Genomic DNA, 57,671 nt, shown 5'->3' with positions numbered 1-57,671 from the left:
CGGCAAGCTGTTCAATAATGATCTCACGGCCTGCAATTTTCTTGGCAAGTTTCTCTGCTTCTTTGCGTTGTGCTGCAACTCGGGCCTCGATTTCTGCTTTGTTCTGCTCGAGAACAGCTAGATTCTCTTTAGTCGCTATTACGGCTTTTCCCTGGGGAAGAAGGTAGTTACGTCCATAACCGGATTTTACGGTAACGACGTCACCTTCCTGGCCGAGAGTCGAAATGGTTTCTTTAAGGATGAGTTCCATGATTAACTCCTGTTTTTATTCCTGAAAAATCCATCATTTATGAAATTAAATGGATTTTAATATACATTACGGTTGAGCGGCTTCAACGTCGGTGTTTGAGAGTTTCCTGAAATCGACCCATGTATCAAATACCCCGATAATCAGGAGTATAATCGATCCAACCTGCTGAAAAATCAGCATGACGTAGATGAATGATCTGAACAGAATCGGTACATTCCACTTATTCATAAAAAATACACTTATGGCAAAACCCTGAAAACTATAAATTGTACTCAGTACAATAATAAGATTGACAGCTATCGGCCTGATTAGATCAGATGGTACGAAAGCCAACCCGGTACTCACAATAACAACCCAGATGAGTTTATCCGGAAGTTGCCACAACCTGAAAAGTGGCCAGAGCTGACGTTCACAATGTTTTGCTACCAGTCGGTTTCCCAGCACCATTGTCAATATGATGACAAAGAATGCACTACTTAACAGTAAACCGGGGAGTACCAGTTCAATAACTGCCTTTATCTGGGGCAACCCATTCTCAAGGAATATCTGTCCTGTCTCATTTGACAGTGGATTTTCCTGATATTGGGCTGCCATTTCATCAATCCACAGGTTTATTGTCTGGATCGATTCTGTGTAAGGCGACGTTCCGGTTATGAGTCCTGTTACACCTATGAGCAGCAACCAGCCTATAACAAAAGCTGCCGCTCCCTTCAAGCCTGCGATCGAAGGTGTATCTTTTTGAAGAGCTGAACGTGCCAGGAAGTACCCGACCGGTATGAGCGAATATGATACCAGCAATGCACTGAAAGTTTGACTCAGCAGCCCGACGATAAGTGCCAGCACACATCCCGTGAGGACGTATTTAACTCCAACCTGAAGCCCGTATTTGTTAAGGAAAAAAAACACGAGTAAAGGCAGGAAAATGTGTATCCACCCAAAAAGTGCCCAGTCAATACCTGGCAGCACTGAAGCTGCAGCTATTAGCAGAATATTGCCGACTATATTGCCGACTGCCGGTTTTTCTACCTCCCGCTCCACCTTGTTGTCGCCTCTGTAGTTAACCCTGGGAATTTCCGGAATACGGAAGCAGGGCGATATGCCGTGCCTGCTTGATTGCCTCGCAGAGTTGTCTCTGGTGCGTAGCGCAGGTTCCCAGAATCCGACGAGGAATTATCTTCCCTCTTTCGGTAACGAAGTTACGTAATGTTTTTACATCCTTGTAGTTTATCTGAAGTTCTTTATCCGCACAGAAACGACATACTTTTCTGCGGGAAAAAAGTCTTTTTTGTGGTCTTGGGGCCATGATAATAATCTCCGAATAGTTCGTTGATAAAAAAAGTATTATTCAGCGGATTCTTCTGCAGCAGGTTCTTCTGTTGCCGGTTTCTCAGCAACTGATTCCTCTACCGTGTCTTCTTTGGGTTCATCAGCCTTGGGGGCTGTTTCATCAGAAGTTTCCTCAGCTGCTACAGCAGCATCATTACGGGCCTGGGTCTCGGTAATTGCCTGCTGAATTTCTTCTTCGCTGATGCTATCGGCGATTTTGATGGTGAGATATTTCAGGACAGAATCGTCAATGCGAAAACGCCTTTCAATCTCAGAGACTGCAGCGGGGGTCCCTGCATAATCACAGAAAACGTAGTACCCCTGAATTTCTTTCTTGATTGGGTAAGCGAGTTTTTTCATACCCCATTTGTTCAGATCAATAACACTGCCACCTTCATCGCTAATGATAGTTTGCGAATAGTCGACAACCTTATTAATCTCTTCTTCGCCAATGCTCGGACGAAGGATGAAGATCAATTCATACCTGCGCATGATTCCTCCTCGTGGACGTTAATTAATAACGGGAATATCCCGTAATGGCCCTCGCTTACTGTATAATTGCAGAGAGCGAAGAGGTGTTAACCCGACTGTCGGGCCAACTGATTTATTGTATTTTTCCGGTACGCATTGCGACCGAGAACCGCAAATAATACAGATATTGGGCAATACTGTCAATTCATTTCTTAGATTTCTCAAGCGCTTTGATTTTTTCCCACTGTTCTCTCAGTTCCTGTTCGGATGATATTTCTACCCCGGCAAAAACGTGGGGATGACGACGAATGAGTTTCTTATTAATATTATGCAGCACAGTATGTAAGGTGAAATTTCCATTTTCCTCTTCAATTTCAGCTATCATAACAAGTGTAAAGAGCAGGTCTCCAATTTCCTCACAGATGTTATCAGTGTCCCTGTTTGATATAGCCTCAAGTAGTTCATTATATTCCGAATCAAGGTATTTAACCATGGATTCTGTTGACTGCCTGCGGTCCCATGGGCATCCGTCGGGACCACGCAGCGTCTTAACTGTTGTTACTAAATCTTCAAGATTTGCCTTTTTGTATGACATAGTGGTATTGTTAGGAAAGAGAGTTATCTTGTTTCAAAGGTAAGAAGGAAGCGGAAGGAAATCGGAAGGTAGAAGATATTTACCATTTATTTATAACCAAAAGTGATGAAATCAGTTGACATTCCTTCCCTGACCAACTAAGTAGCTTTTCTGAGAGTGTAGCATTGAAGACCGGGTGAGACGGTCGAGTAAGGGTGGAAAAGCGGTAGAATACAGCAAATTGTCATTCGCGTCACTGCATTTCACCTAAATTGAGAGAGTGTAGTATTAGTTTAGTAAATTTACGTAAATGAGGGTGCAAATGGAAGACGAAAGAAAACAGAAAATATTACTTGAAAAACACAAGGATATAGCACGTATCGACCAGGAGTCCAAGAGGACACATGGTTGGTATGTCCGGGTCAGGTTCCTAGGTAAGACCCATTCAAAATTCTTTTCAGATAAAAAGTGCGGGGGGCGGTACTCCAGTCTTCTTTCAGCCATTTCCTGGAGAGACAAGACAGAAAGAAGGTTGGGTAAAATTCGTACCAACAAGCACATGGTTACAGTATCCAATTCCAGCACTGGCGTTGTAGGTGTACGCTTGAACGAAAAGTTGAACCGTTACGAGGTGAGTTGGGTTACCCATCAAGGCAAACAGGGGAAGACCTCTGTCTCTATACGCAAACACGGAAAAAAAGTTGCCTTTTCGAAAGCCTGTACCATTCGTCAGGAAAAGGAAAAAGCTCGTTTAGAGTTTAGCGTTTAGTATCTCTTGAAATCTGTTGTTTATTAAAATCCCGGTTTGAGTCGTTTTAGACCGGGATTTTATTTTGCCCAATAATGACTTGGGAGTGCGCACCTGATGTGCTGGTTCCTTGGTGGCAGGTATTGTTCTGATATAACAGATATCCGGAAGTGAATATGCCACTCTATGAATGAGCAGGAAATGTCGGTTGGAAAAAGAATATCGCCAGTCTTATAAAGATATTGACAAGAATTTTGCAGTTGGGTAATATTAACAGCTTCGAATTTAATTAGCAGAAGCGTGGATCGAAAAGAAAATTCCAGAATATGAGGTTGAAATAATGTACGCAATTATCCGCACCGGCGGGAAACAATATCAGGTTGAAAGCGGCGACAGGCTGCGTGTTGAAAAACTCGTTGGAAACGTCGGTGACACTGTCGATCTCGACGATGTTCTCATGGTCGTCGATGGTGAAGAGGTAAAGGTTGGTCAGCCAGTTGTGGAAGGCGCAAAAGTTGTCGCGAAGATCTCCGAGCAAGGCAAATCAAAGAAAGTTATCATTTTCAAAAAGAAGCGACGTAAAGGGTATCGCCTCAGAAAAGGACATAGGCAGGACTATACCTCCCTGTTGATAGAAGAAATTCAAGCGTAATTTGTGCCAAATCCATATAGGGCATGTAACACGCAGTAGAAAATTGCAAATAAGGAGTTAACAAATGGCACATAAAAAAGCTGGTGGTAGTTCAAGGAACGGACGTGACAGTGCTGGTCAGAGGCGTGGCGTAAAACGTTTTGGTGGGCAGGTCGTAAAGGCTGGAAATATTCTTGTTCGGCAACTCGGGACCAAAATTCACCCAGGAACCAATGTTGGTTGCGGTCGTGACTACACTCTGTTTGCAAAAGTTGACGGCGTTGTAACATTTGAAGATTTCGGAAAAAACAAGAAACGAGTTTCCGTTTATCCCGCAGCCTGATACATCCCAGACAGACCGGTCCAATTATTTGTGCCGGGAAAGTAGAGAAAGCTCGGCCCTTTATTTCATAAAGGGCCGAGCTTTTTTGTTTTCAATAACTCCCCTTTTGCACAGGCTAAGGTACATAATTCACTAGAGGGTATTTCAGGTATGGCATTTGTCGACGAAGCAAAGTTTCATGTAAAAGCTGGAGACGGTGGAAACGGATGCGTCAGTTTCAGGCGAGAAAAATTTGTTCCCAAAGGTGGCCCCGACGGAGGTGACGGAGGGCGCGGCGGGAGTGTGGTCATAGTCGCGACATCGAAAATCCATTCCTTGATCGATTTTCGCTTCCGGTCTCACTTCAAAGCTGACCGCGGTGTTCATGGAAAAGGGAAAGATATGCATGGTGCGGGTGGTAAAGACTGTATTATTAATGTACCTGTAGGATCTATTATAACAGACAGTGAGAGTGGTAACATCCTTGCTGATTTGGCGCAGGAAAATGACAGCTTTATTGCTGCTAAAGGTGGTGATGGCGGCATGGGTAATCCTCACTTTGCCAGCGGTGCCAACAGGACTCCCAGGTTTGCAACCAAGGGCAAGGAAGGCCAGCAACGATGGTTACGGATTGAACTTAAGCTGATAGCCGATGTTGGCCTGCTTGGGTTGCCGAATGCCGGAAAATCTACCCTGTTGTCAAAATTATCTGCCGCCAACCCCAAAATTGCAGATTATCCGTTCACTACACTTGAGCCTCAGCTTGGCGTTATGCATTACAGCTACCATAAACCATGCATAATAGCTGACATACCTGGCCTTATTGAAGGGGCACATGAAGGTGTAGGGCTTGGGCATAAGTTCTTAAGGCATATAGAGAGAACCTCAATTTTGTTGCATGTAGTCGACTGCTCGGATGATAAATATATGGAAAATTTTGAAACCATTGAAAACGAGCTTTTATCATATAAAGAGGAACTTGCCGGTCGGTTGCGATTTGTAGTATTAAATAAAATAGATTTGGTGGACCCGGAAATGGTTGAGGAGGTCAAAACTGAGTTTAGAGAGCTTGGGCATACAGTTTTTGCAATTTCATGTGAAAATGAACAGAATATCGAACCGTTGAAGAAGGCAGTGATGGAGCTACTTGAGGAGTTTCATCTTTCAGAAAGAACGGATGGTGATCAAGAAGTATAAAGATTTAAAGACACTACAATTAGACGAATCGCATGTCAATTCAATGCAATCATAAAGATGGCCTTTTTTACCGGCAAACAGCTTTTGATAAGGCTCGAAGGGTCGTCATCAAGGTAGGTAGCGCTGTCCTCACTGACAAAGACGGTGTGAATAAAGAGGTGATTGGTAATCTGGCGAAACAGATCGCCTTTTTGCATAACAGTGGGCGTGAGGTGATCCTGGTCACCTCAGGTGCCGTTGCTGCCGGCCGGCAAAAGCTTGGGGTTCCATTCGATAAAAAACTTGCTATTCCAGAAAAACAGGCATTGGCTTCAGTTGGCCAGATGCTGCTTATGCATGCATATGACGAGGCGTTTGAGGCAGCAGGTGAAAAAGTTGCCCAGATATTGTTGACGCATTCGGATCTCGCCAACAGGAACCGGTATTTAAATGTCAGGAATACCGTTCATTCATTGTTCAGGTTTGGTGTTATTCCAGTTATCAATGAAAATGATACGGTTTCCATTGAAGAGCTTCGCTTTGGTGACAACGATTATCTGGGTGCTCTGGTATCCAACCTGATAGAGGCAGATCTGTTTATATGCCTCACGGATGTCATTGGGTTATACAATGGGAACCCAAAAACAAATCCAGAGGCAAAACCAATCTATACAGTTGCAGAAATCACCCCTGAGGTTGAAGCCATGGCAGGTAATGTCAAGAGTGCTCTTGGCACCGGGGGAATGCAGAGTAAGATCAGAGCTGCAAAGCTTGTAGCTTCGTGTGGAGGCAGTTCATTTATCGGTCCTGGTAAAGAAAAAGCAATATTACAACAGTTGTTCAGCGGGGAGATGATTGGTACCTTCTTTTTGCCTGCCAAAACAAAACTTGCAAGTCGAAAACACTGGATCGCCAATGTTGTAAAACCGCACGGACGTTTGAGACTTGATGATGGCGCCTGCCGAGCCCTGACTCAACAAGGGAAAAGCTTGCTCCCGAGTGGGATCGTCACAGTTTCAGGTGATTTTGGTGCCGGTGATTCTGTTGAGTGCTGCAATAGTGAAGGCAGGGTGCTGGCGGTAGGGCTTATCAACTATTCGGCAGCCGACATCCAAAAAATAAAAGGGGTTCACTCAGACCGGATAGAAGATATCCTTGGATATAAAGACAGCGATGAGGTCATGCATCGTGACAACCTTGTTGTTCTGCAGTAACCCTCCGGAATTATATTAAACATCTTTTTGAGGACGATTATGACCGGCTCAGGCACATTGGAAAATCAAGTAAGGGAAATGGCCAGGCTTGCAAAGAAAAGTTCTGCCTCTCTAGCACCTGCATCCACGGAAAAGAAAAACAGCTGCCTGCTTACAATCGGTAAGCTTCTTGATGCCAAAAGGGAAGAGATCAAAGCCGAAAACCAGAAAGATCTGGTTGAAGGTAAAAAGAACGGGCTTTCAGCTGCCATGATCGATCGTCTCAGGCTCTCTGATGCCGTTATTGATTCGATGATAGATGGCCTCGGGGAGGTCTGTAACCTGCCTGATCCTGTCGGTGCCTTTGAAGATATGTCATTGAGACCGAATGGTTTGCGTGTTGGCAGGATGAGAGTGCCTATAGGGGTCGTTTCCATGATTTATGAATCAAGACCCAATGTCACGATAGATGCAGCTGCTCTTTGTCTGAAAACAGGCAATAGTGTCTTGCTTCGTGGTGGATCTGAGGCAATTCATTCAAACCTCATCCTTGCAGAAATTATAAGAGAAGGGTTGCTGCAGTCGGAGTTAAGTGGTGACTGTGTACAGGTTATTCCGGTGACTGACAGGGAGGCGGTTAATCATTTACTTCAGCAGGAAGATTATATTGACCTGGTGATCCCCAGGGGAGGGGAAGGGCTTATACGTTACGTAAGTGAAACATCGAGAATCCCTGTCCTGAAGCATTATAAAGGAGTTTGCCATATTTATGTTGATTCTGAGGCAGATCTAGAGAAGGCCGTACCCATTATCATTAATTCAAAAGTACAGCGACCTGGTGTTTGTAATGCCCTTGAGGGGTTGCTGGTACATAAGGACATTGCCGAAACGTTTATCCCCACTATCGTGAAGGCGTTACATAAAGACGGTGTTACCGTTAAGGGTTGCAAGCAGACAGTCGCTCTGGCAGAAGGTGTAGAGCAGGCTGCCGATGATGATTGGGGAACGGAGTTCCTGGACCTCGTTTTGGTAGTGAAGGTTGTCGATTCAGTAATCGAGGCTAAGGATTACATCCAGCACTACGGTTCCAACCATACTGAATCGATCCTTACAGAAAACTATACCACTGCCATGCAGTTTTTAAGTGAAGTAGATGCTTCAGCTGTCATGGTAAATGCCTCGACCAGGTTTAATGATGGAGGTCAGCTCGGTCTTGGAACTGAGATTGGTATCAGTACCACAAAGCTGCACGCTTATGGCCCTATGGGCTTAACTGAACTCACGACACGTAAGTTTGTGGTTTTCGGCATGGGGCAGATTCGGGATTGATGACGAGGATAGGGCTTTACGGCGGGACGTTCGATCCGGTCCATATCGGGCATACCCAACTTGCTGAGGCCGCTATCTGCGAGGCAGGTCTTGATCGCGTGCTGATGGTGCCTGCTGTGGTTCCACCCCATAAAAGCGAACGTACGGTAACACCTTTTGACCATAGGGTTGAAATGGTGCGGCTTGCACTTGTCGATCACCCTGGAATTGAACTCTCTCTTATAGAATCGGAATTGCCAACCCCTTCGTATACCATAGATACGGTTCGCCTACTGCAGAGATTGTTGCCAACTACAACAGAGTTGCACTTTATTATCGGCATAGATGCCTTCGTTGAAATAACAAGTTGGAAGTCATATGGGGAGCTTCTTTCAAGGGTCTCTCTGCTTGTCGCAATGCGGCAAGGTTTATGTCCACAGTTACTTGAAAAGGTTCGTGATGAACTTTCGTATAGCAAGGTGGCGAAGCGTTGGGTGCATTCTGGTGGACGAAAAGATATTTTCTTTCTCAGTTCCCCTATAGCTGACATTTCATCTTCGACAATCAGGAAACAGTTGTTGAGTGGGGCGTTCCAGGTTGAGGGAATACCAAACCAGGTTATGCAGTATATTCAAGCAAATAACCTCTACTTATCCTGCAAGTGAGTAACAAGGTGCGCATCTGTCATTCCCTGCGATTAAAAATTTTACCTGATTGTGATATTTACATTATTTTAGTAAATATATACTCTGTTTAAGAAGGGGGGAAACCTTCATGCACCAAGGCCGGCAGGCAAATCTAAAATAATTTTCTAACGTAACTTTGCATCCGGTATTAATGTTCCATATTATCAGTGACATGGTCTAAGCGGTAGCCCGATAATACAGACGTGCTTGGCTTTGACATTTTAGTTAAAATTTCATACCTGAACTCTTTATTGAATGCATTCCGGTTCTACACTGAAAAGCGGCCAGGAAATTGCCGTGCTGATAGTTGACGACTCTATTGTTTTCCGTCGTTTTCTGCGTGATATGTTTGAAGGTTCAAATATCGCAGTTATCTGTGGGGAAGCCCAGAATGGTATCGAGGCTTTGGATGTCATGCTGAGGGTTGACCCGGACGTGATCATGATGGATATGGAGATGCCGCTTATGGACGGCATGACTGCCCTGCAGCATCTCATGATTCACCGGCCCTTGCCCACTATTATGTTTTCGAGTCTTACCTGTGAAGGTACCGTCAGGGCCTTTGATGCCTTGAAAAATGGGGCTGTTGACTTCATGTGCAAGGATTTTATTTTTCAGGAACATGACCCCAAGCGCCAGCGAGAAGATATCCTGAAAAAAGTGGTCCGCGCCTCACGGATGACCGTTGAGCACATAGAGCCGGTTGTTGAAGCAGGGGTCGCCCTGCAAAATCGGCCACCTTCCGTTAAACAGGTTTTGTTTTGCGAAGAGTGTGGTTCACGCAACCTGGTTGATCCAACAAGTGTCGACATAACATCGGCTGTCTGTTCTCAATGCGGTGATTCTCTTGTTGTTCATAATATCCGTGACGTGCAGGACTATCACGAGTACATCCAGTTTGTTACAATCCTTGGTGGAGGCGAAGGAGCATTTAGGAATCTGCTTAACATTATCCCCAGCCTGAACTCGAAACTTGTAGGCTCAGTCATCGCAGTTATCTACGGCGATGAACGACAGGTGGATACTTTTACCGAATACCTTGATGCTGTCTGTGCAGCACGGGTTTTACGTATTCAGGAGGGTATGCGTCTCGAAAGGGGGTGCTGTTATATTGCTGCAGCTTCTGACTATATATGTCTACGGCCTCAAGGTATTGGGTACACTTTAAAGAAAGTGAAAAACCTCGACAAAGAGGTAGGGTCAATCGACTTACTGATGGCCTCTATCTCTTCTAACTTTAAGGAACGAACGGCTGGTGTTTTATTATCCGGTGAGGAGATGGACGGTTTACGTGGCGTCTCGACTATACTGAAAAACATGGGCATCGCTTATGCCCTGGATCCAACCGACTGTCTCTGCCAGAAACTTGTTAAAAAGGCCCTGGAAACTACCGGAATTGAACCAGTAAGCGGAGAACTTGAGCTGTCAAGAAAGATCAACGAACTCCACAACACCCGGGAAGAGACTGAAAATGACGGGTAATTCAGTCGGATCTCTAACTTCAGCAAGTGATAACTCCCTTTGGGAGGAGCAGGTGCCATTGCTGAAAGAGGGGTATCATAAAGAGTTAATCAGGAAAGCCTATGGGGAGACTTCTCTGGGGCAACGGGTCTACCCGCCACGGGACCTGGTGTTTCAGTCAATGAGGATAACGAAATTCAGTGAGGTGAAAGTCGTTATCCTGGGTCAGGATCCTTATATTAACGAAGACCGAGAATTAGGACCGGAAGCACATGGTTTATGTTTTTCAGTTAAAAATGGCATTGCGATCCCTCCCTCTCTCAGAAACATCTTTCTTGAGATTAATAACAGTATTTATAAGGGGCAGCCAGGACGGACGGAAAGTGATTTGACAGATTGGGCAGAACAGGGAGTTCTTCTGTTAAACGCGAGTTTAACCGTTATTGCCAAACGATCAAACTCGCACGCTTCACTTGGCTGGCATCAACTGACAGATAACATTATTGAGACTCTTTCAAAAAAGAGAGAGCATATCGTTTTTATGCTCTGGGGAGCTTTTGCCCAGAAGAAAGAGCCGCTTATCGACAAGAGTAAACATCTTGTTCTAAAAACAAGCCATCCATCACCGCTCTCGGCTCATCGAGGATTTCTCGGTTCCAATGTGTTTGTAAACTGTAACAACTATCTGCACCAGCATGGCAGGGAGATTATTCGTTGGTAAACCACACTTCGATAACAAGTGGTGTCAACTTATAATGGTCCTGATGATGTCACGTTTACCAATAATGCCGACCAGTTTGTCATTTTCAACCACAGGCAGGGTGTGAATATTCTGTTCGCTCATAATGGTGGCCAGCTCATCAATGGCCGTTTCTGGAGACACTGTGCGCGCATTCGGGGTGTAGATATCGTTTACTGTTGAGCCGGCAATTTTTCGCATCTCCTGTTCCATCTTATCCGGACTCTCCAGATAGATAAACGAGTCGAGGATGGAGACTATTGTGGGAATGTGGACCTTTTTGTTTTGGTCGATGAGGTCACTTTCAGTTACAACACCTAAAAGCTTACCGTTTGTATCCACAACCGGAACACCGCTTATATTCTTATCGGTCAAGAGAGTTGCGAGTTCCTTGACACTTGTGTCAGGGGTGACAGTTATCACTTCCCTGGACATTAAATCATCAGCTGTTTTCATATCGTTTCACCTCTCTTCGAGTAGGCCATGAAGGGTCGAAGGTATGGCGTCTGCCACTTCACTGGCGGTGTATCCTGACCCTGTTTTTCTAAAAATGGAATCTGCCGCAATCCCGTGCAGGTAAACAGCTGCGGCGGTGGCTTTAAGTGGCTCGAGTCCCTGGCAGAGCAGAGCACCGATAACGCCGCTTAGGACGTCCCCCATGCCGCCGGTTGCCATTCCAGGATTGCCGGTTGTGTTGATAAGAGCCTGTCCATCCGGGGTCGCTATTATGGTTCCTGCGCCTTTTAATAAAACAATGTTGTGGGTCTCCCCGGTGTTCAGCTGATTACATGCCTCACGGGTGGCTTCCAGTCTGTTGTCCTGGATTTCCTGGATGGACCAGCCAATAAGACGGCTTAATTCTCCAGGATGTGGAGTGAAAATGCGCAGCCCATGTGTTGTGGTGATCGATTCCCTGTTTTTGGCCAGGATATTAATTGCATCAGCATCAACAACAAGTGGAACTTTGGCCAGCCTGTAGATGGCAAGGGTGAATTCTGTAGTCTCTTTGCCTGTTCCGATTCCCGGACCAATGACAGCGGCTGTTTTGCCAAGAAGGCTTTCGGCAGCATGGTCGATACTGTTTATGGAAAAAAAGTTCTCAGAACCTGGGAGTACTTCGGTCATTGCTTCGACCAAATTGTTTTCAAGTACACTGTTAATGTTCCTTGGACAACACAGAGAAACAAGGCCGCTACCACTTCTGATTGCACCACGGGCAGTAAGGATAGCTGCACCGGTTTTTCCGGGAGATCCTGCAAACACAGCAAGGTGACCATGGCTTCCCTTATGGGAGGATATCGAGCGGGTAAGCTTTCGTGCCATTTTCAGGAAGGTTGCCTCATTAATAAGTTCTGTGGCAATCCTGGCACGTTCTACGGCCTCGTGAGGTATGCCGATGTCGATGAGGTGAAGCTGGCCTGTTAAGATTGAACTGTCATGTATGTAGTGGCCCGGCTTGGCACATCCGTATGTGGCAGTGAAGTCGGCTTTTACACATGCCCCCAGGATTTTGCCGGTATTTGAGTCCATGCCGGAAGGGCAGTCAGCGGCGATAATCGGTACGCCGTGTGCGAAGTCACGATTATTTATGAGGTCGATAATTGTTTTGAACCTGCCTGATACAGTTCGGTCAAGTCCGGTGCCAAAGATGGAATCGACAATGGCATAGCATGGAAGACCTCTTGATTCTATTTGTTTGTATAGAACGGATACGGTCTCAACTCTGGTGTCAGTGTCGATAAGATGGAATGGAAGGCGGAGTTTCTGGACTATGGACAGGTTGAGGGCGGCATCCCCTTTCATTTTATCAGGACTTACCAGGAAAAAGAAGATGGGGTGGCTGCCTCTTTGCAGAAGGTGGCGCCCGATAACCAGCCCGTCTCCTCCGTTATTGCCTGGACCGATAAAAACACAAGTAAAGGTTTCTGCCGGCGGGCCGAGCTCCTGCTCCATCATTTTCACGGTGCCTACGCCGGCATTTTCCATCAGCACGATACCTGGGATATTGAAATCTTCGATCGCGCATTGATCAAGTGCCCTCATTTCCTTTGATGTTGGCAGTTTCATTATGGCTCCTCAAGCAATAAAGGTAGCATTTATCAGTAGCTGCCCACCTGATAGGTAACCACTGTCATATTACATCGATATGCAGATATACAAAAAGTATAACATCCTTGAGGAAAAACACCATAGCAGCTTGGAAAATTTGGTATTTATTGGGGATTTTCAGTAGAAGAAGCTTGTTCAAGCAAATTTTTGCAATAGTCACAAGGGGAATATCCCGCATCAATTGCCACATCTGCACTGCTGAATTCAATGGTGCATTGATCGCTGCGATATTCACTGCATTGTTCAAAATGGAATTGAAAAAGACCGACATTGGCCCTGACTGCGCAAACTCGCTTACTGTCGGTTTCACTATATGCTGCAACTTTCCTTCTTCCTGGCAGAAAAACAAGAATGAGTTGAAGCCCCATGTTGAGAATTGCCAAGAGTGGGGCTATAAATAATTTGTGGAATATGCCATACAGAAAACGCAACCATGATGGTGCAAGTGATTTTTCACTGAAAACCCGTTGGACGCTGTAGAGGGTAATAAGCAAAAAGAAAACATCGGGCATCCAGAGCAGAGCTGCAATACCAAGCTGGCCGAAATCACCTTCTTTGGCAATCATCTTGCCCATGGTGAAAAGCACATAAAAGAGGATGAATACGGCGAGGCCAAACGGCACCCCGATTGCTTTCCGGCCTGGACCTGCTTGCAGGCCCAGGGGCAGACCCAGTATGGACAGGATAAGGCACCCGAAAGGCAATACCAGCCTTTCGTGGTATTCGATAAGCATCACTCGACCACGCTTATTGTCGATGCCAAATCTGTCGGCAGCCTCAAGCAGTTGGCCCATGGTCAGCGTGCCACGATGTACGGAATTAACTCCGGTATCAGGGGGTTGCAGGGGGATGTTAATGGTGTATTTACCAAACTGGACAATTTGGGCGTCTTCTTCCTCAGGGCGATGAAGGCTGCCGTCATGCAGGACGATGGTGACCATCATGCGGTCCAGGTCGCTTTTCATGGTGCCGGTAGCCGCCATGGTAATCGTCGGATTCTCCTGACCTCGCATGTCGGAAACCCAAACCTTCTTCCAGACTCCTGTTTTTTCGTCTATTTTGCCAACATGGACTACGATGTCTCCCAGGGCCTCGGTGAACTGATACTCCTTAATACCTTTGTCCACCTTTTCTTTTAAGAGTTGGTACGTGAGTTGCTTCATGGCAATCTCGCTTACCGGGATCAGCTTGATTGAAAAGTAGCCTGTAAATATGGCAATACAGGCAGATATTGCGAAAACAGGTGGAATCACATGATAGAGACTGATCCCGCTGGCCTTGATAGCAAGTATTTCAGTATCGCTGGAAAGCCGTGAGAATCCGACAATGACCCCCATCATAGAGGCCATGGGGATAGTGTAGAGGAACATGTTCGGAAACATGTAACAAAATAATCGTATAAAGTCCCCTAACCCGATACTGAGTTCAAGGGCAAAGTTAAGAAAGGGGATTAGCTTGACAAGAAAAAACACTGCATTCATAACGACAAATGCAGCAAAGAAGGGTGCCAGCATTTCTGTTGCCAGATAACTATATAAAAGTACTGGTTTGCGTGAAAACAAGTTCATATAGAACAATAGTCGTCGATTGTATTGCTGTCGTCTTCGGTAAGACTAGAATTTTGAATCGACCAGCGGCTCTGTTATAGTCACTTCGATCCAATGTGGATCCCACCATTCTTTAGGGGTTGCGAAAACCCCATTAACAAGCATGGAGAAATGCAGGTGGTCTCCGCCTGCCATTCCGGAGGCGCCTGTAAGGCCAATGACATCTCCTTTCGCTGCCATATCATCGACGGCCACATTGATCTGGCTGAGATGAGAATAGAGGCTGAATACACCCTGACCATGATCAAGTAAAACCATATTGCCGTAAATGCCGAGATAGTCAGCAAACACCACCTTGCCGCTATTGGCTGCCTTGACATCTGCACGACGTGTTGAGGCGATATCCATACCAAGGTGTACCTGCTGATCAATTGGATTACCTTCGTAAAAGTAGGTGCGGTGATCGGCAAAACCAGCTCGGGAGCTACCTGACATCCTTATAAACCGCCCATCCCAAAGTTGGTCTTCTGAGGGGTTGGCACAAAGCTCCGAAATTTTCTTGTTATTGTCTTTTCTGATTCCGCGGTTGGCCATGAGGTACTTTTCAAGCATAGAACCCGTCATTTCAGGGTAATATTGCTCGAATTCAGGAATTTTCTTGTTCAGAAAACCATCACCGACATTGATCCTGTCTTTTTTCTGGGGAGAATTTTTTAAGGTTACGGAAAAAGGTACTGTTACCGCGTTGCCGGCCACATCTTGTGCAATGATTCTGGATTCTTCAATGGTTGTTGCATCATAGGGCAGGGCAAAATAGGTAATATAGGTGTTTTTCCTGCCGTCTGGTACAGGATAGCCTGGATTGAAGTGTCCGTTGATCACAACACCGTGCTGGCCGCCTGGGTCAGAATTCTGGTAAATTGCAATCCCGGCCCCACCGGGGACGATATATCGTTCACTGTGAAGAATACGGACCTTTGGCGGTTTGGTGTCGAGCTTTAGTGTCTTTAGAGCGGTCGTATTGTTCCCAGAGAAAAATCCCCTGAAGGAGAAGTCAGTGGCTGTCACCTGGATGGTTACTTCTCCATCCAGAAAGCCGAGCTTTGAGGCATCGAACTCCACCTCTCTGCTGGTCATTGCCGGGCCTACCTGGCCGATATACGTTTTTCTCGGGTTTTCTTCTGTCAGGAGTGGTTTCTTTTCTCCGCCCTGGATAGCATAGACCTCTATTTTTTTCAAACCATTGCCGACATCAGCAGCGTTGATTACCAGGAGATCGTTGCGCGCCAGGAACTCGGGCAAAGCAGACAAATCGACAGTTGGTTTCTTTCCTTCGAAAAATAGAAAAAAACAGGCAACGGTCGAGCCGGTAATGAGGAAAAGCAGGATAAAGAGGAAAGTTCGTCCGGGAGAAATTCTCCTTTTTCTTTTCAGTGACATAATCGGTAGATATAATTAAGTGAATAATTGGTTGATTATCTTTGCCAGATTATTTCATATTTTTCCATATGAAGGTCTCGGGCGGGGGCCACGACAATGCGTTTACCCGTTTCATGTTCAAGCTGGGCCATTGTCAGTTCTTCCTCGGTGGCTAATAAGTCCGCGATACGAGGGTGGACCCGAAGAGTGACAGTATTGCCACCTGCATTTCTGGCGTTTCTATGGATTTTCCTGAAGATATCATAGCATATAGTCCTTCTCGATTTGAGCATTCCTTCGCCGGCACAGTAGTGGCACGGTTCGCACATAAGTTGATAAAGGCTCTCGCTGTTTCGCTTTCTGGTCATCTGGACCAGTCCGAATTCAGATAACTTCAGAATATTGATTCGGCTCTTGTCTTTTTTGACCGCATCTTTAAAGGTTGCGAACAAGGTCTCACGATGCTCTTCATCTTCCATGTCGATGAAGTCGATGATGATAATTCCACCGATATTACGAAGCCTTAACTGGTAGGCAATCTCTACAGCTGCCTCCATGTTGGTTTTGAAAATGGTTTCACTGAGATTATTTTTACCGACAAAACGGCCTGTATTGACGTCGATTACAGACAGGGCTTCCGTGCTTTCAATAATGATATATCCGCCGGATCGAAGCCAAACCTTTTTTTCTATGGCCCTGTTGATTTCAGCTTCTATCCCATGTGCCTCGAAAATTGGAGTTTCGTGTTTATACAAATTGAGTTTAGACTGAAGTTCCGGGGCAAAGGTGTTAACGAACTTGCTGATTTTTTTAAAAGCTTCCTCGTTATCAATGTAGAGCTGGTCAACGTCGGCGGTGAACAGGTCCCTTACAGAACGAAGGGTAATATCGAGATCCTCGTATACTGAAGCGGGAACTGTAGGGTTCTTGGCAGCATCCTGGATTTCCTCCCACAAGTGAAGAAGGAACTCCATATCTGCTTCGAGTTCGGAAAGGCGCGCATTTTCTGCTACTGTCCGGACAATAAAACCAGCACCTTTAGGCCTGATCGTCTCAATTTTTTCCTTCAAAATTGAGCGGACGGTTTCGTCTTCTATCTTACGTGAAATACCGATGTGATCAGTGAGTGGTATATAGACGAGATTTCGGCAGGGCAGGGTTATGTGACAGGTCAATCTTGCCCCTTTTGTACCGATGGGGTCTTTGCTGACCTGGACGAGAATCTGCTGGCCCTCGGTCAGCAAGTTCTCTATGGCGAGATGTGGTGCACGTCTGTTCGGTCTTTCATTAAGTTCCTGTTCAGGTTGACAGGTTGGTACAGGAGGAGATTCTTCTGACGCTTCAACTTCACGCGAGGAATTCTCAATATAAATATCGTCGACATATAAAAATCCGGTTCGCTCCAGGCCAATGTCAACAAAAGCGGCTTGCATACCAGGAAGTACACGAACCACTTTTCCCTTGTAGATATTGCCCATGAGGCCTTTCTCAGTGGGACGTTGCAAATGGAATTCACTAAGAATCCCATTTTCTACAAGGGCCAGGCGCACTTCATAGCTCCTGTAGTTGATAAGAATTTCAGTTGTCATGATGTTGCAAATATAAAATATTCAAATTCCCTAAAGGGAAGGAGTTTATTGCTGAATATAACAGTATACAGTAATTATAGGAATGGTCGCCATATATAAAGAAGAAAATTCAATTATTTTACTACAGAATCATGACAACCTGTCCCGTCACTACTATTATTCCCACCTACAATCGTAGTTCGTTTTTAGGAAGGGCAATTGACTCTGTTCTGGTACAGACCTGTAAATGTGACGAACTTCTCATTATTGACGATGGTTCGACTGATGGGACGAAAAAACTGGTTGAAAAGTACAGAACAGATAATCCACAGATTCAATATTTATGGCAACCAAACAATGGTCCTGCCTCTGCACGTAATTTAGGGATAACTCGTGCCCGCAATCCATTTATTGCCTTTCTCGACTCTGATGACCACTGGCATCGTAAGAAAATCGAAAAACAGTATGGTGCAATGGTTAAAAGTCCTGAGTACCTGATAAGTCACACTTATGAAAAGTGGTTACGGAATGGGCAGCATCTCAACCAGAAAAAGATACATATTCCCCGTCATGGTGATATCTTTGACCATTGTTTGTCGCTTTGCGCAGTTGGAATGTCGACAGTTATGGCGCAGACTGAATTGTTTAGAAAAGAAGGGCTCTTTGCTGCTGAATTGCGGTGCTGCGAAGATTATGATTACTGGCTGAGGGTAAGTCGCAACTACCCCTTTCTGCTGGTGGGTGAACCGCTGACAATAAAGGAAGGCGGGCGTGAAGATCAGGTATCCTGGCAATATCGTGTAGGTATGGACAAATTACGTATCACCTCTCTCGTGAACCTCCTTGAAAACTTTTCACTTTCTAAGAAACAGAGGATTCAAGCCTGTCAGGAGGCCATAAAGAAGGCTACAATATATGGGAATGGCTGTATACGCTACGGCAAAAAAGACGAGGGGGCGCAGTACCTCTGTCTTGCCGCAGATATCCACAAACAACTTCAGGAAAAATAGATACTCGATGGACGTATTGAAATCATGGCGTGACCCATCCTCTTATATCACGACGTTGCATGTTGACGAAGACTGTAAGAATAATGAATATACCAAGGAAATAATCGAGAGGTTTTCAGGTGACGTTGTTATTGTACCGGTGGGACAGTCGCCTGTTGTCTCCGAGAGGGACTTTCCAGCCAATCTCTCGGATGGAAAACGTCACCTCTACCTCACCAGGAACAAAGGACATTTTTTAAAACCGTGTCCAGCCACCAGGGAATACAGATGTTGTGATTACCATGTGTTGAACACTGGCATGAACTGTCCTATAGATTGTGTATATTGCATACTGCAAGCGTATCTCAATAACCCATGGATTTCTTTTTACGTGAATTATGAAGGAATGCTGGATGAGATAGAGACGGAATTATCTGCTCATCCGGAAGAGTTGTACCGGATAGGCACCGGGGAGTTTACCGATTCTCTGGCAATAGATTCCATTACCCGCCTTAGTGAAAAACTCGTACCGTTTATGGCAGCAAAGAAAAACGGGATGCTGGAGTTGAAAACAAAAAGCGGTGTCGTTGATTACCTTCAGGATCTCGAGCATAACAGTAATACCATTGTCAGCTGGTCACTCAATTCAACTCGAATTCTGCAAAAGGAAGAAATGCGGGCGGCAAGTCTTGCCGAAAGGGTCGAGGCTGCAAAAAAATGTATTTCATGGGGGTACCGGGTAGGTTTTCATTTTGACCCAATTGTCGATCATGAGAACTGGGAGAAAGAGTATTTCGAGACCATTGATTATCTTTACAGGGAGCTTCCCGCCGAATCTATCGTCTGGATTTCACTTGGTGCTTTGCGATATCTTCCTCACCTGAAAGATATTGGTGTTCGTAGATTTCCTGGTTCAACTATTTATTTTCAGGAGTTTATAGAGGGGCTGGATGGGAAATCACGCTATTTCCGTGATAATCGGACTCAACTTTATCTCTCAATTTACAATCGGTTAAAAAAATATGCAGACGAAAAAACAGCTATTTATTTCTGTATGGAAAGTGATGAGGTATGGCGCGATGTAATGGGTTTCGTGCCTGAAGAAAAGGGTGGGATTCACACCATGCTTGAAAAGGCATTCTGGGGCTATAGTGTCGGAGGGTGAGTGGATCACCTTTGTTTTTTCAATACATATTCCCCTTGTCCTTTATCTATTTTTACGTATATTAAGCTGTCAATTAGAAGCAAACCACAGGACGCGTCAGCGTTTTAAATTCAGGAGAACAGTGTCATGATTAATAAAGCAATTCTTATCGGCAACCTTGGTGCCGATCCGGAAATGAGATATACCCAGAGCGGTACACAGGTGGCCACATTCAATATCGCCACCACCGAAAGATGGAAAGGGCAGGATGGCCAGATGCAGGAGAATACCGAGTGGCATCGGATTGTTGCCTGGGCAAAGCTTGCTGACATCTGCGGACAGTACCTGCAAAAAGGGTCCAGGGTGTATATTGAGGGAAGGATTCAGACCAGGAAGTGGACCGATCAAAACGGGGTAGACCGTTACACCACAGAAATAATCGCCAAGGAAATGAAAATGCTTAGCTCGCGAGGAGAAGGCGGCGGGGGCGGTCAAGGAGGTCATGGCGGTGGGGGGGGGTATCAGGATAATTCCTTCCCTGACTCATCACCTGGCTTTTCCGATCCGGGTACAGGAGAAGATGTGCCGTTCTAGAGAGTACCTGAGAGTCGTTTTGTAAAAAAAATGTATCAAAAAGCCTCGCATTGCGGGGCTTTTTTTTATTTATCGTATGTGAATTTTATTCTTTTTGATTTGGTAACCACTTGCCTTCTCGGGAATATGAGTCAGAGTTCCGTCGAAAAGTGCTTATAGTCTATCTATATTTCGTCAATCAGTGGTTGTCAGGTAGCCAACCTGTAAAACAATAACAAGGTACTGGCTTTTTTCTGAGTCGCAGAATTCCTGGTTCCTGCCTCTTTTAAGGAGGGAATCGGTCCTGAGGATCACTAGACGCACATGAAATCTTCCGGGAACAATTCAATGTTCTGCATAACGATAATGTTTATTGATTATGCTCCTGTTTTATCAGGCGATAGAGACCATTGAAAACAATTTAAGCCCATATGAAAATTACTTGTATTATATGGCTTCTGCCACCTTGACGAGGAAGGCTTACATTCCTATTGTGGAGGTAATTGAAAAAAGAGGTAACCTGACTTATAAACATATAATTAATGTCGTGCAGGGATGGATTATTACGAAACTTTAGGCGTTGCCAAAAGTGCAACCTCGGATGAGATAAAAAAGGCGTACAGGAAGCTTGCCTTGAAGTATCATCCGGACAAAAATAAGGGAGATAAGGCAGCTGAGGAAAAGTTTAAGAAGGTGAGTGAGGCTTATGCTGTTCTTTCCGATGCAGAGAAGAAAAAGCAATATGACACCTATGGATCTACAGACTTTCATCAGCGCTACTCCCAGGAAGATATCTTCAGGAACTTTGACCTCAATGACATATTGAAACAGTTCGGGTTTGGTATGGGTGGTGGTCAGAGGTCTTCCGGCTTTATGAATGGCATGGGCGGTGGGCAACAATTTAACTCGTTTTTTGGCCAAGGCGGAGGAATGGGTGGAGGTTGCGGGGGTGGCGGGTGTCACCAGCCTGAGAAAGGTCAGGACATGACCTATCAGATAACCATTACCCTTGATGACGTACTGAACGGCTCTGAGAGAAATATTTCCCTTAGGAAAAACGGTCAGGCCCAGCAGGTATCTGTAAAAGTTCCCAAAGGAATTGAAAAAGGAAAAAAACTCCGGCTGAAAGGGAAGGGTGGAGCTTCACGAAACGGCGGGCCTGCAGGGGATCTTTACCTGAAGGTTGACATTGCCCCACACCCTGATTTTGAGCGTGATGGAGACGACCTTATCGTGACCCGCCTGATAAATTATAGTGAGGCGTGCCTTGGTGCCAAGGTGGAAGTTGAAACACTGGAAAAGAAAAAATTCGCGGTTAAAGTCCCGTCCGGGTCAGTAAATGGATCCAAGCTGCGCATCCGTGGATATGGCCTTCCCGTTGGCCCGATTGGTGAACGAGGAGACCTTTATGTGAAACTTGCCGTGAAAGTTCCCGAAGAGCTTAGTGACGACCAACGGGAGTTGGTTGAAAAACTTAAGGATGTCGGTTTATAAAAAACTGAAGAAGAGAACAGGTTTAAACAGGGCTGAAGCCATATTGGTTTCAGCCCTGTTTATTTTGTGCATCAACACACCGATCATGAGGGGCTTGGTCTAAGGTCAATACTTAGAATCCGCGTATGCCAACCAGCCACCGGCACTGACCAGGTCTTTATCAAAACCGTTTATTTCAAAAGAAAAACTCTTTTCCTTTCCTGATGAGCTTGCAAGCAGTTGCTGTTTCTCCATGTTGACTGCGAATGAGAGTGTCCCTTCCATGTTGAATAGCTCGTTGATGTCTTTCCTTGGCAACTCAATTGCCAGGATGCCGCAATTAAACATGTTCTGCCTGAATATCCTGGCAAAACTCTCGGCGATAATGATATTGATATCATTTACCTCAAAAGCCCATACCGCATGTTCACGCGAAGATCCACAGCCGAAGTTTCCACGGCTAACGACTACCTTTGCGTCCTGAAGCTCTTTGCCCTGCGGATCAAATGACTGGCCTTCCAGGAGTAAATCTTCCAGCAGGTGAGGTTTGAGAGCAGCCTTACTGATTTCGGTGAGATATTTTGCCGGGATAATCTCGTCGGTGTTAATATCGTTTCGATCTAGAAAAATAGCGGTTCCACCAAATTCTTTCATAATTTCCTTCCTCTTAAACCAGATAATCTCTCGGATCAGTGATGACGCCTGTAATGGCTGCCGCTGCGGCACTGAATGGGCTCATGAGGTGTACCATGCCGCCTTTACCCATACGTCCGTTAAAATTTCTGTTTGTTGTTGATGCGCAAACCTCACCTTCTGCAAGAACACCGGAGCTCATGCCGAGACATGCACCACAGGTCGGATTAAGGACACAAAAACCGGCATCCATGAAGATTTTGATAATGCCTTCTTCAAGTGCCTGACTGTATATTGCAGGAGTTGCAGGTGTTACGATTCCCCTTACACCTGCAGCAAGTGTTTTGCCCTTTAGTATAGATGCGGCATCACGCAGATCCTCAATACGACCGTTGGTGCAGGAACCGATATATACCTGATCTATAGGGGATCCGGCTAAATCGGCAACATCTTTTACCTGATCTGGTTTGAAGTCGAAGGTAACCTGCGGGGTAAGTGAGGTGACATCTATCTCAATAACCTGGGAATACTCTGCGTCAGTATCGGAATGCCATTTGGCAAAGTCTTGTATTGCGTCGTCGATGCTGGTGTAATCTTCCTGGATAAAAGGCCAGAGGTATTCAGCCGTCACCTTGTCTGGCATGCAAATGCCGCAGGTCGCCCCGGCCTCAACAGCCATGTTGCACAAAGTCATACGGGCTGCCATGGTCATGGCGTCTACAACAGGCCCAACAAACTCTATTACTCGATCTGTTGCTCCGTTAACTGATATATTTTTAATAATCGCGAGAATCGCGTCTTTTGCAGTAACCCCTTTCGGCATTGTTCCGGCAAGGGTGACCTTCATGGTTTTGGGTTCACGAAAGGAGCAGACACCTTTATATATACCCACCTCAAGATCTGTGGTTCCGACCCCGGCAGCAAATGCACCGAAAGCTCCATGTGTACATGTGTGTGAATCACCCATGATAATGGTGTAACCTGGCCTTGCAAAACCTTTCTCAGGAAAGAGTGCATGGCAGACACCGTTTGCACCAATATCAAAAAAATCTTTTATATCGTGTCTCTTGGCCCAGTCACGCATGATTTTTCCCTGCATGGCAGTTTTGGAATCTTTGGCCGGGGTGACGTGGTCGATGACAGCCTTGATTTTAGTATTGTCATAGACTTTATCCATGCCCTTTTCCATCAGGTCCATAATGGCAATCGGGGTTGTTATCTCGTGACAGAACACGGCATCAAGTTCAAGCACCATGTTTTCTTTCGAGGGTTGATCGCGTAAATGTGCAGCAAATATCTTCTCTGCTATGGTCTTGCCCATATGTGTACTCCAGTGTGTTGATTGATGATGACTCCCCGGAAGAGATACTCAAGTAAAACAGGGTCTGACATCCGTTTTATATCGCCCGGGAACAGTGAGGAGTTCCCGGAGAGTTCGACATTCTACTCAAAAAGTGATATTCTTGCTACATGATATTAATGTCACATGAATCCAGTATGTTATATTGTTCCCTGTAACGGAGTTAAATATGCGTATACGTCTATCCTGTATGGTTTTGTTCCTATCCTTTTTAGTCTGCAATTTGAATGCCTTTGGAGCACATGGACTGTCAATCGACGGAAATCTCAAATATCCTGCCGGGTTTGAATATTTTGAATACACATCAGCCAAGGCCCAGAAGGGAGGAGACCTTGTACTTCATGACATAGGAACCTTCGACAAGCTCAACCCTTTTACCTTGAAGGGAGAGGCCCCCTGGGGGCTGGATCTCCTGGTTTTTGAATCTCTTGCAGAACCGAGCCTGGACGAACCGTTTTCCGAATATGGCTTGATTGCAAAAGATATAGAAGTGGCAGCTGATCACCTCTCCGTCATTTTTACAATTAACGAAAAAGCGCGTTTTTCAAATGGTATCCCAGTGACGGTTGAAGATGTAGCGTATTCGATGAATACCTTGAAAGGATCCGGAGTTCATCCTCTATACCCTTATTATTATAAAGATATACAAAGTGTTGAAATTCTCGACAATGAGCGTGTGCGCTTTAGTTTTTCGCAAAAGAATCGAGAGTTGCCGATGATTGCCAGTCAGATTCCGATCTTTCCCAAAGACAGCTTTGAAAAAGATGACGGGAGTTTGATTGGTTCAGGCCCTTATATTGTCAGTTCACATGAACGAGGCAAATATATCACCTATAAACGCAATGAAAGCTATTGGGCAGTCGACCACCCTGTTCGCCGAAATATGTTCAATTTTGACACGATCACGGTGAAGTTCTATAAGGATCAAACTATCTCACTGGAAGCGTTTAAAGCGGGTGATTTTGATTTTATGTCGATCAATATCGCCAAACAATGGGCCAGGGACCTGCATGGTAGCGGCTTCAGTTCGGGTAAGTTGATCAAGAAATTTCTGCCTCATTCACTTAATGCCGGTATGCAGGGGTTTCTCATGAATAGTCGTCGCGAAATCTTTAAGGACAGGAGGGTGCGGCAGGCAATAGGGTATGCTTTTGATTTCGAATGGACTAATAAATCGCTCTTTTATGATCAATACACCAGGAATAATTCTTTTTTCTCAAATTCGCCATTTGCCGCGACCGGTCTTCCACAGGGGCTGGAGTTGGCGTATCTTACAGAGTTTAAGGATGAGCTCCCGGAGGAGGTGTTCACAAAACCACTTCAGCCTGTTACGACTAAGGGAAAGGGAGGATTGCGAAGTAATCTCAGGAAGGCAAAAAAACTTCTGATTGAAGCTGGCTGGAAAGTCAAAGATGGAGTTCTTGTTAATGATAAAGGTGAGCCGTTTTCCTTTGAGATTATTCTGGTTTCCCAGACTTTTGAAAGGGTAATGGCATCATTTGTTGCAAATCTCAACAAACTCGGTATGGACGTTCGATATCGAACTGTTGACCCGACACTCTATGTTGAGCGAAGAAAAACGTTTGATTTTGATATGATTGTTACCACCTATGGCCAATCCTTATCGCCTGGTAATGAGCAGAGAGACTACTGGCATTCAAGTGCTGCTGACACCCCGGGTTCAAGAAACTTTGCCGGAATTCGCTCAAAGGCAATCGATGGCTTGATTGACAGGGTTATTTACGCAACGAACAGTGAAGAATTGACAGCGGCTTGCAAGGCTCTGGATCGTGCCCTGTGGTATGGGTATTACCTGGTGCCTAATTGGTATACCAATGGACACCGAATTGTCTATGCCAACAAATTTGGTCAGCCTGAAACGTTACCACTTTATTACTCAGCAAGTCAGTTTCTTATGACATGGTGGGCAACCAAGTAGGCTATTTCCCATTCCTCAGGTGCAATCCAAAAGGAGCTGATTCCTTCTGCCTTGCGACTAGATTAATAATGTGATTCAATATTATATCAACACCTTGATGGTATAAAAAACAAACCAATGACCTTGACGACGCATTCATTATTTTGATACAAGGAGATAATGTTCCTTATTGTTAGGGACGCTCATGTGACGGAAATTCCGTTATGTACGTGGCGAGTGACACCGCCAGCAATTAATTGGAGGATAGCAGGATGTCAGAGCGTGTGAAAGGTAAGGTGAAATGGTTTAACGCAAGCAAAGGTTACGGCTTCTTGGAAAGACCAGACGGGCAGGGTGATGTTTTCGTCCACTACAGCGCTATCCAGGGAGAAGGCTTCAGGAGCCTGGAAGAGGGGGAACCAGTTGAATTTTCAGTTGCCAAGACAGATAAGGGTTTGCAGGCTGAAAACGTGCACAAGTTGAACTGATTGTAGACACTTACCTGAAATGACCCCATGGGCTGGCATTAGCCAGCTCATGGGGTTTTTTATTTCCACCAGCTGCTCGTTCTTTCCTATCATTTTTCCTTGTTTTCTACTAAACTGCTCGTCTTCTGATCAGCGTTTAAAAACTTATCTGCACCAATTTATGAAGAACTATTCACTATTGCTTGAAACTGCACAAAAAACTGCTCTTTTCGGGGTGCATCTCGGTAAGGTTGCTGAAAAAGGGGATGTTATCTGTCTTGACGGTGATCTTGGTGCCGGGAAGACAACGTTAGCCCAATCAATTGCAATTGGTCTGGATGTCGCGGATGGTGTCTATGTGAGCAGTCCATCGTTTGCAATACTACACGAATATCCAGGAAGACTACCAATCTACCATATGGATTATTATAGACTCCATGATTGCACGGAAGTCGAGGATCTAGGTTTTGACGAATATATTTATGGTCAGGGGGTATGCATTATCGAATGGTCTCTCAGAGCTGCTGAAATCTTGCCGGCTGATAGTCTGCGCCTTACCCTTGAAATTGAAGATACTCATAAGAGGCGGGTTACATGTGTTTGTAAAGAGGATGTTTGGCATAAACGACTGCAATCAGTGATCAAACAGGCAGGTATTACAGAAACCTGAAAGACGGTTTGTTTTTAAGCGGATGTGAATTAATAGTATCTGTTATACTGGAATTGAACGTTAAGTGACTACGCCTCTTTGATAAGAAATAAAAAAAAGTAAGCAAAACTAACATAATGAAGAAGACAAAAATTGAATTTAGCGATTGCCTGAAAACATTCACCATTGATCAAGATAAAGCAATTCGGCCAGAAGATACCCTTCAAAGGTTCTATAGTCAGGTCGAAAAGCTGGAAATAAATATCCTGAACGAAGTGAAAAGAATTGATAATGGACGACTGGACATCCCTGTTTTCTTTTCCGTGTGCGGAGATGATGCGTCAAAACTTACAGGGACCAAGAAGCAAATGGGTAAAGGGGCGTCCCCTATACAGGCGGAAGCCTCTGCCTGCATGGAGCTTGCGGAGAGATTCTCCTTTTTCTCATTTAAAAACAACGAGGGGAATTTCCTAAGAGGAGATTATAACCAGATGCGCAAGGGTGGGTATCCTGTTATGGATATCAGCCTGCTGCTCGAATCTGTTCACGACTCGAAAACATCGGTTGAAACACTTGAAAAATTACTTGAGAATCTGCCGATGCAGTGGGCCTGGGCGACCAATATTACCACCGGTGTCGAAGAGCTGGTTCCTTTTTCCTGGTTTTTTGCCATTAACGAGTTCAATGGGCCATCTGCTGGAAACACCTACGAAGAAGCGGCACTTCAGGGGTTGTGTGAAATTATTGAACGCCACGTCTGCTCACTTGTGAGTCACGACGAGATAGAAACACCATTAATCGACCCTGGTAGTGTAACCGATGAGGTCGCATGTGATCTTCTTGAAAAATTCAAGAAAGAAAATATTGAGCTGTACCTGAGTGATTTCACTCTCGACACTGGCATCAGTACTGTTGGCGCACTTGCCATAGATCGCTCGACTTTCCCTGGGAAAAGCGAAATAGTGTACACCGCAGGTACAACCCCGAATCCTGAAAAATCTCTTATTCGTGCAATAACTGAGGTGGCCCAGTTAGCCGGTGATTTTAATACCGGTTCGAACTATGTTGCTTCCGGTTTGCCCAAACCGCTTTCCATGGAGGAAGTACGGTATATAACGGATACAGATAAATGCACGGCCGTTCCGAAGATGAGCGATCTTTCCGATAACAACATGAAGGTTGAGATCGAGAACTGTATCGAAATCCTGAAGAAGAAAGGAATGCAGGTATTCATGATCGATGTGACCCATGAAAAGCTCGATATCCCGGCCCTGTACACAATTATTCCTGGAGCTCATTTCAGGGAGAGGTCACGAATCAATGACGTGGGTCTTTTTGCCTCAAAATTGTTGTTTGATCTCGTTGATGATCCAACCCTGCTGGAAGAGAAACTCAAGCAGCTCGAAACCCTTTTGCCTGGGGCCTATTATCTTGAATTTTACCGTGGCAAAAATTTTGTCCATATGGGATTCCCCGAATCTGCGCTGGACCACTTTGACAGGGCCCTCAGTTTATCCCCGGAGCAGGAGGATCTCCCGTACATTTATTCCTACATGGGGAGTTGTCTCAAAGATATTGGTCAGTGGGACGATGCTATTTCTGTTTTGCAGCAAGGATTGGAAGAAGATGAAGAACGGCCGGATATGCATAACACACTTGGTGTCTGTTATTATAAACTGGATCGGTATGAGGATGCCATCACGCACTTCAAACGTGCCATTGATCTCAACCCCGCTTCAGGCATCGACTATGCAAATATCGGTGTTAATTACAACCGGTTAGGGCAAAAAGAAGAGGCTATCGAGTATTTCACGGTTGCGTTGACACTCGATCCCACCCTTGATTTTGCCCGTAACGAATTGGCCACACTGACGACAGGGGACGAAGATTAATCCATATTTTTTAAGGGACGATTAATAACATAAGCACCAGGATATAAGACCATGGTACGATATGTGAGGGCAATTGCGGCGGTTATTCTTTTAGTTGTTGCGAGCACCTTCGTCACCCCATGTCAGGCTGAGTCTGTGGCTCTCATTAAGGAGAAAGCCAGAAGACTCTATTTCGGTGACGGGGTGCAACGTAACCTGCCGGCAGCGCTCTCTCTGTATTTGCAAGCTGCCGCATTAGGTGATCCAGAAGCGCAATATATTGCCGGTGGCATGTATTTTAAGGGAAGGGGGACAGAAATCGATCGGGAAAAGGCCTTCTCCTATCTTTATCGTGCTGCCAAGAATGGTAAGAGTTCGACTGCATCGCAAAAAATAATTGCCCAATCTTTTCTGGTTGGAGAATCTGTACCTAAAAACTTTGATGAAGCGATTCACTGGTTCAAGCTTGCAGCAGAAAGTGGTGATAGCGAAGCGCAAAATGAGTTGGCTTTCATTTATTTCACCGGTAACGGCGTAAAAAAAGATTACGAGAAAGCTTACCAGTTGTTTTCTGATGCCGCCAAGTTAAATCACCCCCTGGCTCAGTATAATCTTGGGATTATGCTCTATTCAGGCGAAGGGGTCCCAGAGGTTGACTTGCCCGGTGCCTATGCATGGTTTTCGATTGCCGCCACAAATGGACATGCGGAGGCCGGGCAGGCTGTTGACTTTCTTGAAACTGTTTTAACAAAGGATGAGATCATCCAGGCGCAAAAAAAATCAGAAGCACTCTACCAGTCGATAAAATCCAGAAAATAAAATGATAGTTTCACATATCATCCTTTATTGCCGTAATCTATCGTCCTTTCACAGCTGATCCCTACCAATAATACTATGAACGTTAGCGTTGTCGCAATTACTTCTGAGGGTCGGAAAACTGCCGACCTTATAGCCTCATCACTTGCAAATTGCACCCATGACAGAAGTAGTGACAAGGTTGCTCAGAAAATCGAACGCCTCTGGTCTCGATGTGGAGCCCTCATCTGTATTATGGCAACAGGCATTGCCGTTCGTTCTATAGCTCCGCTTGTAAATGATAAAAAAACTGATCCCTGTGTACTCGTGCTGGACCCGAAAGGTAAATTTGTCATCAGTCTGCTATCTGGCCATCTTGGCGGAGGAAATGAACTGGCTGAGACGGTGAGTCGGATAACCGGTGGCATCCCGGTTATCACGACGGCAAGCGATGTCCTTGGCATGACCGCACTCGACCTGTGGGCTCGCCGTAATGATCTTGTTGTTGAGGATTTTTCAAAACTTACTCGGATAACATCTGGTTTTATTGATGGAAAAACGACCAGGGTATACTACCACAATAGCAAAATTATCCTTCCGGATGATCTGCAATTAACACCCGCAATTGAAGATGCCGATCTTGTAATAACCTATAATAAAAACATGACATTCAAGGGACTCTGTTGTATACCGAGGACGTTGTATCTTGGGGTCGGTTGTAACCGGGGAACCGGGGTCACCGACATCAGGAAATCGTTTGTCGAATTGTGCCGAACTCATAATATTGAACCAGTGGCTTTCGCCGGGATTAGTTCGATAGATGTCAAGGATGATGAGGAAGGCATCCTGCTTTTTGCAGAAGAACGTGGAATCGATCCCGTGTTTTTTTCGCGGGATGAACTGAACACGGTAAAAGATGTCTCTTTTTCATCTGCCGCAATGAAAGCCGTTGGTGCCCAGGGAGTTGCTGAACCTGCTGCAATCCTGGGAGCAGCCGATAACGGTGATGATACTGAATTGATTGTTCGGAAAATGAAATGGAAAGACGTGACCATGGCGGTTGCGGAAAGGAAAAAGAATACATGGGACTGATTAACGTCGTTGGAACAGGACCCGGAGGGGTCGAACATATAACCCCCGAAGCCCTTGATTGCCTCAAAAAATCTGATGTTATTATTGGCTATTCAACCTATTTGGAACTGATTTCCCCTTTTATCGAGGGGAAAAAAGTACTTTCATCAGCCATGATGCAGGAAGTGGACAGGTGTATCCGTGCCTTTGAAGAGGCAGACGACGGTGCGACAGTTTCTATTGTCTCTGGTGGCGATCCTGGCATTTATGCCATGGCTGGACTGATTTATGAAATCGCTGTTGAACGTGACAGTGATGTCGATATTCATATAGTTCCCGGAATTGCAGCTGTGAATGGGTGTGCAGCACGCCTCGGAGCCCCACTTATGCATGACTTTGCCGCAATCAGCCTGTCTGACCTCCTTACGCCATGGGAGGTGATCGAAAAACGGTTGGATGCAGCCGCTTCGGCCGATTTTGTTATCGCCATCTACAACCCCAAATCGAAGAAGAGGAAGGATCATATCGTAAAGGCCAGGGATATTGTCAGTCAACACCGCAGTGGAAAAACGCCTGTGGGTATCGTGACTGCCGCAACCAGGGGCCACGAGGAGATCCATGTAACAACTTTGGATGATATGGATATGGACAAGATTAACATGCAGTCCACCGTTATTATCGGCAACAGTAAAACATTCTCCTGGAAGGGCAAATTGATCACTCCCAGGGGGTACAGTGATAAATATAGACTGACAAAGTAATATTCCATGGCCCATAGATTGTATCTTCTACGTCACGGCAGTACCGGTGCGGATGGACGCTTTATAGGCACTACTGATCTCCCTCTCAGTGAAGAGGGGCAAGGGCAGGTGAAGGCGGTTCGTTCAGTTGTTGAGTCGGCGGCCATTGATGCAATCCTTTGCAGCCCCATGACCCGCTGTGTACAGACTCTCGATCTCCTCAATGTTTCAGTTGCGAGTGAAACCATTGAGGAACTCAGGGAAATTGATTTCGGTCTTTGGGAAAATCTCGATTTTGCATCGGTCAACTCACAATATCCGGATGATGTATCCGACTGGATGAAAAGTCCTGAAACTTTTTCATTCCCTCGAGGAGAGTCTCTCCCCGGTTTTCTCAAGCGGCTTCGGAAGGTGAAAAAGATAATTGAGGATCATCCTGACGACAAAGTGTTGGTTGTTTGTCATGGTGGCGTAATCCGCTATATGATTTGTCTCTTTTTACATCTTCCACTCTCGTCTGCTATGCTGTTTACCGTTTTTCCCGGTTGTTGCACTCGCATTGATATTCATGATCAAGGTGGGGTTTTGACAGGGTTTAATCTCAGTGGGGAAGTAAATGGCCAGAATTAAGCTTGTCACAGGTGGTGCCCGCTCGGGAAAGTCATCATATGCGCTGGAGTGGAGTGAAAAGCTGGGCAAGCAGAGATGTTTTATAGCGACCTGCCCAATAACCGATTCTGAAATGAAAGACCGCATCAATGCCCATCAGCTTGAACGGCAAGGGCGGGGTTGGGCGACACTTGAAGAAGAGCATGATATTGAGAATACAATCATTTCACTGAAAGGTTCATACGACACCTTGTTGATCGATTGTCTTACCCTCTGGATTAACAATCTCCTCTATGAGGCTGAACAACAAGGACAGAGTTTTGGCGAAAAAGACATGGCAGCCCGGGCAGAAAAACTGGTACTTGCTGCCGAACAATTTGATGGTAACATCTGCTTTGTCACCAACGAGGTCGGTCTTGGTATTGTTCCGGATAATGCCTTAGCCCGAAAATACCGTGACCTGGTAGGGCGATGTAACAGGATTGTCGCCAACAGAGCCACAGATGTTGTCCTGGTAAGTTGTGGCATCGCTATGGTCCTGAAAGAATCCTGAAGATGACTTGTTCCAGGAAACGTAACCGGAGCGTGCAGGGAATTTGGCACGGCAGCAAATATCTAACACGCGCCTGCAGAAAATATAGTAACTACGATTGTATAATTTTCATATCAGAGGAAGAGTATGGGTTTACTTGAAGAGACAAAAGCAAAGATTTTCCCGCAGGATTCTGAAGCAAGGAATGCGGCAAAAGAAAGACTTGATAATCTGGCCCTTCCGCACTGGGCACTCGGCGATATTATGGATCTCGCTATCGACATAGCGGGTATCACCAAAACAACCAAACCTTCGATCAAGAATAAGTGCATTGTCACAATGGCAGGTGATCATGGGGTTACGGCAGAAGGGGTCTCAAAGTTCCCAAGTGAAGTGACACCCCAGATGGTTGTTAACTTTGTCAAGGGAGGGGCTGGGATTAACGCTCTTGCCCGACAGGCCGGTGCAGATGTCTTTGTTGCAGATTTGGGTGTGGCGGCAGATCTTGGCAAATTGATTGAACCCGGTTCGTTTATTGACAAGAAGATTGGATACGGCACCAGCAATATAGCGATAGGACCTGCAATGAGCGAGGCCAATGCCATAAAGGCGGTTGAGGCTGGCATAGAGATAGCAAATGATCTCGCCGGGAAGTATGACCTGTTTGGGACAGGTGACATGGGCATAGGCAACACCACCCCATCCACCGCCATTGCTGCCATTTGTACCGGCAAGGACGTGGAGACGTTAACGGGGCGAGGCACAGGTTTGGATGATGATCAGCTCAGCAAGAAAGTAAACACGATTAAAACCATTTTAGAGATAAACAAACCGGACCCTAAAAATGGCATTGATATTCTGAGTAAAGTGGGTGGTTTTGAAATAGGTGGTATAGCCGGTCTTATTCTCGGTGCGGCAGCCAACAGGAAACCGGTTTTGGTCGATGGCTTTATTTCTACCGCCGGTGCCCTTGTTGCGTACCGTATTGAACCTTTTGTCCGTGACTATATAATCTGTGCGCACCGCTCCATGGAACCCGGACATAAATACATGCAGGAGGTTCTCGGATGTACAAGACCCCTGCTGGATCTCAATTTCAGGTTGGGAGAAGGGACAGGAGCTGCGCTTGCCATGAATGTCGTAGAAGCCGCTGTGGCTGTACTGACAGAGGTCCTCACATTTGAGGAAGCCGCTGTGGCCGGAGCGGATAAATAAGATACATATGGAAGGCTCCGGCTTGAATAATGAAGGTGAACCTGAGATATCGTTCTTTATTGCCCTTCTTACCGCTGTCCGTTTTCTTACTATCATCCCTGTAAGCTGGAAAGCCGACAGGGATGAGGACCATTTCGGGACGAGTATTATTTTCTTCCCCTTGGTTGGTTTAATAATCGGTTGCCTTGGCTCAGTCCTGGTCCTGATAGCGAATCAGTTTCTGCCAGGAACCGTTGTTTCTTTTATACTTCTCATATACCTGGCCGCGATCTCAGGATTTCTTCATCTGGATGGAGTTGCCGATAGTGGCGACGGGCTTCTTAGTTACCGACCGGCCAAGCAGTCCCTGGAAATCATGAAAGACAGCAGGGTAGGGGCCATGGGCGTAATTGTAATTGTCTTCCTGTTACTTGGTAAGTATAGCGCTCTCTCATCAATCCCTGTCGCATACCTTGTTTCAGCGGCACTGGTGCTTCCAGTAGGTGGTCGTCTCGCCATCCTCTTGACCATGACCTTGTTTCCCTATGGCAGAAGGGAAGGGGGCCTTGGAGGGCTTTTTTATTCTCCAATGAGCAGGATAGGTACTTATTCTGGCGCAGGCCTACTCTTTTTGACGGCCATAACTATTTACGGTTTCCTGACAGCTCTCGTGCTGACTGGTGTCGTTATAGGCACTGTACTGCTGTTCGGTCTATTCTGTATGAAACGGCTGGGGGGAGTGACCGGTGATACTCTTGGAGCCGTGAGTGAGTTGACGGAGTTTTGTCTGGCAATGGTTTTGTGTTCCACGTATCTCTCTTAATCCATATTTAAATCGATACATGAAGGCGAGATAGAAAGTTATGAAAATACCTGGAAGAAACAATACAGGTCATGGTGGCAACATACATGGGGTTATCAAAGAGATAGGCTGCCGGTATGAGGATCTGCTTGATTTCAGCGCCAACATTAATCCCATAGGTCCCCCGGAGTGGCTTCGGCCACTCATAAGCAGGGAGCTGGACAGGGTGCTTCATTATCCCGATCCGTATTATGAGGAATTGGTCACCTCCATTTCTAAAAAATATCACGTGTCACCTAAACAGGTCGTGCCTGCAAACGGTTCGACTGATATCCTCTATCTCCTGCCAAGGGTGCTGCCCTGTAAGAGAGCGGTTATTCCTGTCCCATCCTACATCGATTATGAACGAGCGGTCAGGCTTAGCGGTCTTGATATAGAATTCGTTGTCCTGGCCGAGGAAAATGAATTTGCGCTTGATACAGAATTGCTTGAAGAAACAATACTTCCTGGCGATTTAGTCATCCTTGCCACTCCAAACAATCCAACAGGCAATCTTGTTTCATCAAGGGCAATTATGGAGTTGGCTACGGCACACTCCGACTCGTGGTTTTTAATCGATGAGGCGTTTCTCGATTTTGTCCCTCAGCAACAGAGCGTTGGTGGACGGCTTGAGAATATCATCACCATGAATTCCATGACCAAGTTTTATGGCATTCCCGGCCTGCGTCTTGGGTTCGGCATCTTTCCCACTGAAATTGCAGCAAAGGTAAAAGAGCATCTCCCACCCTGGACAATAAACAGCCTCGCCCAGACTTTTGGCAGCAGGGCACTGGCAGATATCGATTACGAAGAAGAAACATGCCAGGCAGTCAGTCGGTTACGTTACGATCTGTATCATGAACTATCCCAATTTACGCAGTTGCATGTCTACGAGGGGGCAGCCAACTATCTGTTTGTCAAAATCATTTCCAGATATTCGGCACCTGAGCTTGCGGTAAAACTTTTACATAAAAAGATTCTTATCAGGTGTTGTGATAACTATCGAGGCCTGGATGATACCTATTTCAGGATTGCAGTACGGAGTCATAGGGAGAACGATCGATTGGTTGAAGCACTCCAGGCAGTACTGGAACCGGGCAAACCACGATCAAAAAGGCAAAATAAAAAATGCCCGGCGTTAATGTTTCAAGGGACATCGTCGAACGCGGGGAAATCTGTTCTCAGCGCAGCGTTTTGCAGGATTTTACTCCAGGACGGTGTCAATGTTGCACCCTTTAAGGCTCAGAACATGTCGCTCAACTCTTTTGTCACCCTCAATGGTGAGGAAATGGGCCGGGCTCAGGTCGTTCAGGCCCAGGCCGCAAAGCTCGATCCTGATGTGAGGATGAACCCTGTGCTGCTGAAACCCAATTCGGATACGGGGAGTCAGATCATCGTTAAGGGTCATCCTGTCGGTAATATGTCGGTACTCGATTACGACAAGTATAAACCCAAGGCGTGGGAGGCGGTTGTTGAATGCTATGATAGCCTTGCGTATGAATATGACACCATAATCCTTGAGGGCGCCGGTTCTCCCGGGGAGGTGAATCTGAAAAAGGATGATATTGTCAATATGCGAATGGCTGCATATGCCGACTCCCCCGTTCTGTTGGTTGGGGATATAGACAGGGGCGGGGTGTACGCTTCCTTCGTTGGTACTATGGAGGTCCTTTCGGAGTGGGAGCGTCAGTTGATTGCCGGGTTCCTGGTTAACCGATTCAGAGGGCAGCAGTCGTTACTGGAGAGTGCCCACGATTACGTGTGGTCCCACACTGGCAGGAGAACCTTCGGGGTGGTACCTTACCTCTCAGAACTGGGTTTGCCCGAAGAGGATTCAGTGTCATTTAAGAGTGGCATTTTTAATCGCCGGGCTGAATTGGAAGATAATGTTGACATTGTGCTCGTAAACTTCCCGCACATCTCAAACTTCACCGATGTGGAACCCTTTTTGACAGAACCGGATGTGTCACTGCGGGTCGTCGATAATGTGGAGGATATTGGTGAGCCCGACGCGATACTGCTTCCAGGGTCCAAAAATGTTATTGGTGATCTGCACTTCCTGATAGATAAGGGTTTCTCCGATGTGCTGCAAAAAAGGGGTGAAAATGGCTGTGAAATTGTCGGCATCTGTGGTGGTTACCAGATGCTTGGTCATGAAATCAGTGACCCGCTCGGTATTGAATCGGACAGGAAAACACTTCCGGCTATGGGAATTCTTAATATAAGTACGGAGTTGAAAGCCACAAAGCGACTAACGCGTCAGCAGGGTGTGCATCTTGAATCCGGTCTTGTGGTTTTTGGGTATGAGATACATCACGGGGTGTCCGCGTCGGACATGAAAGACTGCCTTCGTTTTGATGATGGTAAATGTTGTGGTTCAAGGTCCGAGAGACATTATATTTGGGGATCGTATCTGCACGGTATATTTGACAGCGATCCGTTTCGGAGATGGTTTATCGACAGGTTGAGGCAGCGAAAAGGTTTGAGTCCGCTTAATCGTATCGTCGCCCCTTATGACCTTGAAGCCTCCTTTGACAGGCTTGCTGAGACGGTGAGGGGGAGTGTCGATATGGATGCTATCTATAGTCTGTTAAAACTGTGATCAATGTCTTTCATATTACTCTTTACTCTATCGTTATTGCTCGATTTTATTTTTGGTGACCCTCGTAGCCTTCCACATCCGGTACGGGGAATCGGGGTGTTGTGTGAAATTTACGAGAAATTGTTCAGGAATTCCATGCAACGCCCCTTTATTGAGGGCCTTTTCTCATTTGTTTCGGTTCTTGGATCCACAGTTTTATTGATTGCAGGCTTGCTGGCACTATTACAACAAACTGTACCGCTGCTCGGCACCCTCTTCTCTGTTTATTTGGTCTATAGCGGTATTGCCTATCGTGATCTCAAGAAACACAGTGTTGAGGTCTACCAGGCACTTAAAAGTCAGACCGGCCTTACATCTGCGAGGATAGCTATACAGCAGATTGTTGGTCGGGATACCTCCCAACTCGATGAAAAAGGTATCTGCAGGGCCTGTGTGGAAACAGTGGCAGAGAATTTAGTGGATGGTGTTTTATCCCCTGTTTTTTACGGAGTTCTATTTTCTCTGATACCTGCTGACCCTATTTTGAGCCCCATCTCCATGGCTGCCCTCGGTATCTATTTTTATAAGGCAATCAACACCATGGATTCTATGTATGGCTACAAAAACGATGCATATAGAAGATTTGGCACCGCTGCTGCCATAATTGATGATGTGGTTAATTTCCTCCCGGCTCGTCTAAGTGGTATTGTCCTGACGGGTGCGGCCTTTTTTCTGCAACTTGATTATCGTCGGGGATGGAGAGTGTTTATAAGTGATCGGCTCTCACATGCGAGTCCGAATGGCGGACATCCTGAAGCGGCTGTGGCCGGTATACTTGGTGTGCAACTTGGAGGGGATTCTGTTTATTTCGGCAAGGTCGTACATAAACCTACAATTGGTCTACCGGTTCGGGACATAACACTTGAAGATATTCTATCCACTAACAGGTTGATGCTTGGCAGCAGCGTTTTGTTTTGTATAGGAATACTTACTATTCGGTTATTGGTAGCGGGGGGGTAAATGACACACCGACCAGAATTCCTGATAGCGGCAACGAAGAGTGGCTCGGGGAAAACATTGTTAACTCTCGGAATCCTTGCTGCACTCAGGAAGCGCGGCTATAACGTTCAGCCATTCAAGTGTGGACCGGATTTCATTGATCCAAGCCTGCATCGGCTGATGGTTGAAAGAGAATCCTATAACCTTGATCTCAGGATGATGGGCGATAAGGGATGTCGTGATAGTTACAAGCGATATTCCCGAGATGCGGATATCGTGGTTACAGAAGGGGTCATGGGCTTGTTTGACGGAGGCATTGCCAGCTCTGCCGAATTAGCAAAAAAACTTCGTGTCCCTGTGCTTCTCATTATCGATGTGCGATCGGCTGCTGAGAGTGTTGCCGCCATTGTGAAAGGATTTGAGATGTATGATCCAGATGTGAAATTGTGCGGCGTTATATGCAACCGAATCGGGTCGGAAAGACATCGTGATCTTATCGATCAAGCTGTTAATAGTCATTGTAAGACACCAATAGTGGGTCACTTTCCAAGAAATGATTCATTTGAAATGCCATCCCGTCATCTCGGACTGCACATGGGACATGAAATCGGCCCTGAGCTACTAGAGGTTGATACCTTAGTGAAGGCAATTGAGGGTAATATTGATCTGGATGCCATCCTTAATCAGTCAGGACAAAAACTCAGCATGTCTCAGGGTGATATCCAACAGAAAAAATCTGAAAAAATGAGGCTTGCAGTAGCATACGATGAAGCCTTTTGTTTCTATTATCCAGAGAATTTCGATATCCTTCGCAGGCATGGCATTACCCCTGTTTTTTTCAGCCCACTTTATGACGAAGCTGTTCCGGAAGATGTATCCGGTATTTATTTCGGGGGGGGATATCCGGAACTTCATGCACCTCAGCTCAGTAATAACGGTCCAATGATCGATTCTATACGTGCCTGGGCGGATCACGATGGATTTGTTTATGGAGAGTGTGGCGGCTTTATGTATATGTGCTCATCGTTGGCAGATGCTCAGGGAAACGTGCATCCTATGACAGACCTTTTTCATGTTAAAGTGCAGATGAAAGAACGGCTGAGCAGCCTTGGCTACCGTGAGGCTACCTTGCTTCACGATTCCCCAATCGGTAACTCAGGCGACATATGTTATGGTCATGAATTCCACTATTCAGAGATAATTGAAAGAGACAAAGAGCTTGATTTTCTCTATAAATTACAGGATGCCAGACTGGAGGGGTGCTTGCGTGGCAATTGTCTCGGCAGTTATGTCCATCTTCATTTTTCCCGAACCGCCTTTCTGTTAAATACCCTGCTCCGCCGCTTACCAGATTCCTGCTGATCAGTTTTCACGTTTTTTCATGTCAGGACTCAAGAGAGGATTTTATATCAAGCCAATATGGTGAAAAATTGGGAACCTGGTTTCCTGTTTTGTGATTCTCATGCATTATCACTTTGTTGTCGTCTTGACTTTTGTCTGTTGTGGTGCTACTGATGACCAGTCAAATTCAGGTCAACAGCAGGAGTTGCGGCAGAATATGTATATACGACTCCCAAAATAATTGTTTCTAGAAGAGGAAGAGAAATATGGAACGAACATTCGCAATAATTAAACCGGATGCTTTCAAGGCAGGGAACGCAGGAAAAATTCTGGCCAGGATTTATGAGGAAGGTTTTAAGGTTGTCGGGCTTAAGAAACTCTATTTGAGCAAAGTTGAGGCAGAAGGCTTTTATTATGTCCACAAAGAACGTCCGTTTTTTGATGAGCTGACAACGTTCATGTCCAGCGGCCCTTGTGTGGTAATGGTGCTTGAGGCGGATAATGCCATAAAAAAATGGCGTGACCTGATGGGCGCGACAAACCCGGATGATGCCGCTGAGGGTACTCTCAGGAAACAGTTTGGAACTTTTGTCGGGGAAAATGCCACCCATGGCTCGGACGCACCAGAAACTGCTGCATTTGAGATGGGATATTTCTTCGCTGGCCTTGAGTTGCTATAAATAAAATGTACGATAAGAAGGGCACCAGGTTAATCGGTGTCCTCCTTATCGTTATTAACCCTGGATTGCACTACACATAGCAGTCTGCCTTTGTGTAACCGTACGTTCACTTCATCACCCTCCCTGACCTGTGCACTGTCGGTGACCACTTTTCCACCGCGACTACCACTCTCCAGTTGAACTATGGAATAACCTCTTGCAAGGGTTGAAAGAGGACTGACGCTATTGAGCAGGGCCGCTGTACCTGCAAGATGTTCTTCCTGTTGTTTCAGGATATCCACCATTCTTCGTTTAAGGTTTTCCCGTAAATGATTGAGGTGCTGCTCCTTCATTTTTATCTTTGCAAGAGGTGCCTGGTTCTGCAGACGAAGATAGAATTGACTGATGCGGTTTGCCTGCTGATTGAAATACTGCTCCAGACTGTAATGGAGTCGTTCGGTAACCGCATCAACGCGCAATGCTGCATGATCCACCTTTCCAAGATACCCCTTGAGGGCACGTTTCTGCTGTCGTAGTCGTTCTGCTGAAAAATTCAACTTTGTATAAAGCGCGCGTGACATACTGCGAACCTGATTCGAAATGACAGAAATCAGGGCAGCAGTGTCAGGTATTATCGCCTCTGCTGCACCGGTTGGTGTCGGGGATCGCAAATCTGCACAGAAATCAGCAATGGTATGGTCGGTTTCATGGCCGATCCCTGTTACTATTGGAATTGCTGAATTATATATGGCCCTGGCTACAAGCTCTTCGTTAAAGGCCCAGAGGTCTTCAAGGGAGCCACCACCTCGACACAGGACAATGAGATCACTTTTCACTTCCCTGTTGACCCTTTCAATGGCGTTTGCGATCTCACTGGCGGCCTTTTCTCCCTGAACTGCTACCGGATATACACTGATGGTAGCCGAGGTTGCCCGATTACTGCAGATCTTCAGGAAATCGTGGATAGCTGCACCTGTCGCAGATGATATGACTGTGATTGATGATGGAAAAGGGGGGATCTGCTTTTTTATTTCTGCAGCAAACAACCCCTCGGCAGAAAGTGATGCTTTCAGGGCTTCAAATTGTGCCTGCAGCACTCCTGAACCATGATGATCAACTGTGTCGACTATGATCTGGTATTCGCCACGGGGTTCGTAGACCGAGAGCCGTCCTCTGCAGATTACCTGCTGACCGTCTTGTAGAGGTTGCTCGAGATAACGTACGTTGCCTTTAAACAATACACCACGTATCTGTGCATTTTTGTCCTTTAAGGTGAAGTAGCTATGGCCGGAAAAAGGCACACGGAGATTTGATATTTCACCCTGGATTGAGACAAATCGATATTTACTTTCAAGAATATTTTTAATTTGAGATGTTATCTGGCTTACAGATAACACGTTATTGTCAGAAAATAGGTGCATATTCAACTGGTTAAATGGTTGCTTTATTATCTCGACGAGTGACGTTTACGGATGGACAGTGAAACCTCGATATATTATACTCTCACATTTTAAAATGGCTTGTTAATATTACCCTCTATTTTTCTATACGGAGTACCTATATGTCTTCAGATAGTGCGTTTGAAAAACGATATGTTGACCCTAAAGACCAATCCAATGTTGAAGGGTTGCTCGAACATTTTAACCTTCCGCCCAAAGTCATTGTGTTCCTGCGAAAAAATAAGCGAAAGGTTCAGGTCGCGATTGCAGTGGTGCTTATTGCCGTTGTGGCCTTCTCTTTATATAGGTCATACCTTGAAAAACGGGTTGAAGAGGCTGCTTCAGCACTTGCGGTTGCAGTGAAAGAGCCTGTCGAGTCCCGGGCCGGAGCCTTGCAAAATGTCGCAGGCAAATATGATGATACCACTTCAGGAACATGGGCAAATGTTGAACTGGGGCATCTCGCCATGACCGAAGAACGTTATGAAGACGCTGCCGGCATTTACCTAAAAGTCCGAGAAGGATTAAAGGAAGGTAATCCCCTGTACGGGTTGGCTATGACCGGTCAGGCCCAGGCGCTGGAAGCAGCCGGGAAACAAGATGAGGCATATGCTGTTTTTGATTTATTGAAAGTTGTTGAAGGGTATCAATATACAGCCTATTCGGGACTCGCAAGAATTCTTGAAGCCAAAGGGGAGATCGATAAAGCGATTGCTATCTATGGGCAGTATCTTGCTATCCTGACTGCTGACGAGGGAAGTGACAGACAAAATACAATCATTGAGGAACGAATTGCACGGTTGAAGACTAAAAAATGATACTGCTGAGCAAGATAAGTGAAATCAGGAGTCTGGTGCAGGAATGGCGCCAGAAAGGGGAAAGCGTTGGGCTGGTTCCAACGATGGGCTATCTGCATGAAGGGCACCTTTCCCTTATGCGTTGTGCCCAAAAAGAATGTGATCGAATTGTTACCAGCATTTTTGTGAACCCTATGCAGTTTGGGCCAAACGAGGATCTTGACAATTATCCCAGATCTCTTGAAAGGGACCGTGAGCTTGCTGAAAAGGAAGGGGTTGATGCTCTGTTTTGCCCACAGGACGGCGAAATGTACGGGAGCAACTATCAAACAACCGTTCGCGTCCAAAAACTATCGCAGGGGCTTTGTGGCGCAGATCGTCCAGGGCACTTTGACGGTGTCGCAACCGTAATCACCAAGCTTTTCAATATTATTACACCCGATGCTGCGATTTTTGGCGAAAAAGACTTTCAGCAACTGGCACTCATTCGGCAACTGACACTAGATCTCAATTTTGATATCAGGATTATCGGCCATCCGATTGTGCGTGAAGCAGACGGTCTGGCCATGAGTTCAAGAAACAAATATCTTAGTATTGAGGACCGGAAGATAGCTACTTGTATGTACACAGCCCTGCAGAAGGCAAGAGTCCTGTACCGGGAAAAAGGTGAAGGGATGCCGTCAGACGAGATAGAAAAACTTGCCAAAGCCACGATAGAAGCAAACCCGCAGTGTGCAGTAGAATATACAAAAGTCGTACATCAATTAACGTTACAGTCGATGGAAAAGGTCACTGATGATTCTGTCTTGACTCTTGCCATGAAGGTGAGTGGTAACGTGCGACTTATCGATAATGGTTTTTTGGCTTTATAAACGAAATACATCATGCGGAGTAAACAATGCCGGGATTTGAAATATTTGGTGAAGAAGAAAAAAAAGAAGTGATGGACGTGCTGGATACGGGTGTGCTGTTTCGATATGAATTCCCGGAACAGCGGAAAGGTGTATACAAGGTCCGGGAGTTTGAAGAGAAATTTGCCACCTATACCGGCACGCGATACGCCCAGGCGGTAACCTCAGGCTCTACTGCTTTAAAGGTTGCCCTTACCGCTCTCGGGGTTGGGCCCGGAGATGAGGTGATTACCCAGGGGTTTACTTTTGTCGCAACCTGGGAGGCTATTCTTGAAGTGGGTGCGATTCCTGTGTTTACAGAAGTTAACGCAACCCTCAATATGGATCCCGCAGACCTGGAAAAGAAAATCACAGAAAAAACTGCCTGTATAATACCTGTGCATATGCTGGGTGCACAGGCAGATGTGATCGAAATAGTTAAGATCGCAGACCGTCATGGAATCCCTGTTCTCGAAGACACAGCGCAGGCCGCAGGCGGTAGGATTCAGGGCAGGCACCTGGGGTCTTTTGGTACCTGCGGCACCTTTTCATTTGACTCGGTCAAGACCATGACCACGGGTGAAGGGGGAATGATTATTACCGATGATGAAGAATTATGGCGCACCATGTCCGAGTATCACGATCATGGACACGATCATGTTGTGAACCCAGGTGCCCGGGGTGGTGAAGGTCGTCGTTTTGTAGGATTTAACTACAGGATGATGGAAATCCAGGGTGCTATTGGGATCGCGCAACTTGCCAAACTCGACACCATGGTGCGTGAACAGAAAAAGACAAAGCAGCGTATCATGGAAGCAGCGTCAGATATTCCTGGCGTTCAATTCCGTAAGCTTATAGATCCGGATGGTGACAGCGCTACATTTATCTGTTTCAGCCTTCAGGACCGTGAACATGCCAAACGTGTCAATGTTTCCCTTGCAGCTGAAGGGTGCGGCGCAATTAACTTCGGCGAGAACACCTGGCACTTCTATCCCAAATGGGAGCACCTGCTGAGTGGGGCGACAACTGTTAAATCCGGTTGGCCTTTCAGGGAGCCTGGTGGTAAACGCAGGGTTGTATACGACGCCGACATGCTGCCTCAATCCGCAGACATTGTGGGCCGAACACTAGTATACCCTATTCCCATAAAAATGGATCCCAAACGGCTTGAGCAAATCTGTTCAGCTCTTATTAAGGCAAAAAACACATAAGAAAAAGGGGGATTGAATGTGATCAAATCCCCCTTTTTCTTTAGGCAGTAACTTATCGCCTGTTCCGGCTACCTATAAAACTTATGTGAACCGAATTGGTCGACATAGGTGTATTGTGATGTCCAGTATGGATCAATAGTATCTAAATGATAGTGAGTCGCCCCGTGGGTAATATCGTTTGTCTGCAGGGCTATATATACTGATTGAAGACACTGAAGGAACGCCTTTGTATCATCAGGCACGTAAGAGTTTTTCTGAAACGTCCAACTGAATTGATATGGTTGAGTTACTATTTCCTTAATGGGCAGATTCTTTTCCTTAGCCCGGTTCAAGGTGACATGTACGATGGCAACTTGTCCCAATTGAGGCTCGGAACGAGCTTCATGGTATACGTTTAGTGTCAGCCAAAGTAAACCTTCGAGTATTGACACGACGGCCCTCCATGATCATCAAAAAAGATACTATCTACTGTGAGAAAAACTTGCTGAGGATAAATGTATATAATCCCGTTGATAACAGTATGTTGCGTGATAAAAAGATATTAACTAATTGTAATTATTGTGAATTTGCTTTTCTTTGATTTCAAGTGACAACTACTCACTATAGAATATACCATGGAGTGGAAAGGTCAAGGTAAAACTGGTCATATTTCATCATAATTTGTCATAATTTCATGTTGTGTTTTGCAAATAGCACGATATCACAAGGTGATAAAGAGACATGTTTAACCATGTCATAATGTTTTGTTGATTCTTGCTATTTTACCTTTCAATAATCGAAGGGTTTTCCCTTTCGTCCGGAAGGGAAAACGATATCACTTCAAAAGGATGCGAGGCAAAAAATATTGTGGATGGAAATGAAAAGCTATCATAAAGAATTAACTTTTGAAATTCCTTCCCGTCGTAGTTTTTTAAATATCAGCCCTGCTGTGGATAAATGTTGAAAGGAAAACGGTGTGCAGGAAGGGATAGTGTTTGTCAATGCCAAACAAATCAAGTTAAGCATATCGCCTTTAGCTTTGTTGGGACAGATTGTAACTCCTGACAGGCACCCAACTTCTGCAGGTCACGATTTTCCGTATAGATAACCTATGGCTGCAAGCCGTGCCTGCCCAAGCCTGATGTACCTTGGAGTGGTTGGATTTTCAGAGGGAAGGGGGATAAGGAGGCACTGCCCCATGAGCAGTTATTTTATGGTATACATTCACCTCCCCATGGGGTCGAATGTGAATTTTTTGGCAGGCAGGGTTGTCTGGAAGCCTTGAGCGGGATAGAGAATGAATCTTTTTTACTGCGGTGCTCTAGCACAAAAGTATTTCCCCTAATTTTTTCAGTTGCGGGGCTCTGTGCAACACTATTATAGGAGGAACAGGGCAGAGAAGATAGTGTGTCTTGGTCCGTGGTGTCTGTATCGATGGTAAAATCAACGAATAGTTAAGGTTTTTTTATGCTGCGTGAAGATGTCAAAAATACGTTGATCAAAGTTGTTGGAGCTGAGCGATATCTGGACAGGATCGAGGAGCTGGCCTGCTATGGTTATGATTCCTATCTTGAGGAGTCGCTTCCCGAGGCTGTTATTTTTCCTCTGTCAACAGAGGAAGTGGCTGCCATTCTGCCGATCGCTGGTAAACACAAAATTCCTGTTACAGCTAGGGGGGCAGGGACAAGCGTATGCGGGGCTCCCATACCCATACAGAAGGGGATAGTGCTCTGCTTCTCAAAAATGAACCGGGTGTTGGAGCTTAATACCCAGGATAGATACGCAGTGGTTGAGCCGGGCGTGGTTAACGGCGACCTGCAGAAAAACCTGACCCCTCTGGGGTTCTTTTATCCCCCCGACCCCGGCTCTATAAATATTTCCACCATTGGGGGGAATGTGGCGCTCAATGCAGGCGGACCGCGCTGTCTGAAATACGGTGTTACCATGGACTATGTACTGGGCATGGAAGTGGTTTTACCCTCCGGCAAGGTGGTAAATCTAGGGAGCAAGAACATTAAGGACGTGACTGGCTACAAACTTTCTGCTCTCTTTTGCGGCTCGGAGGGGACTCTTGGGATCATAACAAAAATAATCCTGCGAGTGGTCCCTTTGCCAGAGACAGCACGCACCATTATGGTAAGTTTCGGCAACCTTGACAACAGCGCACAGGCCGTCTCCGATATCATAGGTTCCGGGATTTTGCCGGTAGCCATGGAGCTGATGGACAAGGTGACCATCTCTGAAATTGAAGATACCTTGAAGCTTGGTCTGGACACCGAGGCAGAGGGCACCCTGCTCATTGAAGTTGACGGGATGGCTGAAACCTGTGAGAGGGAGATGGCCAGGATTAAAGAGAAAGTCAAAGAGCACGGTGCGGTGTCCCTGACGGAGGCCGCCACCGCTGATGACAGAGAGAATCTCTGGAAAGCGAGACGTTTTGCCTATCCGGTTTTTGCCAAAATCGGACCGGATATAATCACCGAAGATGTCACTGTTCCGGTGAGCCAGGTTCCTTCGATGGTGAGAAAGATTCGCGAAATACTCAATAAATATAAGGTAATGGCTGGGATTCTCGCTCACGCTGGCGATGGCAATATGCATCCTCTCATACCGGTTGACCGGAGCAACCCTGAAGAGATGGCAAAAGTGCATAGGGCGATTGGCGAGATTTTTCAGGCAGCGATACCCCTTGAAGGAACATTGTCTGGAGAACACGGCATAGGCCTTGCCAAATCAGAATATTTGCCGCTGGTGATGGATGAAAATACGCGAGAATTCATGACGGTTATCAAAAGGGCCGTGGATCCAGACAATATACTTAATCCGGGTAAGTTTGTATGAGCAGGAAACAAACAACCAAATGTGGGAAATGCGGCTTTTGCCTGTCGGTTTGTCCTGTATACAGCGTTCTTTCAGAAGAACAGTCATCTCCCCGCGCCAGGGTTCAGTTGATAAAAAACTACGAGGAGGGGCGATTGAAAACCTCCCCACTGTTAAAAGAGATTATCTCGAAATGCCTCATGTGCGGTTCATGTTCCGCCAGCTGTCCCTCTGAAGTAGATCATTACTCTCAGTTTATCCGTATGAGATCAGCGATGGTTGAGGATCACGGAGACAGGGTCGAGATCAAGAGCCTGGTTTATCTGCTGGCCCGGGAACAGAGGCTTGCTCTTGCGGCGTCGGTGGCCAGACTGGGGCAGGGCTTTGTGCCAGACAGGTTTGTCCGGAAGTATAAGCTGGCAAATATTCCCATAAACAGATTTCCTGCTTTAAACCGGAAACCATTCAGAACGTCGGTGGCTGAGGAACATTCTGTCCCGGGGCGCTCACGGGGAACCGTGCTCTATTTTACCGGATGCGCAACCAATTACATATATGATGAGACAGGGTATTCGACTGTTTGTTTGTTAAAAAAAATGGGATATCAGGTCATTATCCCCGCAAAACAGACCTGCTGTTCCATTCCCATGCTCTTCCATGGCGCAGAGGAAAGAGCAAAATCAAATATTCTTCAAAACATTGAGTGTTTCAATGCGGAGGAGGCGGAGGCAATAATTGTCGACTGTCCCACCTGTGGCTCAGCTTTGAAAAATGAGTATCCTGCAATGGTGAGGAGATACGGCCTCAACCCTTATCGTGCCGAAGCAATCAGTGGCAAAGTCATCGATATCATGTCCTTTGTATACGACAGGCGAGACCAGCTCGAAATCGACCCAGCTCTGTCGGAAAAGCAGGGAGGCTTAACCTACCACACCCCCTGCCACCTGAAAAACTGTTTCGACCCAGCTGACAGGCTGCTTCGAGAACTTGACGGAATAGAATATTTGCCTGCAGCAGACAGCCAGGAATGTTGTGGCGGCGGCGGCACATTTTTTTATGAGTATCCTGATGTCTCTCGGGTTCTGGCTGAGCGGAAGGTAGATAATGCCAAGAAAACAGGTGCTGCCCTCTGGCTTACGGACTGCCCCGTGTGCCGGATCAATCTTTCAGGTCAGCTTGCAGATGAGGATTCAATTGTCATGTCCCACCCGGTTCAGTTTCTTGAAAAAATCCTGCGCTAACTCCAGTCAGCCTATAGCTTATACATTGACATAACTATCCGCATATACGCTCTACTATAGATGGTGCTGTATTGGTTCAGCGGGAATTGGAGTTTTCCCTTGTTTGAGTTAACATACTCACCCAAAGGATAATTCGATGAAGAGAAGAAGAAAAAAAGCTCAGGTGCAGAAAAAGTAGCTATCTTAAAAATTGACCTAGGCTGCAATATTTGCAGGTTCGACAGGGGCAAGAAATGGCATGATCATCTCTCCCGCTTCCCGGGTCCTGTTTATAACATGATTAAAGACAGAGTGAGCACCATTGCTCTTCATTTCGACCAACTCCCAGCATTGCGGGTTGCTGGAGATCGCTTTCATTAAGCCAAGGTGCTGGGTGTGACCTGCTTTATATGCCTCAACATGACCGAGAACAGGACAGCCGAGAAGGGCCATATCTCCAACAAGATCAAGGACCTTGTGGCGGATAAACTCATTATCAAATCGGAGCCCGTCTTCATTGAGGATTGATTTACGGTTCCAGTGGATGGCTATTACATTCTCAAGGGTTCCGCCTAGTGCCAGGCCGTTAGCCCACAGTTCTTCAACCTGTTCCACGTAGCCGAAAGTTCTGGCTCTTGCAATTTCTTTTGCAAACCTGTCGGCGTAAAGATTGATGGTGTATTTCTGGGTCTTAATCAGAGTGTCGTCAAAATTAATTACACCTGTAACCATAAATCCATCATGAGGTTTAATAGATATTTTTTTGTCACCTTCACTGTAGTAGATCGGACTGGTGATTCGTAAAACCTTGCGAAGCCCTGACTGTCGAATCTTTCCGCATTTCTTCAGAAGTTTGAAGAAAGGATCTGCACTTCCATCCATAATAGGCACTTCAGGTGAGTCCAGTTCAATATCTACATTATCAACACCGTAGCCTTTCAAGGCGGCAAGGAGATGTTCAGTTGTGGAGATGGTGCATCTACCGTCACCAATGGTAGTTGCGAGACGAGTGTCCACAACTTTATCCATGTGTGCTCGCACAAAATAACCGGAGTCGATATCTGTTCGGAGAAACCGGATACCGTTGTTGACCGTCGATGGTTTGATTGAAAGGTTGACCGTCCGTCCTGAATGTAGCCCTACGCCACAACAGCTGATTTTTTTTCTAAGTGTGTACTGATGCGGATCGATCGGTAATGACATAATATTCCTTAAAAAGAGATGGGTTGCACTTAGAATTATGCAACTATTATGCCATCACCAGTACGAGGGGTGTGATATTTAATGTTAAGCAATTACAGACATATAACAACGTTCCGCCCTTGAGCAAGAGTGAAGTCCCCGTGTGTAAAAAAACACACATGTGTCATTTGACCTTCACCTAACCACTTGTCACTACCAAGGTTTTTATCAGGAACTCTCCCGATGTAAGAACGTCTCTAATCGGCTTAAAATGAAATCCGTCAGTGGTTCGGAAATACTGGTTTCGTGTGAGAGGTAATAAAGGGGGACTGAAAAATCGTTCTCATTCAGCTTCACCCTGTCCTTTAGCGTTGTGATTGCGGCGACTGCTCCACTACCCTCTATTGCCCTGTTTATTTGAGCTTTCTCTTTATTCGTGTAAAGGGCATGATCCTTTAGACAAATCCTTTCAACAGGATGGATATCGCAATTTTCGAGTGAATCATAAAAACGCTGTGGATTGGCAATACCTGAGAACGCGAGGACAGGAAGTGGAAGAGATTCTCTATCTACTTTTTTGTTCTGTAAATCAAAAACAAATGGTTCTGAATAACGGGAAAGACAGACAGGAGTATCAGGAAAACGTTGTTCCAGTAACTGCTGAAAAGAGTGAGCACGAGTGTTGTTTTCGCTGGTAATGCCGGTGAGTACAAAAATATCTGCACGATGAAGAGCGTTGACCGGTTCCCGCAGATCGCCCCCCGGGAAAACTCTGCTGTTACCTGCAAGCGTTGTTGCATTAAACAATACTATATTGATGTCTCTCCTCATGGAGAGATGTTGAAATCCATCATCGAGGATAATTATGTCAACATCAAAATGATCCACCGCATGGCGGCATGGCAGTATTCGTTTTTTGCCTGTGAGCACTGGCGTAGACGGAAGCATCGAGGCAAGAAGGTAAGGTTCATCTCCCGCTTCCAGGGGGGGCAATAGAATAGCCGAGCCATCTGATACGATGTTGACGTTATTCCTGGCAGTTCCGCCATATCCACGGCTTACAATTGCGGGTCGAAATCCTTGATCGTACAATGTTTGAGCAAGCATCAGGACCATTGGTGTTTTACCGGTTCCGCCCATGGTGAGATTACCCACGGAAATAACCGGTACATCAACAGCAAAAGACTTCAAGATAGATTTACGGTACATGCCGGCACGCACTGTCTGTATGGCACTGTAAAGGGGACCAAACGGTCTTCCTGCAAAAAAGAGAAGATCAAGGGTATTCATGACATAACATCTTAATGGAATGGGCTCATTTGCCAGATGGTAGGGAGTAAGGGCAAATTTTCCTTTATTTTTTTTTAAATGCTGCGTAAAAAGACATTTATATTCTTAAGCTGTACGCGCTTTATTTGCAATTTTGTTTTGAAAACCTTTGTTTTTTAGAAAGGTGTAGTTTATCCACCTAACCCTGAGAGAGGAGAATGGTATGAAAAAAAGAATGCTTGTTGCAGCAACAGTAGCCATGATGGCCATGGCTGCCCCAACCATGGGCTTTGCAGAAACAATTAAATTTGGTGTTGCCGGAGCCCATAGTGGCGATCTAGCCTCGTATGGACTTCCTTCAGTCAACGCAGCAAAGCTTGTAATCGAAAAAGTCAATGCGGGCGGCGGTATCAACGGCAAGATGATTGAGCTTCTGGTAGAAGATGATGTGTGTAAACCAGAAGTTGCGACTAACACTGCAACTAAGCTGGTTTCTGAAGGTGTCAATGTTGTTCTCGGCCATATCTGCTCTGGTGCCACTAAAGCTGCTCTTCCTATTTATAAGAATGCCGGAGTTCTGGTAATGTCTCCTTCGGCAACAAACCCGGCCCTTACCCAGAGTGGTGAGTATCCGAACTTTGCCCGTACCATCGCACCGGATGATGCACAGGCCGAGATAGATGTGAAATTTGCCCTTGACACCCTTGGCTACACCAAGATCGCTGTTGTTCACGATAAAGGCGATTACGGTAAGGGTTTTGCTGAATTTGCAAAGAAATTCCTTGAAGAATCCGGAAAAGCTGAAGTTGTCCTGTTTGAAGGTGTAACGCCGGGTGCTGTTGATTACTCCGCTATCGTACAGAAGATTAAGCGTTCCGGTGCCGAGGCTGTAATGTTTGGTGGATACCATCCTGAAGCTTCCAAAATCATTTCCATGATGCGTAAAAAACGTCTCAAGATCGACTTCATCTCTGACGATGGCGTAAAAGACAATACCTTCATCAAGGTAGCAGGCAAAAACGCCGAAGGTGCATACGCTTCAGGCCCCAAAGACACCACCATGAACCCTCTCTCCATCCAGGCTGTCAAGGAACATAAAGAGAAATTCAATTCAGATCCAGGTGCATTCTTTGAAAATGCTTACTCAGCAACGCTGGCCATGCTGAACGCTATCGAGAAAGCTGGCTCCACTGATCTTGATGCGCTGAAAAAAGCCCTGCAGACTGAAAAGGTAGATACTCCGGTTGGCCAGATCTATTTTGACGAGAGAGGCGACGCTATCGGCGTAGGCTTTTCTGTATATCAGGTCAAAGACGGTCAGTTTGTAGAGCTGTAAGAGCATCCCGCATCATTACTAATACTACCTGAAGCAGGCAACCTGATGTATCTGCCTGCTTCAGGTACTTTTTTTTGTGGTAATATATGGATTATTTTATTGAACTTCTTTGCAGCGGTCTCTCTCGTGGGTCGATTTACGCCCTCATTGCCCTAGGTTATACCATGGTGTACGGTATAATCGGGCTAATCAACTTCGCTCATGGCGAAATATACATGATTGGGGCCTTTACCTCATTCATCGTTGCAACCGTCCTTTCAATTTACGGTTTTCCACTTCTTGCTATTGTTGTTCTTGCCGGAGTGGCCGCAGCTGTCTGGTCAAGTGCTTATGGTTACACTATTGAAAAGATAGCGTACAAGCCTCTTCGACATGCACCGCGTTTGTCCCCACTTATCAGTGCTATCGGCATGTCGATATTTTTGCAGAATTACGTCCTTCTCGCCCAAACTTCAGACTTTTTGCCATTCCCTGAATTGATACCAGAGTTCGCGTTCATGGAACCGGTCGCGCACGTGGTCGGTTCTTCCGACCTGGTTATCCTGGTGACGACAGCTGTGGTCATGCTGATACTGACCTATGTCATAAAGTTTACCAAGATAGGCAAGGCCATGAGGGCCACTGCCCAGGACCGCACCATGGCCATGCTTGTTGGCATCAATGTGAACAGGGTTATTTCGGCCACTTTTATTATCGGCTCTTCACTTGCTGCTATTGGTGGGTTGTTGATAGCTTCCCACATTGGCCAGATAAATTTCTATATTGGCTTTCTGGCTGGTATCAAGGCATTTACCGCTGCTGTCCTTGGTGGAATTGGATCAATCCCGGGAGCCGTGCTTGGCAGTCTCATTCTCGGTTTAACCGAGAGTTTTGCTACGGGCTATGTTTCCAGTGATTATGAGGATGTTTTCGCCTTTTCACTACTGGTCCTCATTCTGATATTCAAGCCGTCGGGCCTTCTCGGCAAGGCAGAAACGCAAAAAGTGTAACAGGGCAGGATTTATGTTTTCATTGAATGAATTGAAAAAGGGTTTTTTTATTTCCCTCTGGTTTGTGTTTCTCACGTTCCCGCTGATGGTAATAAAAGTTGACCCAATTGAAAGGATTATAAGATGGAGATGGCAAAATGCCTTATTTATCGCTATCGGGACATTTTCCATTTATCTCATTATACAATTTTTCAAGTACCGAAAAAACCGTCTGCAGGAGACCGAAGAGGCCACAACTGAAGAAGGAAATGTAAGTCTTATCCATAAGGTAATTGCGAATCCTCGTCAGAGAAATATTCTTTTTGGCGTTTTGTTTGTGGTTGCTTCTATTTTCCCATTTTTGTTTTCTCCGTATCAGACCAACATCATGATCACCGCACTCATGTATGTGGTCCTTGGACTCGGTCTCAATATTGTTGTTGGTATGGCGGGACTGCTTGATCTCGGTTTTGTCGCATTTTATGCAGTTGGTGCCTATTCCTACGCTCTTCTAAACCATCATTTCGGATTGGGATTTTGGACTGTTCTGCCAATTGGTGGAGGGCTCGCTGCACTTGCCGGCATCATACTCGGTTTCCCTGTTTTGAGATTACGGGGTGATTATCTTGCCATTGTAACCCTTGGCTTTGGGGAAATTATTCGACTTGTGCTGGAAAACTGGAATGAATTTTCCAAAGGCCCGAGCGGTATCTCAAATATCTCCCGGCCCGGTTTTTTTGGTATTGAACTCTCTCTAGAGCAGTCTTTCCTTTATCTTTACTTTATCACTATCGGTTTTCTTATATTCACTATTTTTGTGGTAAACAGATTACAGGATTCACGAATGGGCAGGGCATGGCTTGCCCTGCGTGAAGATGAAATTGCCTGTCAGTCCATGGGCATCGATAAACAGAAAACAAAACTTGCGGCATTCTCACTCGGTGCTTTCTGGGCCGGATTAATGGGGGTTGTATTTGCAGCCAAGACAACATTTATCAACCCGGCAAGTTTTACATTTCTTGAATCAGCCATTATTCTTTCCATCGTTGTCCTTGGAGGAATGGGGTCCATTGTCGGTGTCATCTGTGGTGCTTTCATCCTTATATTGATGCCTGAATATCTCCGAGCACTCTCTGAATACAGGATGCTGGCTTTTGGTGCCATTCTCGTCGCAATGATGGTTTTTCGTCCCCAGGGACTTATTGCCAATGTGAGACGAACCTATAAATTTAAGAAACAATAATATATTACGCGATACACGATGACCAAGCCAATTTTACAAGTCAGTGGTCTGACAATGGATTTCGGTGGTATCAGGGCGTTGAACCATCTTGATCTCAATGTCCATTCTGGTGAGATAGTTGCACTCATTGGTCCCAATGGTGCCGGTAAAACCACTTTTTTCAACTGTGTTACCGGCATTTATTATCCCACAGAAGGTGACGTGCTTCTTAACAACCCGAAAGGTGGCAAAACAATAAGCCTTAAAGGGTTAAAACCCAACAAGGTTACGGAGAAGGGTCTTGCCCGGACATTTCAGAATATCCGCCTCTTCTCTAAAATGACAGTGCTCGAAAATGTCATGATCGGACGTCATTGCCGCACCCACGCTTTTGTTATCGGTGCAATCTTTCGTCCTCCCAAGGTGCGAAGAGAAGAACAGGAGATCATGAATATCAGTTATAGCCTGCTTGAGAAAACAGGTCTTGCCCAGTATGCTAACGAGCTTGCACAAAATCTCCCGTACGGAGCACAGCGACGGTTGGAAATTGCCCGTGCCCTGGCGACAGAGCCTATACTTTTGCTACTCGATGAACCAGCAGCTGGCATGAATCCGCAGGAAACAATGGAGCTGGTTGACCTTATAAAGGAAATATCAAATGACGGCCAGGCCATATTACTTATCGAACATGACATGAAACTGGTTATGACCCTTTCACACAAGATTTACGTCATGGATTACGGCAAAAAAATTGCTGAAGGTGATCCAGCCGAAATCCGTTCCAACCCTGATGTTATTAAAGCTTATCTTGGAGAGGGTGCAGATGCTTAAACTTGAAAACGTGCAGGCTGCATATGGGAATATCCTTGCCTTGAAAGGCGTTAGTCTCGAAATCAACCAAGGAGAAATTATCACTCTTATCGGTGCTAATGGCGCAGGTAAAAGCACTACTTTGATGGCAATATCAGGAGTTGTTCCCTGTCGATCCGGAAAAATCAGGTTTCAGGACCGTGAAATACAGAATATGACTTCAGATGACATCGTTAAGATGGGTCTTTGCCAGGTTCCTGAGGGACGCCACATATTCCCGCAATTGACGGTTCAGGAAAATCTCGATATGGGAGCTTTTTTACGCAATGACAAGGCTGGCATAAAAAAAGATCAGGAATATGTGTTCGATCTGTTTCCCATCCTTGCCGAACGTCGCCATCAGGACGGAGGCACCCTGAGTGGTGGTGAACAACAGATGCTTGCAATGTCCCGTGCACTGATGGCCCGGCCAGAGCTTTTACTTCTCGATGAACCATCAATGGGACTTGCGCCCCTGGTCATTAAACAGATTTTCGAGATCATAAAGCAGATAAACAAGGAAAACAACACCACAATATTTCTTGTCGAACAAAATGCAAACCAGGCCCTGCATATCGCCGACAGGGGGTATGTTATCGAAAACGGGGAGATAACACTATCCGGTTTTGCTGCGGATCTACTAACCAATCAGGACGTGCAAAAGGCCTATCTTGGGATATAGCCTGTCTATCTATTTGCACGACTATTCTTAAAGAACGAATATACAGGGCATTTCCGATCAGGATGGTCCTTTCAGGAGTCTTCGGGTTATGGGGATTATTAAAGCAGGAGTTATAGGCGTTGGTTATCTCGGCAGATTTCATGCCCAGAAATATGCAAGTCTTGATAATGTTGAGCTGGTTGGTGTTGCAGATAGCAATAATGAACAGGCCCAGGCTGTAGCTAAGGAGTGTAATTGTAAATCATTTTCCGACTACAAGGATTTGCTGCCGTTAGTCGATGCTGTTTCAATTGTTGTTCCAACCAGCCTTCACCACCAGGTTGCCCGTGACTGTCTTGATGCCGGGGTTGATATACTACTTGAAAAACCCATTACCGTAACCCTGGAAGAGGCAGATGACCTGATTGAGCGTGCTGAAAGTAACCAGCTGATACTGCAGGTCGGACACCTTGAGCGTTTCAATCCTGCAGTACAGGCGATGGAACCGTTTTTGACACATCCTGTTTTTATTGAGAGCAACAGGATTTCGGTTTTTAAAAACAGGGGAGTTGATGTGGATGTAGTGCTCGATCTCATGATTCACGATATCGATATCATTCTTAATATTGTTAAATCACCGATAAAGATGATTCATACGGTTGGAGCACCGGTAGCCACAAAAACGACGGACATTGCTAACGCACGACTCATTTTTGAAAATGGTGCAACCGCCAATGTAACGGTCAGCAGAATCTCCCGCACAAACATTCGGAAAATGCGGATTTTCCAGCCTGGATCATATATAAATGTAGATTTTGCGAACAAGAAGGTGATGACCATTCAACTTGAGGATGAGTTGATGGAGTCGGGTATGCCGAAACAAAATATAGAGGTTGCAACATTTTCAGATGGTGATGCCCTTTTAAGTGAAATTCGGCAATTTGTAGATCATGTTATAACCAGAACACAACCAGCTGTGTCCGGGCGGGAAGGACGAAGGGCTCTCGCTATTGCTCTCGAGGTTATGGGGCAGATAAAGGAACATCAGAGTATGGATGTCTTTCAGGAATATTTTAACAGCCATTGAAGATCATGAAAAAGGTACTCGTTGTCACCGGTGAAGCGTCTGGTGATTTGCATGGTGCCAATCTCGTCAAGGCTCTTTTACAAAAACACCCGGACCTGCATTTTGCCGGAATGGGTGGTTCCGAGATGGCTGCTGCCGGGGTTGATATACTGTTCGATGCCCACAAGGTGTCTGTTGTTGGCATCGCAGAAGTGTTCTCCCACCTTGGCGACATTATCAAGGCCCAGGCAATACTTAAAAACTATCTGAAACGTGAAAAACCTGACCTTTTAATCATTATCGACCTCCCCGATTTCAACCTTCTCATCGCCAAGAAGGCAAAACAGCTTTCCATACCTGTCTTTTATTACATTTGTCCCCAGGTTTGGGCCTGGCGGTCATCCAGGGTCAAAACTATTGCCCAGCGTGTCGATACTGTTGGAGTGATACTGCCGTTTGAAGAGGAATTCCTGCGTCAACGTGGCGTTGATGCCCAATATGTTGGCCATCCGCTTCTTGATTCTGTGAAGGTAACGCTCAACAGGGATTCGTTTTCCGAAAAGTATCGGATACCTGCAGGTTCAATCTGCGTTGGCCTCTTGCCTGGCAGCAGGGAGAAAGAGATTTCAGCACTACTGCCTGATTTTCTAGAGAGTGCGCTGCTGCTGCAAAAAAGAAGTGTGGAACCGATATCATTTCTCCTGCCGCTTGCTTCAACTATCAGGAAGTCTTCTCTCTACCAATCAGGGTTGCGAGAATTCGAAGACCAACTCGATATCCGTGTGATAACCGATG

56 protein-coding genes (2 of these 56 cut by a window edge) are annotated in these 57,671 nt (G+C 45.8%); 40 read left to right on the top strand and 16 right to left on the bottom strand.

The window, feature by feature from the left end:
- From rplI to GA520_RS10545, 5 genes are all read right to left on the bottom strand, one after another.
- Positions 1 to 250, bottom strand: the 5' portion of a protein-coding gene (rplI, locus tag GA520_RS10565) for a 50S ribosomal protein L9 (protein ID WP_163336640.1). It extends 206 nt beyond the left edge of the window; only the first 250 of its 456 coding nucleotides appear in the window; the start codon lies at positions 248 to 250; the stop codon falls past the left edge of the window.
- A 66-nt stretch (positions 251 to 316) separates the two neighbouring features.
- Positions 317 to 1,288: a DUF2232 domain-containing protein gene (locus GA520_RS10560; protein WP_163336641.1), complete on the bottom strand. Its 972-nt coding sequence runs from the start codon at positions 1,286 to 1,288 to the stop codon at positions 317 to 319.
- A 19-nt stretch (positions 1,289 to 1,307) separates the two neighbouring features.
- The gene (rpsR, locus tag GA520_RS10555; protein ID WP_163336642.1) at positions 1,308 to 1,553 is read right to left on the bottom strand and encodes a 30S ribosomal protein S18; all 246 of its coding nucleotides are present in this window, start codon (positions 1,551 to 1,553) and stop codon (positions 1,308 to 1,310) included.
- Between the two features lie 38 nt (positions 1,554 to 1,591).
- Positions 1,592 to 2,068 carry a 30S ribosomal protein S6 gene (gene rpsF, locus GA520_RS10550; RefSeq protein ID WP_163336643.1) on the bottom strand — a complete coding sequence of 159 codons (477 nt, stop codon included), beginning with the start codon at positions 2,066 to 2,068 and terminating at the stop codon, positions 1,592 to 1,594.
- Between the two features lie 184 nt (positions 2,069 to 2,252).
- Positions 2,253 to 2,642 (bottom strand): MazG nucleotide pyrophosphohydrolase domain-containing protein, encoded by a 390-nt coding sequence (locus GA520_RS10545; RefSeq protein ID WP_163336644.1) that lies wholly within the window; start codon positions 2,640 to 2,642, stop codon positions 2,253 to 2,255.
- Between the two features lie 301 nt (positions 2,643 to 2,943).
- Here GA520_RS10545 and GA520_RS10540 point away from each other — a divergent pair, with 301 nt between their 5' ends.
- The 9 genes from GA520_RS10540 to ung all read left to right on the top strand — a co-directional run bounded on the left by GA520_RS10540 (position 2,944) and on the right by ung (position 10,867).
- The gene (locus GA520_RS10540) at positions 2,944 to 3,390 is read left to right on the top strand and encodes an AP2 domain-containing protein (protein ID WP_163336645.1); all 447 of its coding nucleotides are present in this window, start codon (positions 2,944 to 2,946) and stop codon (positions 3,388 to 3,390) included.
- A 319-nt stretch (positions 3,391 to 3,709) separates the two neighbouring features.
- On the top strand, positions 3,710 to 4,021 hold the full coding sequence (gene rplU, locus GA520_RS10535; protein ID WP_163336646.1) for a 50S ribosomal protein L21: 312 nt from the start codon (positions 3,710 to 3,712) through the stop codon (positions 4,019 to 4,021).
- A 64-nt stretch (positions 4,022 to 4,085) separates the two neighbouring features.
- Complete coding sequence (rpmA, locus tag GA520_RS10530) at positions 4,086 to 4,343, top strand: 50S ribosomal protein L27 (RefSeq protein WP_163336647.1); 258 nt, start codon at positions 4,086 to 4,088, stop codon at positions 4,341 to 4,343.
- A 150-nt stretch (positions 4,344 to 4,493) separates the two neighbouring features.
- Positions 4,494 to 5,519 (top strand): GTPase ObgE, encoded by a 1,026-nt coding sequence (gene obgE / locus GA520_RS10525; RefSeq protein ID WP_163336648.1) that lies wholly within the window; start codon positions 4,494 to 4,496, stop codon positions 5,517 to 5,519.
- A gap of 32 nt (positions 5,520 to 5,551) precedes the next feature.
- Positions 5,552 to 6,712 (top strand): glutamate 5-kinase, encoded by a 1,161-nt coding sequence (gene proB, locus GA520_RS10520; protein WP_163336649.1) that lies wholly within the window; start codon positions 5,552 to 5,554, stop codon positions 6,710 to 6,712.
- 39 nt (positions 6,713 to 6,751) lie between these two features.
- Entirely contained in the window at positions 6,752 to 8,020 is a 1,269-nt protein-coding gene (locus GA520_RS10515; RefSeq protein WP_163336650.1) for a glutamate-5-semialdehyde dehydrogenase, read from the top strand.
- Positions 8,020 to 8,664 (top strand): nicotinate (nicotinamide) nucleotide adenylyltransferase, encoded by a 645-nt coding sequence (nadD, locus tag GA520_RS10510; RefSeq protein ID WP_240910085.1) that lies wholly within the window; start codon positions 8,020 to 8,022, stop codon positions 8,662 to 8,664. The genes GA520_RS10515 and nadD overlap by 1 nt, the downstream gene beginning before the upstream one ends.
- Before the next feature lie 318 nt (positions 8,665 to 8,982).
- Positions 8,983 to 10,167, top strand: a complete 1,185-nt coding sequence (locus tag GA520_RS10505; RefSeq protein WP_163336652.1) for a chemotaxis protein CheB — start codon at positions 8,983 to 8,985, stop codon at positions 10,165 to 10,167.
- On the top strand, positions 10,157 to 10,867 hold the full coding sequence (ung, locus tag GA520_RS10500; protein ID WP_163336653.1) for a uracil-DNA glycosylase: 711 nt from the start codon (positions 10,157 to 10,159) through the stop codon (positions 10,865 to 10,867). The genes GA520_RS10505 and ung overlap by 11 nt, the downstream gene beginning before the upstream one ends.
- A gap of 24 nt (positions 10,868 to 10,891) precedes the next feature.
- Here the strand turns inward: ung and GA520_RS10495 are convergent, their stop codons facing one another.
- From GA520_RS10495 to GA520_RS10475, 5 genes are all read right to left on the bottom strand, one after another.
- A complete protein-coding gene (locus tag GA520_RS10495; protein WP_163336654.1) occupies positions 10,892 to 11,341 on the bottom strand; it encodes a CBS domain-containing protein in 450 nt (149 codons plus the stop codon).
- Positions 11,342 to 11,347: 6 nt separating this feature from the next.
- Positions 11,348 to 12,952, bottom strand: a complete 1,605-nt coding sequence (locus GA520_RS10490; protein WP_163336655.1) for an NAD(P)H-hydrate dehydratase — start codon at positions 12,950 to 12,952, stop codon at positions 11,348 to 11,350.
- 146 nt (positions 12,953 to 13,098) lie between these two features.
- Positions 13,099 to 14,562 carry an LptF/LptG family permease gene (locus GA520_RS10485; protein ID WP_163336656.1) on the bottom strand — a complete coding sequence of 488 codons (1,464 nt, stop codon included), beginning with the start codon at positions 14,560 to 14,562 and terminating at the stop codon, positions 13,099 to 13,101.
- Positions 14,563 to 14,607: 45 nt separating this feature from the next.
- Positions 14,608 to 15,981 carry a M23 family metallopeptidase gene (locus tag GA520_RS10480; RefSeq protein ID WP_163336657.1) on the bottom strand — a complete coding sequence of 458 codons (1,374 nt, stop codon included), beginning with the start codon at positions 15,979 to 15,981 and terminating at the stop codon, positions 14,608 to 14,610.
- Between the two features lie 35 nt (positions 15,982 to 16,016).
- Positions 16,017 to 17,549: an Rne/Rng family ribonuclease gene (locus GA520_RS10475; RefSeq protein ID WP_163336658.1), complete on the bottom strand. Its 1,533-nt coding sequence runs from the start codon at positions 17,547 to 17,549 to the stop codon at positions 16,017 to 16,019.
- A gap of 131 nt (positions 17,550 to 17,680) precedes the next feature.
- Between GA520_RS10475 and GA520_RS10470 the strand changes: the two genes are divergently transcribed.
- From GA520_RS10470 to GA520_RS10455, 4 genes are all read left to right on the top strand, one after another.
- Positions 17,681 to 18,538, top strand: a complete 858-nt coding sequence (locus GA520_RS10470) for a glycosyltransferase family A protein (protein WP_163336659.1) — start codon at positions 17,681 to 17,683, stop codon at positions 18,536 to 18,538.
- A 7-nt stretch (positions 18,539 to 18,545) separates the two neighbouring features.
- Positions 18,546 to 19,682, top strand: a complete 1,137-nt coding sequence (locus GA520_RS10465) for a radical SAM protein (protein ID WP_163336660.1) — start codon at positions 18,546 to 18,548, stop codon at positions 19,680 to 19,682.
- Between the two features lie 126 nt (positions 19,683 to 19,808).
- Positions 19,809 to 20,255, top strand: coding sequence for a single-stranded DNA-binding protein (locus tag GA520_RS10460; protein WP_163336661.1), 447 nt, complete (start codon positions 19,809 to 19,811; stop codon positions 20,253 to 20,255).
- A gap of 534 nt (positions 20,256 to 20,789) precedes the next feature.
- The gene (locus GA520_RS10455; protein WP_163336662.1) at positions 20,790 to 21,728 is read left to right on the top strand and encodes a DnaJ C-terminal domain-containing protein; all 939 of its coding nucleotides are present in this window, start codon (positions 20,790 to 20,792) and stop codon (positions 21,726 to 21,728) included.
- Between the two features lie 105 nt (positions 21,729 to 21,833).
- On the opposite strand, the gene GA520_RS10450 is transcribed toward GA520_RS10455, so the two are convergent.
- Together GA520_RS10450 and GA520_RS10445 are read right to left on the bottom strand one after the other, a co-directional pair.
- The gene (locus GA520_RS10450) at positions 21,834 to 22,361 is read right to left on the bottom strand and encodes a 3-isopropylmalate dehydratase small subunit 2 (protein ID WP_163336663.1); all 528 of its coding nucleotides are present in this window, start codon (positions 22,359 to 22,361) and stop codon (positions 21,834 to 21,836) included.
- Positions 22,362 to 22,374: 13 nt separating this feature from the next.
- Positions 22,375 to 23,661 (bottom strand): 3-isopropylmalate dehydratase large subunit, encoded by a 1,287-nt coding sequence (locus GA520_RS10445; RefSeq protein WP_163336664.1) that lies wholly within the window; start codon positions 23,659 to 23,661, stop codon positions 22,375 to 22,377.
- Between the two features lie 208 nt (positions 23,662 to 23,869).
- On the opposite strand from GA520_RS10445, the gene GA520_RS10440 reads away from it, so the two are divergent.
- The 15 genes from GA520_RS10440 (at position 23,870) to ndk (ending at position 39,988) form a co-directional block, all read left to right on the top strand.
- Entirely contained in the window at positions 23,870 to 25,639 is a 1,770-nt protein-coding gene (locus GA520_RS10440) for an extracellular solute-binding protein (RefSeq protein WP_163336665.1), read from the top strand.
- Positions 25,640 to 25,890: 251 nt separating this feature from the next.
- Positions 25,891 to 26,106 (top strand): cold-shock protein, encoded by a 216-nt coding sequence (locus GA520_RS10435; RefSeq protein WP_205749204.1) that lies wholly within the window; start codon positions 25,891 to 25,893, stop codon positions 26,104 to 26,106.
- Between the two features lie 160 nt (positions 26,107 to 26,266).
- Entirely contained in the window at positions 26,267 to 26,755 is a 489-nt protein-coding gene (gene tsaE / locus GA520_RS10430; protein WP_163336666.1) for a tRNA (adenosine(37)-N6)-threonylcarbamoyltransferase complex ATPase subunit type 1 TsaE, read from the top strand.
- A 116-nt stretch (positions 26,756 to 26,871) separates the two neighbouring features.
- The gene (locus tag GA520_RS10425) at positions 26,872 to 28,626 is read left to right on the top strand and encodes a YcaO-like family protein (RefSeq protein ID WP_163336667.1); all 1,755 of its coding nucleotides are present in this window, start codon (positions 26,872 to 26,874) and stop codon (positions 28,624 to 28,626) included.
- 51 nt (positions 28,627 to 28,677) lie between these two features.
- A complete protein-coding gene (locus tag GA520_RS10420; RefSeq protein WP_163336668.1) occupies positions 28,678 to 29,424 on the top strand; it encodes a tetratricopeptide repeat protein in 747 nt (248 codons plus the stop codon).
- Positions 29,425 to 29,499: 75 nt separating this feature from the next.
- On the top strand, positions 29,500 to 30,492 hold the full coding sequence (locus GA520_RS10415) for a cobalt-precorrin 5A hydrolase (RefSeq protein WP_163336669.1): 993 nt from the start codon (positions 29,500 to 29,502) through the stop codon (positions 30,490 to 30,492).
- Positions 30,438 to 31,232: a precorrin-3B C(17)-methyltransferase gene (gene cobJ, locus GA520_RS10410; RefSeq protein WP_205749205.1), complete on the top strand. Its 795-nt coding sequence runs from the start codon at positions 30,438 to 30,440 to the stop codon at positions 31,230 to 31,232. Before GA520_RS10415 ends, cobJ begins: the two co-directional genes overlap by 55 nt.
- Positions 31,233 to 31,238: 6 nt before the next feature.
- Positions 31,239 to 31,841 (top strand): histidine phosphatase family protein, encoded by a 603-nt coding sequence (locus GA520_RS10405; protein ID WP_163336670.1) that lies wholly within the window; start codon positions 31,239 to 31,241, stop codon positions 31,839 to 31,841.
- Positions 31,828 to 32,373, top strand: coding sequence for a bifunctional adenosylcobinamide kinase/adenosylcobinamide-phosphate guanylyltransferase (gene cobU, locus GA520_RS10400; RefSeq protein ID WP_163336671.1), 546 nt, complete (start codon positions 31,828 to 31,830; stop codon positions 32,371 to 32,373). The genes GA520_RS10405 and cobU overlap by 14 nt, the downstream gene beginning before the upstream one ends.
- 126 nt (positions 32,374 to 32,499) lie before the next feature.
- Positions 32,500 to 33,567 (top strand): nicotinate-nucleotide--dimethylbenzimidazole phosphoribosyltransferase, encoded by a 1,068-nt coding sequence (gene cobT, locus GA520_RS10395; protein WP_163336672.1) that lies wholly within the window; start codon positions 32,500 to 32,502, stop codon positions 33,565 to 33,567.
- 7 nt (positions 33,568 to 33,574) lie between these two features.
- The gene (cobS, locus tag GA520_RS10390) at positions 33,575 to 34,369 is read left to right on the top strand and encodes an adenosylcobinamide-GDP ribazoletransferase (protein WP_163336673.1); all 795 of its coding nucleotides are present in this window, start codon (positions 33,575 to 33,577) and stop codon (positions 34,367 to 34,369) included.
- A 40-nt stretch (positions 34,370 to 34,409) separates the two neighbouring features.
- On the top strand, positions 34,410 to 36,989 hold the full coding sequence (locus GA520_RS10385) for a cobyric acid synthase (protein ID WP_163336674.1): 2,580 nt from the start codon (positions 34,410 to 34,412) through the stop codon (positions 36,987 to 36,989).
- 3 nt (positions 36,990 to 36,992) lie between these two features.
- Positions 36,993 to 37,988, top strand: a complete 996-nt coding sequence (gene cbiB / locus GA520_RS10380; protein ID WP_163336675.1) for an adenosylcobinamide-phosphate synthase CbiB — start codon at positions 36,993 to 36,995, stop codon at positions 37,986 to 37,988.
- Positions 37,989 to 39,329, top strand: coding sequence for a cobyrinate a,c-diamide synthase (locus GA520_RS10375; protein WP_163336676.1), 1,341 nt, complete (start codon positions 37,989 to 37,991; stop codon positions 39,327 to 39,329).
- A gap of 245 nt (positions 39,330 to 39,574) precedes the next feature.
- Complete coding sequence (gene ndk / locus GA520_RS10370; protein WP_163336677.1) at positions 39,575 to 39,988, top strand: nucleoside-diphosphate kinase; 414 nt, start codon at positions 39,575 to 39,577, stop codon at positions 39,986 to 39,988.
- A 29-nt stretch (positions 39,989 to 40,017) separates the two neighbouring features.
- Here the strand turns inward: ndk and xseA are convergent, their stop codons facing one another.
- Positions 40,018 to 41,364 (bottom strand): exodeoxyribonuclease VII large subunit, encoded by a 1,347-nt coding sequence (gene xseA / locus GA520_RS10365; RefSeq protein WP_304511321.1) that lies wholly within the window; start codon positions 41,362 to 41,364, stop codon positions 40,018 to 40,020.
- Positions 41,365 to 41,528: 164 nt separating this feature from the next.
- Here xseA and GA520_RS10360 point away from each other — a divergent pair, with 164 nt between their 5' ends.
- The 3 genes from GA520_RS10360 to GA520_RS10350 are packed head-to-tail and all read left to right on the top strand — an operon-like array spanning position 41,529 to position 44,304.
- On the top strand, positions 41,529 to 42,224 hold the full coding sequence (locus GA520_RS10360; protein WP_163336679.1) for a tetratricopeptide repeat protein: 696 nt from the start codon (positions 41,529 to 41,531) through the stop codon (positions 42,222 to 42,224).
- Positions 42,221 to 43,075 carry a pantoate--beta-alanine ligase gene (gene panC / locus GA520_RS10355; RefSeq protein WP_163336680.1) on the top strand — a complete coding sequence of 285 codons (855 nt, stop codon included), beginning with the start codon at positions 42,221 to 42,223 and terminating at the stop codon, positions 43,073 to 43,075. The genes GA520_RS10360 and panC overlap by 4 nt, the downstream gene beginning before the upstream one ends.
- A 26-nt stretch (positions 43,076 to 43,101) precedes the next feature.
- Positions 43,102 to 44,304, top strand: a complete 1,203-nt coding sequence (locus GA520_RS10350; RefSeq protein WP_163336681.1) for a DegT/DnrJ/EryC1/StrS aminotransferase family protein — start codon at positions 43,102 to 43,104, stop codon at positions 44,302 to 44,304.
- A gap of 68 nt (positions 44,305 to 44,372) precedes the next feature.
- Here GA520_RS10350 and GA520_RS10345 read toward each other — a convergent pair whose 3' ends face one another.
- Positions 44,373 to 44,735, bottom strand: a complete 363-nt coding sequence (locus tag GA520_RS10345; protein ID WP_163336682.1) for a cell wall hydrolase — start codon at positions 44,733 to 44,735, stop codon at positions 44,373 to 44,375.
- Positions 44,736 to 45,750: 1,015 nt separating this feature from the next.
- On the opposite strand from GA520_RS10345, the gene GA520_RS10340 reads away from it, so the two are divergent.
- On the top strand, positions 45,751 to 47,124 hold the full coding sequence (locus GA520_RS10340; RefSeq protein ID WP_163336683.1) for an FAD-binding oxidoreductase: 1,374 nt from the start codon (positions 45,751 to 45,753) through the stop codon (positions 47,122 to 47,124).
- A complete protein-coding gene (locus tag GA520_RS10335) occupies positions 47,121 to 48,344 on the top strand; it encodes a (Fe-S)-binding protein (RefSeq protein ID WP_163336684.1) in 1,224 nt (407 codons plus the stop codon). Before GA520_RS10340 ends, GA520_RS10335 begins: the two co-directional genes overlap by 4 nt.
- 195 nt (positions 48,345 to 48,539) lie before the next feature.
- Here the strand turns inward: GA520_RS10335 and lpxC are convergent, their stop codons facing one another.
- Both lpxC and lpxK read right to left on the bottom strand, forming a co-directional pair.
- On the bottom strand, positions 48,540 to 49,526 hold the full coding sequence (lpxC, locus tag GA520_RS10330) for a UDP-3-O-acyl-N-acetylglucosamine deacetylase (RefSeq protein ID WP_163336685.1): 987 nt from the start codon (positions 49,524 to 49,526) through the stop codon (positions 48,540 to 48,542).
- A gap of 207 nt (positions 49,527 to 49,733) precedes the next feature.
- Positions 49,734 to 50,795: a tetraacyldisaccharide 4'-kinase gene (gene lpxK, locus GA520_RS10325; RefSeq protein ID WP_163336686.1), complete on the bottom strand. Its 1,062-nt coding sequence runs from the start codon at positions 50,793 to 50,795 to the stop codon at positions 49,734 to 49,736.
- A 202-nt stretch (positions 50,796 to 50,997) separates the two neighbouring features.
- Between lpxK and GA520_RS10320 the strand changes: the two genes are divergently transcribed.
- The 7 genes from GA520_RS10320 to lpxB form a co-directional block, all read left to right on the top strand.
- Positions 50,998 to 52,110: a branched-chain amino acid ABC transporter substrate-binding protein gene (locus GA520_RS10320; protein WP_163336687.1), complete on the top strand. Its 1,113-nt coding sequence runs from the start codon at positions 50,998 to 51,000 to the stop codon at positions 52,108 to 52,110.
- An 86-nt stretch (positions 52,111 to 52,196) separates the two neighbouring features.
- Positions 52,197 to 53,099, top strand: a complete 903-nt coding sequence (locus GA520_RS10315) for a branched-chain amino acid ABC transporter permease (RefSeq protein WP_163336688.1) — start codon at positions 52,197 to 52,199, stop codon at positions 53,097 to 53,099.
- 13 nt (positions 53,100 to 53,112) lie between these two features.
- On the top strand, positions 53,113 to 54,321 hold the full coding sequence (locus tag GA520_RS10310; protein WP_205749206.1) for a branched-chain amino acid ABC transporter permease: 1,209 nt from the start codon (positions 53,113 to 53,115) through the stop codon (positions 54,319 to 54,321).
- An 18-nt stretch (positions 54,322 to 54,339) separates the two neighbouring features.
- Positions 54,340 to 55,131 (top strand): ABC transporter ATP-binding protein, encoded by a 792-nt coding sequence (locus GA520_RS10305; RefSeq protein WP_163336689.1) that lies wholly within the window; start codon positions 54,340 to 54,342, stop codon positions 55,129 to 55,131.
- Positions 55,124 to 55,831, top strand: a complete 708-nt coding sequence (locus GA520_RS10300) for an ABC transporter ATP-binding protein (RefSeq protein ID WP_163336690.1) — start codon at positions 55,124 to 55,126, stop codon at positions 55,829 to 55,831. The genes GA520_RS10305 and GA520_RS10300 overlap by 8 nt, the downstream gene beginning before the upstream one ends.
- Positions 55,832 to 55,919: 88 nt before the next feature.
- On the top strand, positions 55,920 to 56,897 hold the full coding sequence (locus GA520_RS10295; protein WP_163336691.1) for a Gfo/Idh/MocA family protein: 978 nt from the start codon (positions 55,920 to 55,922) through the stop codon (positions 56,895 to 56,897).
- Between the two features lie 5 nt (positions 56,898 to 56,902).
- A protein-coding gene (gene lpxB / locus GA520_RS10290) for a lipid-A-disaccharide synthase (protein ID WP_163336692.1) crosses the window boundary here: on the top strand, positions 56,903 to 57,671 show its 5' portion. Its footprint extends 380 nt past the window's final position; 769 of the gene's 1,149 nt are visible here — the first part of the coding sequence; the start codon lies at positions 56,903 to 56,905; the stop codon falls past the right edge of the window.

Origin of the sequence: Desulfopila sp. IMCC35008 (assembly GCF_010646885.2) — a bacterium.
GTDB lineage: Bacteria > Desulfobacterota > Desulfobulbia > Desulfobulbales > Desulfocapsaceae > Desulfopila.
This window is presented reverse-complemented; position numbering and strand designations above follow the sequence as displayed.

Coding starts and splice junctions, on each gene's coding strand:
- rpsR (WP_163336642.1), bottom strand. CDS start 1,553: ATGGCCCCAAGACCACAAAAAAGACTTTTTTCCCGCAGAAAAGTATGT.
- rpsF (WP_163336643.1), bottom strand. CDS start 2,068: ATGCGCAGGTATGAATTGATCTTCATCCTTCGTCCGAGCATTGGCGAA.
- GA520_RS10545 (WP_163336644.1), bottom strand. CDS start 2,642: ATGTCATACAAAAAGGCAAATCTTGAAGATTTAGTAACAACAGTTAAG.
- GA520_RS10540 (WP_163336645.1), top strand. CDS start 2,944: ATGGAAGACGAAAGAAAACAGAAAATATTACTTGAAAAACACAAGGAT.
- rplU (WP_163336646.1), top strand. CDS start 3,710: ATGTACGCAATTATCCGCACCGGCGGGAAACAATATCAGGTTGAAAGC.
- rpmA (WP_163336647.1), top strand. CDS start 4,086: ATGGCACATAAAAAAGCTGGTGGTAGTTCAAGGAACGGACGTGACAGT.
- obgE (WP_163336648.1), top strand. CDS start 4,494: ATGGCATTTGTCGACGAAGCAAAGTTTCATGTAAAAGCTGGAGACGGT.
- proB (WP_163336649.1), top strand. CDS start 5,552: ATGTCAATTCAATGCAATCATAAAGATGGCCTTTTTTACCGGCAAACA.
- GA520_RS10515 (WP_163336650.1), top strand. CDS start 6,752: ATGACCGGCTCAGGCACATTGGAAAATCAAGTAAGGGAAATGGCCAGG.
- nadD (WP_240910085.1), top strand. CDS start 8,020: ATGACGAGGATAGGGCTTTACGGCGGGACGTTCGATCCGGTCCATATC.
- ung (WP_163336653.1), top strand. CDS start 10,157: ATGACGGGTAATTCAGTCGGATCTCTAACTTCAGCAAGTGATAACTCC.
- GA520_RS10495 (WP_163336654.1), bottom strand. CDS start 11,341: ATGAAAACAGCTGATGATTTAATGTCCAGGGAAGTGATAACTGTCACC.
- GA520_RS10490 (WP_163336655.1), bottom strand. CDS start 12,952: ATGAAACTGCCAACATCAAAGGAAATGAGGGCACTTGATCAATGCGCG.
- GA520_RS10485 (WP_163336656.1), bottom strand. CDS start 14,562: ATGAACTTGTTTTCACGCAAACCAGTACTTTTATATAGTTATCTGGCA.
- GA520_RS10480 (WP_163336657.1), bottom strand. CDS start 15,981: ATGTCACTGAAAAGAAAAAGGAGAATTTCTCCCGGACGAACTTTCCTC.
- GA520_RS10475 (WP_163336658.1), bottom strand. CDS start 17,549: ATGACAACTGAAATTCTTATCAACTACAGGAGCTATGAAGTGCGCCTG.
- GA520_RS10470 (WP_163336659.1), top strand. CDS start 17,681: ATGACAACCTGTCCCGTCACTACTATTATTCCCACCTACAATCGTAGT.
- GA520_RS10465 (WP_163336660.1), top strand. CDS start 18,546: ATGGACGTATTGAAATCATGGCGTGACCCATCCTCTTATATCACGACG.
- GA520_RS10460 (WP_163336661.1), top strand. CDS start 19,809: ATGATTAATAAAGCAATTCTTATCGGCAACCTTGGTGCCGATCCGGAA.
- GA520_RS10455 (WP_163336662.1), top strand. CDS start 20,790: ATGGATTATTACGAAACTTTAGGCGTTGCCAAAAGTGCAACCTCGGAT.
- GA520_RS10450 (WP_163336663.1), bottom strand. CDS start 22,361: ATGAAAGAATTTGGTGGAACCGCTATTTTTCTAGATCGAAACGATATT.
- GA520_RS10445 (WP_163336664.1), bottom strand. CDS start 23,661: ATGGGCAAGACCATAGCAGAGAAGATATTTGCTGCACATTTACGCGAT.
- GA520_RS10440 (WP_163336665.1), top strand. CDS start 23,870: ATGCGTATACGTCTATCCTGTATGGTTTTGTTCCTATCCTTTTTAGTC.
- GA520_RS10435 (WP_205749204.1), top strand. CDS start 25,891: ATGTCAGAGCGTGTGAAAGGTAAGGTGAAATGGTTTAACGCAAGCAAA.
- tsaE (WP_163336666.1), top strand. CDS start 26,267: ATGAAGAACTATTCACTATTGCTTGAAACTGCACAAAAAACTGCTCTT.
- GA520_RS10425 (WP_163336667.1), top strand. CDS start 26,872: ATGAAGAAGACAAAAATTGAATTTAGCGATTGCCTGAAAACATTCACC.
- GA520_RS10420 (WP_163336668.1), top strand. CDS start 28,678: ATGGTACGATATGTGAGGGCAATTGCGGCGGTTATTCTTTTAGTTGTT.
- GA520_RS10415 (WP_163336669.1), top strand. CDS start 29,500: ATGAACGTTAGCGTTGTCGCAATTACTTCTGAGGGTCGGAAAACTGCC.
- cobJ (WP_205749205.1), top strand. CDS start 30,438: ATGGAAAGACGTGACCATGGCGGTTGCGGAAAGGAAAAAGAATACATG.
- GA520_RS10405 (WP_163336670.1), top strand. CDS start 31,239: ATGGCCCATAGATTGTATCTTCTACGTCACGGCAGTACCGGTGCGGAT.
- cobU (WP_163336671.1), top strand. CDS start 31,828: ATGGCCAGAATTAAGCTTGTCACAGGTGGTGCCCGCTCGGGAAAGTCA.
- cobT (WP_163336672.1), top strand. CDS start 32,500: ATGGGTTTACTTGAAGAGACAAAAGCAAAGATTTTCCCGCAGGATTCT.
- cobS (WP_163336673.1), top strand. CDS start 33,575: ATGGAAGGCTCCGGCTTGAATAATGAAGGTGAACCTGAGATATCGTTC.
- GA520_RS10385 (WP_163336674.1), top strand. CDS start 34,410: ATGAAAATACCTGGAAGAAACAATACAGGTCATGGTGGCAACATACAT.
- cbiB (WP_163336675.1), top strand. CDS start 36,993: ATGTCTTTCATATTACTCTTTACTCTATCGTTATTGCTCGATTTTATT.
- GA520_RS10375 (WP_163336676.1), top strand. CDS start 37,989: ATGACACACCGACCAGAATTCCTGATAGCGGCAACGAAGAGTGGCTCG.
- ndk (WP_163336677.1), top strand. CDS start 39,575: ATGGAACGAACATTCGCAATAATTAAACCGGATGCTTTCAAGGCAGGG.
- GA520_RS10360 (WP_163336679.1), top strand. CDS start 41,529: ATGTCTTCAGATAGTGCGTTTGAAAAACGATATGTTGACCCTAAAGAC.
- panC (WP_163336680.1), top strand. CDS start 42,221: ATGATACTGCTGAGCAAGATAAGTGAAATCAGGAGTCTGGTGCAGGAA.
- GA520_RS10350 (WP_163336681.1), top strand. CDS start 43,102: ATGCCGGGATTTGAAATATTTGGTGAAGAAGAAAAAAAAGAAGTGATG.
- GA520_RS10340 (WP_163336683.1), top strand. CDS start 45,751: ATGCTGCGTGAAGATGTCAAAAATACGTTGATCAAAGTTGTTGGAGCT.
- GA520_RS10335 (WP_163336684.1), top strand. CDS start 47,121: ATGAGCAGGAAACAAACAACCAAATGTGGGAAATGCGGCTTTTGCCTG.
- lpxC (WP_163336685.1), bottom strand. CDS start 49,526: ATGTCATTACCGATCGATCCGCATCAGTACACACTTAGAAAAAAAATC.
- lpxK (WP_163336686.1), bottom strand. CDS start 50,795: ATGAATACCCTTGATCTTCTCTTTTTTGCAGGAAGACCGTTTGGTCCC.
- GA520_RS10320 (WP_163336687.1), top strand. CDS start 50,998: ATGAAAAAAAGAATGCTTGTTGCAGCAACAGTAGCCATGATGGCCATG.
- GA520_RS10315 (WP_163336688.1), top strand. CDS start 52,197: ATGGATTATTTTATTGAACTTCTTTGCAGCGGTCTCTCTCGTGGGTCG.
- GA520_RS10310 (WP_205749206.1), top strand. CDS start 53,113: ATGTTTTCATTGAATGAATTGAAAAAGGGTTTTTTTATTTCCCTCTGG.
- GA520_RS10305 (WP_163336689.1), top strand. CDS start 54,340: ATGACCAAGCCAATTTTACAAGTCAGTGGTCTGACAATGGATTTCGGT.
- GA520_RS10300 (WP_163336690.1), top strand. CDS start 55,124: ATGCTTAAACTTGAAAACGTGCAGGCTGCATATGGGAATATCCTTGCC.
- GA520_RS10295 (WP_163336691.1), top strand. CDS start 55,920: ATGGGGATTATTAAAGCAGGAGTTATAGGCGTTGGTTATCTCGGCAGA.